The sequence below is a fragment of the Pantoea sp. B65 genome (genome assembly GCF_047308185.1).
GTDB lineage: Bacteria > Pseudomonadota > Gammaproteobacteria > Enterobacterales > Enterobacteriaceae > Erwinia.
Genome location: NZ_JAHXPU010000045.1, coordinates 382,066 through 439,736 on the forward strand (window position 1 = coordinate 382,066; position 57,671 = coordinate 439,736).

Genomic DNA, 57,671 nt, shown 5'->3' on the forward strand with positions numbered 1-57,671 from the left:
CCGCCGCATCCTGCTGATGCTGCCAGGCAGCAAACGCGCCGGCCATCGCCAGCGGCGGCAACAGCCACCAGAAGCGGCGCCAGTTGCCAGCGGCATGTTTCGCGACCACCGCCGCTGGTGCAGCGGCTGGCGCCGGGGTTGCTGCCAGCGGAGGTTGTCTCTCAGGTTCAGGCAACGCGGCGACGGCCGCCGCAGGGGCGACAGGGGCGACAGGGGCGACAGGGGCGACAGGGGCGACCAGCGGCAGCGCTGCCGCAGGCGTCGCGGCGGGTACCGCAACCAGCGGTGGCAGGGTAACTTGCAGGGTGGCGCGCAGGCAATCGAGCGCATCTGTACGGGACTTTTTATCGAGGTCGACGAATCCCCAGAAAGTGATCACCGGTTTGCCATCCACCAGGTAGATATAGTTCTGGTCGGGAAACTGAAAAGCCTTGCTCAGCAACACGCCGAACAGTTGCATGGCCGGTTTTTCCGCGTTCTGCGCGCGCTGGCTAATCTCACTGACGCTGTTCTGGTAACTTTCCAGCAGGTTAATGGCGGATGCGCGCTCGCTATCACTGGCGGCAATCCATGACTTTACTCTGCCGCTGAACGGCGCATACCAGTCGATGCGATCGCCGCTCTCATTGGGCTGAGGGATCGCCAGGCAATCGGCGATTTTTTGCTGTTTCCGCAGGCGCAATGTCTCGCGTAGCTGCAGGGCTGAGGCATAAACCGGTTGCCCATTCTCCCCCAACGCCAGTACCGCATCCAGGTTTCCGCTGCGTAAAAATGATTTTGCCACGTATAAGGGCCCTTATGTGACCATGCCTGAGGCAGAAAATAATGTTTTATCTGAGATTATAATTACTTTAGTTCTGATAATGGCAAATCAAACGCCAGAATAAAGCCTAAAAGTGGCAACTATCTGTGGCATCGATCGCCGGGAGGCTAAAATTACCTCAGGACTGGCTAACGCCAGCCCGCTTCCTCAACCTGAATCAAGGAGTTGCCGATGAACTATATTGATGGTTTTGTGGTGGCGGTGCCAGCCGTAAATAAAGAGGCTTACCGACAGCTGGCCGCCAAAGCGGCCCCGCTGTTTAAAGAGTTTGGCGCCATCCGTATTGTCGAGTGCTGGGGCGATGATGTCCCGCCGGGAACGGTCACCGATTTCCGCGGCGCGGTAAAAGCGCAGGAGGATGAAGAGGTGGTGTTTAGCTGGATTGAATATCCGTCTAAACAGGTCCGTGATGAGGCAAACCAGAAGCTAATGGCCGATCCACGGATGAAAGCGATGGGCGATCAGATGCCGTTTGACGGCAAACGGATGATCTACGGCGGTTTTGCCGTGCTGCTGGATGAGTAATACCCGTGGTAAGCGGCATAGCGAAGAGCTTCGCTGTGCCGGCGGCGCCAGCAAAAAACCTTTCTCTGTGCTGTAACCCGGTGACAACCGTAACCTGTTACAGCTGTAACTAAGGTGTTAATGGCTGGTGTCGGTTTTGCTGGCGGTGGCTACAAATAAAGAACAAGCCACTGACATCTCACGCTATTTTTCGGCTGCGCTGACCGCGGCCGCGGTAACAGAAAGCTGGCATGGATTTCGCTATACCCGACAGGGATACCTTCACCCGCACCGGTAATGGTGCGGGTCAGGCACTGTTTATTTCTGTCGTAATGGAGAAGTTGATGAAAGCTGCTCGTTGGCATCGCGCGCGCGATATTAAAGTCGAAGATATTAACGAACCTCAGGTAGCCGCCGGACAGGTTAAAATCAAAGTCGCCTGGACCGGGATCTGTGGCAGCGATTTACATGAATATCTCGCCGGGCCGATTTTCGTCCCGGTAGAAAAGCCGCATCCGATCAGTGGTGATATTGCACCAATCGTCATGGGGCACGAGTTTTCCGGTGAAGTAGTGGACGTCGGCGCTGGCGTTAGCAAAGTGAAAGTCGGCGATCGCGTCGTGGTCGAGCCGATTCTCTCCTGCGGTAAGTGCCCGGCCTGCCGTGAACAGAAGTATAACCTGTGCGCAGGGCTGGGCTTCCACGGCTTATCCGGCGGCGGCGGCGGCTTCGCCTCCTACACGGTGGTGCAAGAGCATATGGTGCACCGCATGCCGGATGCGCTCTCCTGGGAGCAGGGGGCGCTGGTTGAGCCTGCGGCCGTGGCGCTGCATGCGGTACGCATGAGCACGCTGAAAGTCGGCGGCAAAGCCGCGGTATTTGGCGCCGGCCCGATAGGTCTATTGCTGATTGAAGCACTGCGCGCGGCTGGTGCTGCCGAAATCTATGTGGTTGAACTGTCGCCACAACGCGCGGCGAAAGCGCAGGAACTGGGGGCGCGTCGGGTGATCGATCCGACCAAAGAGGATGCGGTTGAAGTGATTCGCCAGCTGACCGAAGGCGGCGTCGATGTCGCCTTTGAAGTAACCGGCGTGCCGGCGGTCCTGAAGCAATGTATTAACAGTACCCGCTATGAAGGCGAGACCATTGTCGTGTCGATCTGGGAAGGCGAAGCGGCGTTCAATCCTAATACCTTGGTGCTGAAAGAGCGTTCAGTGAAAGGTATTATCGCCTATCGCCATATTTTCCCGGCGGTGATGGAGCTGATGACGCAGGGCTATTTCCAGGCGGATAAGCTGGTGACCAAGAAAATTGAGCTGGATGATATTGTCGCCGAAGGTTTTGAAGCCCTGGTGCGTGAAAAGCAACAGGTCAAAATTCTCGTCCGTCCACCGCAATAAGCAGACCGCCGGGCGTTAGCGCCCGGCACTGGCTACTCCTCCCCAAGCAGCGGGGAACGGATACCTAAACGTCGCATATGACGGTAGAGTGTCATCCGGCTAATTCCCATTTGGCGGGCCACCGCCGTTCGATTCCATTGCGCCGCGGTCAGCGCCTGCATCAGCCGTTCTGCTTCAATCTCTGACGCGACATCCTCTGCCACCCGCTGGCGCTGAACGGTTGGTGGTTGCGGCAGTAATGCGCGCGGATGCTGAAAGCTGTCTGGCAGATCGTACACGCCGATATGGTGCTGGTCGGCCATCTGTTGCGCATAGTCGAGTACATTACGTAATTCGCGCAAGTTTCCCGGCCAGTGATGTTGCAGCAGGCGCTGACGCGCATCCGCCGCTAAAACCGCTGTGCCGGATAACATGCGCTCAATCACCACGTCAAGATCGCTGCGTTCGCGCAGCGGCGGCAGGCTGATCTGAGCGCCGTTCAGGCGATAGTATAAGTCGGCGCGAAAATGCCCGGCGGCAACGCGTTGTTCAAGCTGATAGTGAGACGCGCAAATCACCCGGATATCAACGGCTATCGGGCGCGAAGCGCCCACCGGCAACACTTCATGTTCAGCCAGTACGCGCAACAGTCGCGACTGCATCTCCAGCGGCATATCGCCAATTTCATCCAGAAACAGGGTGCCGCCACTGGCCTCCTGAATCAGACCGCGTTTCGGCTTGCTGCTGGCGCCGGAAAAACTGCCGGGCATGGCGCCAAATAGTTCACTTTCGATTAGCGTCGCCGGGATAGCCGCGCAGTTAACCGCGACAAAGGGCATAGCGCGGCGTTCACTGGCCTGATGAAACGCTTTGGCGAAATACTCTTTGCCGGTGCCGGTCTCACCCTGAACCACCAGATTAATGGCGCTGTCCAGCAGCCGGGCAGCACGCTGTAACTGGCGCTGCAGCGTCGCATCGCCGCTGTTAAGCGCCGCAAGGGCTTCCGGCAGCGGCGTACTGGAGGGGTGCAGTGGCGCGCGCGGCCGTTGCGGCGGCGCCACCACGCTGATACACAGCGCCCGACCACTGTTAAGCAGCGCGATAAGCGCAGGTTGGCGGCCATCCATGGACAGATAGCCCGGTAGCCGGTCAAACGGTTGCTGGAATATTTGCTCAAAACGCAGCCCGATCAGCGGGCTGGTCGCCTGCGGCGCGCCGGGGACAAAGCCCATTTCGGCTTCCAGCATACGTTGCGCGCGGTGGTTATGGCCGGTCAGGCAGCCGGAGGCATCGAATGCCAGCATAAAGTCGGGGCTGACATCGACAAACGAGGACGTCAGGCTTAGTTTCAGCACCCAGTGATGGTGGTGACGATGGCTGAACCATGCCTGTTCAATCTGCCACGCCGCCATCCGGGCAATTTGCAGCGTCAGATACTGGCTCTCTTTTGGCTGTGGCGAGCGCAGCGCCGAGATATCGAGAATGGCTTTCAGCGGTCCGGTGGAATCAAACAACGGCACGGCGCTACAGGTAAGCGGGATATGGGTGGCATCAAAATGATCGTGCTGATGCACGGTCAGCGCGCGTCCGGTGGCCAGTGCGGTGCCGACGGCACAGGTTCCGGCCTGGGCTTCGGTCCACTGGGCGCCGGGAAACAGTCCTGCGCGGCGTAAGCGGACGGCGGCGTTTTTATCGCCAATATAATCGAGGGTGACCCCTTCGGCATTGGCCAGCAATACCACATAGCCGGCTGGCGCAATCTGCTGATACAGCTGTGTCATGCCATGATGCGCAAACTGACAAAACTCGTCGAGGGGTTCGCGATGCGTGTGCAGTTCGCTGGCAGATAAAATCTGCGCTTCCTGCATACGAAAGGGATCCAGACCGTGAGAATTGACGCAGCGTTGCCATGAGTCGCGGATCACCGGGTCGATGTGCATCACCGCCAGCCCCTGGTTTTTGCCGTAGAGGGTCTCGACCACCGTCGCAATATGATCACGCTGATACTGATTCACCGTTTTGTCTCTCCTGTGATCCTGCTTCCACCAGGCCGTAGACCTGGTCACTGCTCCGTGCGGATCTCGGTCACCACCGGTGGTGACAACAGAGGATAATACCGCGATATTGCGGGCTATTTTATCTCTGCCGCCGGTCAAAAGCGATACGCCCTCCCGGTGACAACATCGTTTTCGCCGGCAATGCCGGCGGCGTCAGTACTGGCACTCAGCGCAGGCGGCTGCATGACCGATACATTCCCCGCGCACAGGGGGGCAGATTTACTGAATTTTTAGCTGCTTCAGCGCCTCGATCAGCGCCTCAACTTTCGGCATTTGCTGTTTTTTACGCGGCCACAGCAGATACAGCGGTAAACCAGCCACTGTCAGCGGGGCCAGCAGCGGCACCAGTTGCCCGGTTTCCAGCGCGGCGCGCGCCAGCCAGCTGGCCATCTGTGCAATGCCCAGCCCGTCACTCACCGCGGCCAGCAGCGCCTCACCATCACCCAGCGCCATCGCCGGGGCAATCTCGCGACTCAGAAGGCGCCCGTCTGCCGCCATAAAGCTCCATGGCATCGGGCTGCCATCGTGACGGGCATAGACCACGCAGCGATGTTGCGTCAATTCCGCGGCAGATAAAGGCTCGCCATGCTGCCGAATATAGTCGGCAGACGCACAAAACATCAGTAGCTCCTTACCGAGAAAATGGTAGCCCAGCGACGGGGGGTAGTCGCCCGGACCGCCGATACGCACGGCGACATCAATGCCATCTTCCAGAATATCGATAAAGCGGTCGGTAAATGTGATATTCAGCTGCACCCCGGGATTTTCATGGCAGAAACGGTTAAGTAGCGGCATAACCTGCAGGCGACCAAAAGAGTGCGGTAAGGCAAGACGCAGGCGACCAGCCGGACGATTACGTTGTAGCGCCAGTAGCGATTCCGCCGCGCTCAGTTCCTCCAGAACCCGGCTGCAGGTTTGGTAGAACGCCTGGCCGGCATCGGTTAGCGTCAGGCTGCGCGTGGTGCGATCGAATAGCCGCGAACCTAAGCGCTCTTCCAGTCGGGCAATACTTTTGCTGACTGCTGAATTACTTAAATGCAGTTTCTCCGCCGCTGCGGTGAAGCTGCCGGTCTCTACGCTGATAACAAAGGGGGTGATCCCTTTCAGGCGGTCGCTGGAAATCATAGATTAATGAATTTTTGTCGTGAAATTTATGAATTTATAACCGGGATAGGAATTTAATTCCATATTAAGCTTTCTGTTATCACTTACAGGAGCAAAATCATGACATCACGTGCATTAATTGTTGGCGTCAGCGGCGTGGCAGGCAGTGCGCTGGCGACGCGTTTACTGGCTGAGGGCTGGCAGGTTTATGGCCTGTCGCGCGGTAAAACGCCGGTGCCGCAGGGGTGCATCGCGCTGACCGCCGATCTTACCGACCAGGCCGCAGTCAGCCAGGCGCTGCAGGGCATTGAAATCGATAAGGTGTTTTTCAGCGTCTGGGCGCGCCAGCAAAATGAACAGGAAAATATCCGTGTTAACGGCGCCATGGTGCGCCATGTGCTTGACGCGCTGGGCAAGCGGTTACAGGGCGGCCATGCGGCGCTGGTGACCGGTCTGAAACACTACCTTGGCCCGTTCGATGCCTATGGCAAAGGCGACGTGCCGCTCACGCCGTTCCGTGAAGAGCAGGGGCGTCAGCCGGTAGATAATTTCTATTATGCCCAGGAAGATGAACTGTTTGCCGCGGCCGAAAAATACCATTTCAGCTGGAGCGTCCATCGCCCGCACACCATTATTGGTTATGCGTTGGGTAATGCGATGAATATGGGACAAACACTGGCGGTGTACGCCACGCTGTGCAAACAGAGTGGGCAGCCGTTTGTGTTTCCTGGTTCTGCCGCCCAATGGTATGGCGTTACCGATATGACGGATGCGCGTCTGCTGGCCGATCAGCTACTGTGGGCCGCCGGCAGTAAACAGGCGGTGAATCAGGATTTCAACGTGGTAAACGGCGACGTGTTCCGCTGGCAATGGATGTGGACACAGATCGCCGATTACTTTGCCATCGAAGCGGTGCCCTTTAGCGGAGAAATGCAGCCGCTGGCAGGACGGATGCAGGATGCCGCGGCACGCTGGCAGGCGATTGCCGCCGAATATGGTTTACAACAGGCGGACATCACTAAGCTGGCTTCCTGGTGGCATACTGATGCCGATCTGGGGCGGCCGATGGAGGTGTTTACCGATATCAGCAAAAGCCGCAAAGCAGGTTTCACGGGCTATCAGTGTACCCGTGATGGGTTTTTCGACCTGTTTGATAAGCTGCGCGCGCAAAAACTGATCCCATAAACCGGTTACGCCTGCCTGCTCTGCCATCGCCGCTGATAAAATCCCTTCCTGCGGCGATTGCGCTGAGCTTTTTGCGCAAGACATTCTGCGCCAGTAGCTGCTAACGTTATGCAGCCGATGACTGGCGAATTGAACATACGTTGAATAATCTGCTGCAAAGGGGCCCCATTATGGACGGAGTCAATCACACGCCGGTGAATAATGCGTTGGTAATAAGGTCAGTGGACAGCGTTTACCCGCCCCGGCGACAGGTCGCCGGCGAGGTGATACAGGTGGGTAATGCTGCGGTGACAATCAATATTGGTTCTTCCTTGAGGTCGGCAACGTCCGCTTCCGCTGCGGTACCCACGGCGGAAAGAGCGTTATCGGTTGAGGAATTTTGTCATCAGTCAGCGATACAGAAGAAACAGTTTTGCGCAGCACTGATCGATCAAACCAACCAGCTGGCGCTGGCCAGCACCAATAGGGAACTGCCGGTAGAGATATTCATCATCACTGCCGCATCTCAAATGCGTCTGCCGATTGATAATGATCGGGTTTTAGCGCAGATTGCCGATCTGCTGCAGCGCGAATTTAGCCAGCTAAAACAGGCGGCAGAAGAGATATTAAAAAATACGACTACCACCACCGCAACAGCAACCCGTCCTTTGTTAGTTGAGCCGCCAGCATATCGACCTGCTCCGCCGCAATTAACCGCCTGGTATCATATTAACGCTGGCGATCATCCGACAACCCCGGTATTTGCTGACGACCGGCCCCCGCAGCTGACGGCGGGTGGTGAGAACATCGTCACCATTAATCTTGATGACGAAAGGTTCTCCGAAGAGATAAAAAGTCGCGAGGAGGTACTGATTGATTCACTGGCGTCTGCGGGTGAATATGAGAAAAAATTGCGCATGCTAATCAGGGTAATAGGGGACAGAGAAGCGCAGTTTGGCACCAGTTATGCTTATTTGTCGTCGGAGCAAAAGCACTATATCACCAGGCAAGAATTTAATGATCTGGTTGAACAGTTAAAAACAGAACAGCTTATTGAGGCTAATCTGGGGAATAGTAATATCATATTAACCCCACTGGGGCACAGGATAGCGACCGCGCTGGAAGCCAGAGAAGTTATCCGGCCAGCGGGGACGGATATCGCTGATAATACCCTGACGGGTTAAGTCAATAACCGGCATCATCAATGGTCGATCTGAATATGGACAGAATATATTTTCTGATAATTGCTTATTTTCTTAGCAGGTAAGCTTTAACAGCTAATATACTTTATAACAGCCATTTCCCTCGGCTGTATCTATTATTTATCCGCTAATTAAATATTAAAAACGGGTTATTTCATCGCTAAAATCGTGGTGGTTATTGCCGCTAACCGGTTGCGCTGTGAAAAACCATGTTCTTATTACGTGATTATGGCGCCACTAAAAATTACGTGGTGTTCTGTTGATGAATTAAATTTTTTAATTATGTAATTAAATATGTACAAACCCGCTCATTAAGTGACGAAAAGTGGTTTTTGACCACGCAATTTATTGATAATGACTGGTTAATTTTCGATCGGTTTTCAGGCCGCTGCGGTTAAGCGCCTCGCTTGAAATTATAGCGCCTGTTGCTAGATTTAGTAGTGCGTAACGCACACGGGCAGACAGAATTGAATTACTCTCTGGAAGGTCAGTGTGATCTTTTAATAAACGAAGAGGAATAGTTATGACTGAACATCGTGGTGGCTCAGGAAACTTCGCTGAAAATCGTGAAAAAGCCGCGGAAGCAGGAAAAAAAGGCGGGCAGCATAGCGGTGGTAATTTTAAAAACGATCGTGAAAGAGCCTCAGAAGCCGGTAAAAAAGGTGGGCAGAGTAGTCATGGCTCTGACAAAGAGTAATTACGCTACTGCCAATGAGCTCCTGCTAACAGCTGCTGACCAGCCGTGAATGCGGCTGGTTACCGGCTGAACTGTGTGGAGCGGTATTTTCTCTGCAGAAAGCGAGTGAAAGAAAATTCGCTTTATTAATCTCACCGTTTATTCGCTTATCTGCTGAATGAAAGAGCGTGTCGGTTATTTCTACGCTGCGCGTTGATGGTGAAAGTGAATAAACTGATTAACGTTTAAGTTGTGTCGTAAATACCCCCTTATTGAATGGAGAGAATGATGACCATCAAAACTCTGGAAGATCTGTTTAACCATGACTTATCTGATATTTATAGTGCAGAAAAACAAATAAAGCGTGCGTTACCGAAACTGGCGCGCGCCGCCAGCGATGAACAGCTGGTTGCTGCTTTCCGGCAACATCTGGAAGAGACGGAAGGTCAGATTGAACGTCTCGATCAGCTGGCAGAAAGTACCGAAGGGGTACGCATTCAGCGTATGAAGTGTCACGCCCTTGAAGGTCTGGCAGAAGAGGCACAGGAAATTATCGAATCGGTGGCGGCCGGACCGGTGAGGGATGCCGGGTTAATAGGTGCGGCGCAAAAAGTTGAACATTATGAAATCGCCACTTACGGTACTCTGCATGCTATGGCCCTTAAGCTTGGCTACCAGCAGGCGGCGCAATTACTTGCCGATACGCTGGCAGAAGAAAAGGCGACCGATAAAAAACTTACCGCTATCGCCACGCAATAGGGTATCCAATAATAAATCACTAAGCTAAAGGACTAACCTTGCTTTAGCAGCAACAGGGTATGGGTAAAATTTAGCTGCCAGCCGGCGATTGTTGCCCCCGTTCGGGGGCTTTTGCGGTAAAAAAACAGCGTTAACCACCATCATATCCGCGATATGATAGCCGGGCCGGGGATATTATCCTCTGGCGCACAGGCTGAACGAGAAATAACCCATAATAACCCATGATGACCCAGATATAAGTATTTCCTATGCCGCTTCCCTGCGGCTGAAGAGCTTTTTTTGCAAGTCTGATATTTCTGTCCCTCTACGCTTAGATATCCTGAGGGAGAGTGGTGGTTAATTCTTCCTTAACCATAATAAGGAGCATGGAATGATCACCGACAACAGCAGTAAATATAATTATCAGCCGCATTTAAGCCTGCCAGATTTATCTCCCCAGGTTCAGGATGATAATTATCTCGGTAGTTTACGTCGGGCGATATCGGTACCTGATGGCCTGTCACTGCTTAGCGTGCCGCAGCATGACATGCGACGTCATTCATCCTGGGCCAGCACACTGCTGATAACCCAAAATCCGCAGCAGGAAAATATTAACTATCAGAACGTTAATTATATTACCGACGACGCATATGCCGATACCGGCATTCCCCTCCCGCAGCCGGTTTTAGATATCAATAATAATGAAAAGATGCCGGGAATGCTGATTTATTGTCAGCAGGCTGATGTGGTGATTGATATTCCGGAGTGCGACGTTGTCGATCCGGTTAACTGGCGCAACGCTTCACTGCCGGTGAGTTCCGCGCAAATACTGGCAACGCTGCAACGTCATGGCGAGAACATCGCACTGGTGATAGGACGCAACTTGCTATCGGTGGGGATCCCCACGGCGTTGCGGGAATATGTGGCGAAGAATGTTTTGCCGGTGCTATTAAAAAATACGCCGGCCAGCACCTCCGTTACGCTGGGCGCTATCGCCATTGCCATGCCGATCGCGTTGCAACTGGCCGGTATTGCCCGGGATTTTCGCGCCGGAAACCAGACGCCTGCCAGTCTCAGCGCGCGACTGGCGAATATTGTACTGATTACCGGCGCAAGCTCAGCGTTAGTCGCCAGCGGCGGCGTTGCTCTGGCGGCCAATGCGCTGATCGCCGCGGTGTTTATTTATGTCCCATTCAGAGATGCCACCCAGTATTTCCTGCAACTGTCGGATAATAACCAGCCGGAGCTTAATCTGCAGGTCTGCGGCAAATCGGCGCTGGTGTATAGCGGCAACCAGATACTGGTTTCGGAAGGGATGACCATGCTGGCGCAGGCGCTGGAGCCCTTACTGGGCAGCGCGCTGGCCAATATGCTAGGTAAGGCAATCATCAACACTATCGGTGAATCAGCAGATGAGCTGACTTATCGTGGCCTTAACGCGCAGGCGCAAAATAATCCTGCCGTCAGCCTGAACCTCAGGTTGCGGCCGCGGGAAGAGATTGATTATCAAACCGCTGGCGATCAGTTACTGAATACCATTGCCGCCCGGGCATCGTTGTTTGGCTCGGCATACTCAGCGGTGAATGCCGTGCCGTTTGCGGATATTTTTAAAAGTATGATGATTGGTGTTGCGCTGGGGGCCGGGTATATTCCTTTTTTCTACAGCCACCCCCAGGCGCCACCGTCCACGGACCTGGAAGCGGGGCAGAGCAAAAGGTAGCGCAAGGCGCGTCGGTAGCCGGTGTGTTTCCGGCTTGCAGCGGCGGTCCCCCCCGGCGCTGGTTACCGGTGGTCAGCCTGCGGCGAAATATGACGGTTATTGCCGCATGGCAATGAGCTGGCAGCAGAGTGGCTGGCATTTTGCTGCGCCATTTTTTGCTGCAGTTGCAGCATAATTTCCGGATGAGCCAGCAGATAATCGGACGCGATACGTCCTATCTCCGCCCGTTGTGCGGCGGTGAATTGACTATCGTCATGCGCCGGAAGGGGCGAGACGCCCCGGCTGGTGGCAGGGGCTAGCAGGCTCATCAGGCAAAACACCATCGGGAAAGCAAGGCTTTTCATGATTTATGGTCCAGCCAGAAAGCAATAATCGATAGGCTAAACCTTAGTGCTTTGCAGATAAAACCGGCATAAAAATCAGCCCGACAGATATAAAATTTCTGTATACAACCGGCGCGATTTATCAGGCGCTCACCGGCTGCGCCAGGCGAATAAGCTGATCGGCGCCATGCTGTTGCAGCAGGTTTTGCAGCGGAATAAACAGCGGTTGCGGTAGCTGATGAAGATCAAACCACTGCCAGCCGCGGCATTTATCGGGTTCACACAGCAGCGGCTCGCCGACCGGATCATGCGTCACCGCGAACAGAGTGAGGTAGTGCTTCTGCTCATCAATAAAAATATCGTTGGTATAGGGGCCTCGCTGAACACTGTTCAGCTGCAAACCGGTTTCTTCCAGCACTTCGCGCCGGGCACAGTCTTCAACCGACTCGCCAAACTCAAGATGGCCGCCGGGTGCTGACCAGCTGTCCGCTCCGTGACTGCCCTGGCGGCAACCGAGCAGCAGTTTTCCCTGGCGGAAAATCAACACCCCCACACCGACACGCGGATATTGCATTATTTGCTCCTGTAGATAATGAATGCCAACACTTCTGCGGCAATTGTACCCGATGAGATAAGGCGATGAGTTGAGATTTTTTATCACTACTCTGCGTCGCTTAATTGGCCAGCAAACCGAGGCGCCGCGAGCAGTTAAGCAGTTGCGTCACTTTATGGACGTTAAGCTTGCGCATAATATTCAGCCGGTGGGTTTCAACGGTTTTGATGCTAATACAGAGTAAATCGGCAATCATCCGGCTGGCGTACCCGGCGGCAATCATCTGCAGAATCTGGCGCTCACGCACGGTAAGCAACCGGTGCGGTGACTGATGCTGCTGTAAGGCGTTGCGGATCGCCGCGCGATTCAGCGCCGGATCGATATACTGTTTATTCACCGCTACGGTTTGTAATGCCGCCAGCACTATCTGCTGACAACTGCTCTTCACCACATAGCCGATCGCTCCGGCAGAGAGCGTCCGCACGGCCATATGCTCCTCATCGCTGGCGGTATAGGCCAGAATACGCATTTCCGGCCAGCGCTGGCGCAGCTGGGGGATGAGATCCAGACCGTTGATTCCCGGCAGCCCAAGATCGAGCACCATAATGTCTGGTTGATGCGTGCGACAGGCGTTATACACCGCCAGCCCGTGAGTGATGGTCGCCACCACCCTGAAACGAGGATAACGCGAGAGGATGCTGATAAGCCCGTCGGCAATCAGCTGATGGTCATCCACCAGCAGCAGGCGATAATCGGTCATTTTCTGACTCCTTGTGAAAAATGGCCACACTGCCGCTTAGCGGGCGACAGATAATAGCGCGGATATGCGCTGGCGCAGTGCGGCAAACTCTGCGCGCTGCAGCGTCGCGCCGCCCCGCAGCCGCTGTTCCAGCTCACCGACAGCAACTAAGGGTTCTGCCAGCCCCGCCTGACCGAGGCAGCCTTTTAGCCTGTGCAGCAGGGCGGCGAGTTGTGTCCGATCGTCAAAATTATTCTCAATATCGCTGAATAGCTCAGCAATGAAAGCCGTTATTTTATCATGTAGCCCGCTATCGCTGAGGGATAACAGGGCATCGCCGCTGGTGGGATACTGCTCCTGCAAAGGGATATTGCGCTGCAGTTGGTACTCTGCCGCCAGGCTGATGCACTCCACCAGCTGCGCCAGGCTGACCGGCTTGAGCAACTGGCGGATAGCGGCCTGCTGGCAACGCAGGCCGGTGGCGGCTGTCGTACTGGCGGAAAGCGCGACGATCATACAGTCGGGATCCTGATTTTTGCTATCGCTGCGCCAGCGCCGGGTGCAGCCAATACCGCTGATATCCGGCAGGCAAATATCCATCAGCACCAGATCAAAACGGGTTTGCCGGCCGCGCGCCAGCGCCTGGCGACCATTGCCAGCCCAGCAGACTTGCTGACCCAGGCGGCGTAGCATAGCGATCATAATTTCACCATTAAGCGCAGCATCATCGACCAGTAAAATACGCAGCCGCCACGGCGGCGTGGTTAGCGGAGCTTCTTCTGCGGCGCAGGGCAAGGCGGTTAGCTGCTGATAAAGTTTGCCGGGCAGGAATGTCAGTTCCCGATCGTTCAGCGTGCTGCTGTGTGCCGGATCCGGCAACTGCGGACGGATACCCCAGGCCGCCAGCTGACGGTGTAACACTACTGGCGCCCGCACGCAGATATCCAGCGGCGGCGGCGCATGGTACTCGCCCAGTGGCAGCCAGAGAGATACGCTGGTGCCGATATCCGGCGTGCTTTCCAGCTCCAGTTTGCCGTTGAGCAGCTGTGCCAGCTGCCGCGCAAGGGGCAGCCCCAGCCCGCTACCCTCAATGCTGTGATCCAGCTGGTAAAAAGCGGTGAAAACCGCAGCCTGGCTGGCAGGAGCAATCCCGCGGCCGCTGTCGCAAATCACAAAGCGTAACTGCTCGCCATCGCGCCTGACCTCAAGGCTAATTTCACCTTTAGCGCAAAATTTCACGGCATTACCCAGTAAGTTGATCAAAATCTGCCGTAAGCGGCAGGCATCGGTCACCAGCCAGAAGGGAACCTGTTCGCCCACCCAGCAACGCAGCGTCAATCCTTTCAGTTCCGCCTGACTTTGGATTGTGCGTAGTGCCTGATCCAGTAACGGTAACAGGGCGCTCAGCTGATGATTCGCTTTCAGCCTGCCGGCCTCCAGCCGGGAAAAATCCAGTAAGTTATTCATGTTATCCTGCAGTGTCTGGCCGCACTGCCTGGCGATAGCCATTAAACGCGCCTGATGATCATTTAATGGCGCCGCCTGTAATAGCTCAAGGGCGCCGAGCACGCCAGAGAGCGGCGTGCGCAGTTCATGACAGGCGGCAGCCAGCTGCCAGCTGCGATGCTGGCGCAGGCGATATCTGCCGGTTGTCCGTTTGCAAACGCGCCATAGCGCCGCCATCTTTTTTCCGCACCAGCGCGGCAGAAAACCGGGTAATAATCCTGACAGCGCGAGCGCCAGGATGATAATCAACGCGCTGAGCGGGACATGCCGGCTGATAACCGCACCCGCGTGGGTGAATAATAAGATAAATATATCAACTGATAATAAAATAATGAAAATAAATAGCATACTTATAAGTACAATGCTATTTAATTTATGACCAGAGACCAGTAGTGTTTTCATCAGAGGATCCTTCCTTATCACTGCCAGGATAAATAAGCGCTAATGAATCAGATATAACGTATGGCGTTAAAAAAGAGTAATCTCTATTTCCGCTCGTCGCGTGGCTTATTTGTAAGGAGATATAATGGCTGCCGTGGTCAGCAGATCAGGTGTTTTACTGATGGCTGGTCGCGCTGCCTGCGTGCAATATCACTGCGTTCGGATGATAATCAGTTGCTTTATATTTATTCCGGAATGCCATTATCTTGCTCGCTGTTAACCAGTGGAATAGTCGTCAGCATTGACAGATTTTAACCGCAATACAGGAGACAAATCATGCGACGTCGGGCAGCAACAGGAAATATTGTTTCGCAAGGGGGAGAGGGCGCGCCGCATAATTTATTGCCAATGCAGCCGCGACGCGAAGGGCGGATCTGCTTTCGCCTGGTTGAGCTAAAAAAACAGTATTTGCGTACGATACAGGCGCAACAACTGTGTATGGCGCGCAGTAATACGGTTGCCTTGTTGATGGAGAAGATGCTGGCATGGTCAGGTCGTCTGACGCCTGATGAACTGCGGGTACAGAAGCAAAAACTGGCCATGCTGCATCTTCAGCAGCAGCAACTGACACTGCAACAGAAGTCGCTGATGTGTCAGTTAGCGCAGTTGCAGAGTCGGCAGCATGAATTAATGTTTGAACTGCACCGACTGATAATCAATCAGCAGGATATTCTGCACGCTGAGATGGCCCCGGTATCTCATATCAACGCGTTTCAGCTGTAATCTGCCGCTATCTGATTGAATATCATTAATGGGGTGTAATACACCCCATTTTCACGATGGCTATTTTATCAACTCGCTGACGCACCAAATAAAAGGCTCGCGTCTTTTTTTCTGGTCTTCGCTGGGGGCAATGTTACTGCTATCGTAAAGATTAAAGGTTCCGGTAAAGTTCTCATCTTTACTATTAGCTGTCTTATCAATAGTTCCGCTAATAGTGATAGTCCATATTTCACCTGCGGGTAATAAATCAGCACAGCTGTTAATCGAGTCGGTGGCCCGGTTCACTGACTGGCGCGCCGGAGTGGCGCTGGCGATAGATGTTGCTAATAATATGGTTGCAAAGGATGTATACACTACGCTTTTTTTCACATTAAATTCCCTCTGACGTGAAATTGTCACCATTTTTCTGGTAAGCAGATGGTGTGGCTGACAGTTTGCGGTTTTAAGCGAAGTATTACCTTAAGCTATAAAGCGATTCCGGACGGTAAAATTCCCGCAGTGGTTTAATTCTGGTTGAAGTAATATTCCGTCGCCGGCAGGATGATATTAATCAACATGTAATGCATACACCGCCGGTAGCGCGCCGGCCGTCTGCAACAGTTCAAGCCTGATGGTGCTAACGCACAGCGGTGTGGTCAGAAGGTGTCGACACACCGAGTGCCGGTTATCGTTAACCTCTGCCAGTAAGCGATCGTCAGCCCATAAACGGTAATGGGTGACACAATGTGGCGTTACTGCCAGTGGATGGCCCATTTGCACTGTTTCCATCGCGTTATCAAAATCATTATCCAGAATCAGCGTTAATGCCGTGATCGGTTGCGCAACCGACCAGTGCCAGCAGATTGTTGGCTGCGGATCCTCCACGGCAGGCACCCATGCGTTGGTGTGTTGTTCCGGGCGCAAATGACCATTAAGCAGGTTATCGCTGGCGTAACAGCGCAAAGGCGTGGCCAGGCGTAGCGCTGGCATAATCTGATGGGGGCGGCGGCGCGGCAACCAGAAATCGAATTCATCCACGCCGTAATCACCCTCTGCCTGCTGGCGGCTCTGTTTTGCCACGCGTTCATTGCGGCTGTTAAACACCATCATAACAGCAGGCAACACGGTGTTGGTCAGCGCCAGCTCTACGCCAGGGTTCTGCTCCAGCACAATAAACAGATAGCGATCGCGATCGCTGGTATAGCGGAAGGTAACAGGGTAATCAGCTGGTTGCTGGACCTCAATCTGGCACTCATCCAGCGGCAGATCGGGGGTAAAATTGCCCGCCGTGGCGCTGGTGAGTAGCGAAAGGGTGACTGACTGTACTTCGCTGGCGCGCATCTTTAGCGTCAGTACTGGCAGGGTTTCTCCGGCTTTTAACGGCAGCAGCAGCGCCATGCGCTCTGAGATTGCGGTCCAGCCGCCATCAGCAGGTAATTCACGTAAAACAAACTCACTGCTGGTGGTGACCTGCGCCCCGAGTGCCGGATCGGTAAGCCGCTGACGCGGAATATAACAGCCGCGACGTTGCAGCTTTTGCTGCAATGCGCCAACTAACACCGGATCAGCTAACTGGCGAGTTGTCAGCTGGCGCTGGTGACAGATAGCGGCTGCGCGTCCGACAACTTCTCCCAGCAGACCGCAGGTACACATCACTCGCGCACTTCCAAACGCGACGTGTGATGCCGAAATCAGGCGTCCGCTGAGAAACAGATTATCCAGTGAACGGCTGTACAGACTACGGTAAGGAATAGTGTAAGTCCCTTTACTGTGAAACTGACGGCAACCATCGTGTTTACTGTACACCCCGTCGGCAGGATGCAGGTCGATAGACCAGCCGCCATAGCCTGCGGCATCGTAGTGGTCACGCTGTTCAATGATGTCGGCCTGAGAGAGCAGGTGGTCGCCGATAAACCGGCGGCTTTCACGTTTACCGGGAATATTTCCCACCCATTCGATGGTCATATTCGCGGCTTCCGGAAACACCGCTGAATTTTTAATATAATTCCAGACCCCCCAGACAATTTTCCACAACTCCCACTTAATCTCTTCGCTGTCGTGAACGGTATCAATGCGGCCACCCCATTCCAGCCACCACAGATCGCAACCGTTCAGGGTCGAGGTGAGCCGTTTATAGCGCGGGATGCTGGTAATATCCTGAAGTGCGAAAGAGGGGGGAACAAAGGTCACCGGGCCATCGGTCAGTTTGGTATAAAAGTAGATGGAATGTCCCAGCTTATGGCCAAAGTTATCACCGGGGGCCATTTTTTCGCCCAGTTCATCTGCCGGTTCGGCCCCTTCGCGATATTCAGCCCCGGCCCGATACCCCAATACGCCGTCGCCGGTGGCGTCACAAAACTGTGCGGCCCGGAAAGTATAAAAGGTTTCATTGATCGCATTAAATCCGTTGACGGCAGTAATTTTCCTGTCCGCGGTAGTGACATCGAAGATAGCCGTATTCAGCAATAAGCGAAGGTTAGGTTCGCTGCGCGCCATGTCCAGCAGCAGCAGATCAAACATCACCGGATTACCCTCTTTATTACGATAAAGGTTCTCTTCGAGGATCTCTCCCATTACGCCGCCTTCCCGTGCCCAGCGATTATTATTACCCATATGGGATGTCGCGCCGTTCGCCCACAGACGGACCTCACTGGATGCATTACCCCCGAGCACCGGCCGGTCCTGCACCAGTACCACCTGCAATCCCTCCCGTGCGGCGGCAATGGCTGCACACAGCCCGGCTAATCCGCCTCCGGCCACCAGAAGATCGCTGTCGATCTGTTGTTCAGGGAAGCGGCGTTCTGTGGTCGATGGATAAATCTGCATGACTGGCATCCTCTAATAACAAGCGATGGTATTAACACCTTAATCACTATGTTTCTTTAATAGATACATAATTGATAGTGCTTAATTCCGTATTGGAAATATGTGATCGGAATCATAAAAATCACATATCACTGTTTTGTTAGCAGGTAAATAGCCATTGATGTTTTTTTAATGCCGCGATCACAAAAGCCGCACTGCAGGTTTGGTTATTTTTTGATTGTGTAATATCTAATATAGAAACACTACGAGAGCGGCAATGAAAAAATTTGTCGTTACGGGATCGGCGGGGCGCAGGCTCGCGGCTGGTAAAGCAACTGCTGGATGATGGTTATCAGGTGACCGGGATTGATTTTCAGCCGGCAGCGGCGAGGCTGACAATTTACCCTACATGATGCCGATCGCCGACGTCCGTGACACCGTGCCAGGGATTATGCTGGCGGCAACCCATCCGGCGGCGGCCAACCAGACCTTTAATCTCGGGCCTGATGATGTGGTGGAGTTTGACACAATGTTGCCGCTGATGGCTGCGGCGATGCAACTGCCGCTGGTCAGAGTGGCGATGCCCGGCCCGGTGGTGCGCTTTATAACCAGCAACAACAAGATTAAAACCTTATCAGGCTACCAGCCTCAACACACCTTCCTGACGATGATTGAAGAAGCTGCGATGTTACGTCAGAAAGGGCTGCGTGACGGTGCGGGTGATTAACCCCCTGCCGGTGTTATCCACCCGGAGGATCTATGGAAAAAACGCTCAGTAATGCGAAACATACCCCGGTTTCCCGTGCAGACCAACCTGTCGCTGAGGTGCAACATCATGTTGAAGCCCCGGAACTGCGCAGAGTGCTGTTGGCGACCGGAGTGGGGCACTTTGTAGAATGGTTCGACTTCGGCTTGTATGGTACGCTGGCGGTCATCATCGGCGGGCAGTTTTTTCATGCCGGTGATACACAGTCCTCGTTGCTGATGGCGTTTGCCGTCTTTGGCGCGGGATTTATTATGCGCCCGCTTGGTGGCCTGTTTTTCGGCTCACTCGGCGACCGCATCGGCCGTAAGCATGTGCTGGCGACGGTTATTCTGCTGACATCCGCCTCAACCTTTGCGATTGGTCTGCTGCCGACCTGGAGTCAGGCCGGTATCTTTGCGCCGGTACTGCTGGTTATTGCCCGTCTGGTACAGGGTTTTGCCGCCGGGGGGGAAAGTTCCGGCGCCACCACTTTCCTCGCTGAATATGCGCCTGAGCACCGACGTGGTTTTTTTAGTTGCTGGGTGGATAACTTTGGCTTTATGGCCTTTGTCGCCGGGGGAGGCATTGTGCTGCTGCTGACCGCATTACTCGGCGACAATGCGATGTATGACTGGGGCTGGCGTTTACCGTTTTTGCTTGCCGGACCATTAGGGATCACTGGCCTGTATCTGCGTAACCGGCTGGAGGACACGCCGGTGTTTAAACAGATGGCAAAAAGCGGCGCGGTGGAAAAAAATCCGTTACGTAAGGCGCTGTCGACGGAGTGGCGTGCGCTGCTATTCTGTGTAGGCTTCGTGACCATTAAAGCGGTGGGTCACTGGGTATTACAGGCTTTTATGCCCAGTTACCTGATACAAAATTTCAGCTACTCAAAGCTGGCGTCCTATGCCATTACCACCAGCGGACTGCTGGCGATTGCGCTGCTGGTGCCGGTGATGGGCTGGTTATCAGATAAATATGGCCGTAAGCCGTTAATGCTGGCGGGCTGTGCCGGGTTTATGGTGTTTACCTATCCGGCGCTGATGTGGATGAGCCATGGTGATGTGATCTCTGCGCTACTGGCGATGCTGGTGCTGGGCACTTTTATTGCGGCTTTTGACGGCGCCTGTAGTGCCGCTATGGCGGAACTGTTCCCGTCCAATATCCGTTACGGTGGTATGGCTATCGCCTATAATTTTACCGTGGCGATTTTTGGCGGAATTACCCCCTATTTTTCGATATGGCTAATCGGCATCACCGGGGATAAATTCTCGCCCGCATATTATGTTATGGCGGCCGCCTTAATTACCTTTGTCACCATTCTGAAGGCACGTGAAACGGCTTATCTGCCGCTGCGCCGCCACTGACGGTTCGAAGGGCACGCACTTCAATGTCGTGCCCGGTTCTTTTTTAGCGTAACTGAGGCTAAAATCAGCTTTTCCCTCGCGCGGACCGACCATGTCTTCACAACCCAATCAAAGCCTTATTGATGGTATTCGCTGTTTACAGTATCTGATTTCAAATGGACATAGCGTGGGTTGTCGGGAGCTGGCACGCCTGATGGGACTCAATGTGACGCGTGTCAATCGCCTGCTGATGACCTTAGCGTCAATGGGGCTGGCGGAGCAGGACGAACATCGACGCTACCGGCCGGGGCATGGGATTCATGCGCTGGCGGCGCAGGCGATCCGCGGGTCAAGCCTGTTTTCCCAAACCTTGCCGCTACTGGAGCAGCATGCGCCCGCAGATCTGACGGTGGCAATGGGCGTGCTGTGGGAAGACAAAGTTATCTATATCTATCACTCCGAACCCGGGCTGCAGGTTAGTCAGGCGCTGGCCGGTTTTAATACCTTGCCGGTATGGGAGTCGGTGATTGGCATGGCGCTGCTGGCCGCGGAAGATGACGATGCGCTGCGTCCGCGTTTTACCCCGGCACAGTGGCAAACCCTCTATCCGCATCTGGTGGAAAAACGTAAGCACGGGCATGTTGTGTGGCGGCATAATGATGGGGAAGTGTCCATGGCGCGCACCATTGGCAGTAATCGTGCGGCTATCGCCTTCGCCGGAATGTATCAATACCATGAAACAGCGATCAATGATCGACTGCTGGCGCTGAAAACGCTGGCAGGGCAATTGAATCAGGCTTTGGTTTTTAACCCGCAGTAAGCGAGGTTGGTTGCCGGTTAACGCTTAACCGGCAACCTGCGCTTCAGGCGCGGAAAACCAGCGCCAGATTAAAGCTATCGGCGGCGCTGACCAGAATGCGCTGCGTTTGTTCACTAAAACGGATATTGCCCGCCAGCAGACTCTGCCTGACCTGATCCAGCGAAGCGCTGTGAAAACCCAGCGCCACCATCCGCGGCGTACCGTTATAGTCCTCTGGTAAGGCGCCCAATTCCGCCTGCGCCTGGGCGCTGGCGATAAAACGTACCCGGGTTTCACCCGCCTGCAACTGCAAGCCGCCGTTATCCGATGCGACAATACGCGCCGCATCAAACAACTGACCGTAGACTTCTGCCGCCGCCGCCGGATTATCCGCCGCAATCACAAACTCCCGGATATTGGTGACGCCATTGCGGTGACTCTGCCAGGCGGGCTGCCATACCGCTTGCGGGGTGAGATGCTGACAGAAAAAACTGCGGCCATTCGGCACGCTGTCGGCGCGCAACCGGGTGGTGCGAAAACGCGCCTGCTGCTCGCTGCCGTCCGGCAGGGTTACCGGGCGAAAGAACGAAGCAGGCGCATCACCCGCCAGCTGCTGTTGCTGCAGATGCTGATAAACCGCATCGGCATCCCCGGTTTTCCAGACCAGTCCGCTCAGACCGACCGGCGATTGCCACAAATCCTGGCGCAGATTGCCGCGTTCCGGCTCATAGCCGAGTAATTCCAGATAGTTCTCGCCAAAAATCGCTAAATGATTGCTCGAACCGAGCGAATGGTGACCGCGTGCGCTCAGCTGGAAGCCCAGACGACGAAATAGCTCGCTGGCTTCGTCAAGCCGATCGGCGACGTTAATCACGACATGATCAACCACCGGCGTTAACTGCGTCATGATGCGTTCTCCTGCGCAATAAAGGGTTCACCCAGCGTGAGCATCAGGCGATTGGCCCAGGCAAAAAACGCTGCCGACTGAAGCAGATCGAGCAGTTCCAGATCGCTTAAGCCCTGATCGCGCAATGCCTGAATATGTTGCGCTCCGGCGCCGGTCGGTGTGGCGGAAAGCGCGGCGGCGAATGCAATTTCGGCCTGCCAGCGCGGCGACTGCTGCTCAGTCAGCAACTGACCCGGCGCGACATCCAGCAGACGCTGGATGGCTTCCGGCTGCTTAGCCAGCTGGCCGGCTTTGCGCGCATGTACCGAGGCGCAGTAAATACAGCCGTTGATTTTGCTGGCGACGGTGGCGGCCAGTTCGCGTTCGGCACGCGGCAGGCCGCCGGAGGTAAAGAAGATGCCTTTATCCGTCAGGGTACGCTGTTCAAGTAGCGGCAGGTTACGCCCCAGCAGGCGGAAATAGTCGGAATCGCTATGGCCGAAGCGCGCCAGAATGTGTTGCTGCTGCCGATCAAATTCCGCCAGTGGCTTCGCCGCGATCCACGGTTCCCACTCCAGCTGATCCTGCGTGAAGCGCAGTGGCGCCGGGTTGCCGCCGTGGGTTAACGGCTGGCTATGCCAGACCCCGGCGCCAGGCGTGGCATTGCCGCTAACCTCTACCGGACGATCGGACAGCAGACGCAGCCCATGCAGTACGCGGCTCTGAAAGCTGACAAAAGCCACCAGTTGTGACAGTGTCACAATGGCGTTCAGCGTCCAGCCCGCCTGTTGTAAGGCTGCCAGATGCGCAGCTGTGGCGGTAACCGGCTGAAAGGTCAGGCGTTCAGCATGATCCAGCGCCAGCTGCAAACGCTCTGCGACTGGGTTGTGGTCCGCCTGCTGAGCATAGTGGGCGCTGAGAATACTGTCCTGATGCCAGCGGGCAACCGCAGTGGCGATAATAAAGCGTTCAGTTAGCGGGAAATCCGCCTCATCGTGGCTGAACAGCGCCAGGTAGCTGCCCTGGCTATGGCTGGTCGCGGCGTCGCGCTGCTGGCGGGCGGCGGCCAGCGCCGGGTGGCGATCGAGCTCCGCCAGTTGGTTCAGTAAATCAGAGGTCTGTGTCATGCGGGCGTTTCCTGGGCAACGGTAGAGGGTGCAGTGGTCCAGCCAAGAGCGGGCGACACTTCACTGGCGATCAGTTCGATGGATCGCAGAATGTCCTGATGCGGTGGATCGATAGAGTGCACCTGGAAGGAGATATCGGTGGCGCGCAATAGCGTACTGTCAGCCGCCAGCGAACTGCTGACATCATCGGCGGTGCCGAGATGCACATCAAAAGCGGCAATATAGTCATCCAGCGTATCGCCTGCCACCTGATGACCGGCAGCGCGATACTGCTGCGCCTGACTGCTCAATCCCGCCAGCGCCAGGGCGCGCGCCTGCTGGCGGCTGTCGCTGACAAAAGCGGTACGCGAGGCGAGAATGCGCGGCGCGACGCCGGCAGGTAATGCCGCCAGATAGGCATCGATCATCGGATTCTGGATGGCATCCAGCGCCAGCTGTGGCTGATGGTGTGGCCGCGGTTGGGTGCGTGACAGCATCAGCCCCTGGCCAGCCTGGCCGGCGCGCGCCGCGCCTTCCACCGAGAAGGTGGCGATCCACACCCGCGACGCCAGCTGCGGCGCTGCCGGATAGAGACGATTATCAGCATGACCAAGGGTGTCGCCGTTCCAGGCATGCAGTAACACTTGCAAATGCTCGCTGAACACCGCGCCGCGCTGATCAATATTCAGGCCGAACGGCAGAAAAGAGCTGGGTGTGCCGCCGGAACCGAGGCCAATCTCCAGCCGTCCCTGCGCCAGTAAGTCGAGCACTGCCGTATCTTCCGCCACGCGTAGCGCATTCTCCAGCGGCAGGGTAATAATCGCGGTACCAAGGCGGATGCGGCGGGTTTGTGCCGCCGCCCAGGCGAGAAATACCAGCGGCGAGGGCAGGCCGCCTTCATGTTCATGGAAATGGTGCTGAGCAATCCAGGCGGTAGCAAAACCGTGACGTTCAGCATGTTGAATCTGTTCCAGCGCCAGACGATAGCGCTGCTGTGGCCCGGTTTTATCCAGCAATCGGGTAAAGAAGCCTAAGCGTTTCTGGCTCATGCGAAATCCTTCTGTTGTTCGGCAAGTAACGGAATAGCGTTAATCAGTTCAAGGGTGTAGTCGCTGGACGGCTGGCTGAACAGGGTGGCGACATCGCCCTGATCCACCACCTGACCGGCACGTAATACGGTAACGGTGTGGGCGATACGGCGTACGGTGGCAAGGTCGTGGGAGATAAACAGATAGGTCAGCCCCAGCTGTTGTTGCAGTTGCTGCAGCAGACCGAGGATCTGCGCCTGCACGGTAACATCCAGCGCCGAGGTGGCTTCATCCAGCACCAGAATATCGGGTTGCAGTACCAGCGCACGGGCAATCGCCACACGCTGGCGCTGGCCGCCGGAGAGCTCGCGCGCTTTGCGCGTCAGTAGCGTCAGCGGCAGAGCGACGCGCAGGGTGAACTCTTCAACCCGGCGCTGGCGTTCACTTTTGCTTAGCGGCGCAAAATTCAGCAACGGTTCGGCAATAATATCAAACAGGGTTTGTGACGGATCGAGTGAGGCAAAGGGGTTCTGATATACCAGCTGAATTTTCTGCCGCAGCTGGCGCAACGCTTCACCGCGCAGTTCGGTAACGTCAATATCATCGAGCAATAGCTGGCCGCTGTCGGCACGTTGAAAACCGAGCAGAATGCGGGCGAGGGTGGTTTTACCGGAACCGGATTCCCCAACCAGCGCATGAGTAGTACCGCGTGTGACGCTAAAGGAAATATTATCCAGTGCGCGTAGAGACGGCGCAGCGCGGTTGCCGAGGGTAAAGGTTTTATTGAGATTGCGTACCGCGATGGCCGGTGATGAGAAGCGTGCCGCGGGCGATATGGCCGCAGGCAACGCCAGCGAACTGAGGTCGGCAAACAACTGGCGGGTATAGGGGTTTTGCGGCGCATTAATTACCGTGGCGGTGTCTCCCTGCTCCTGAATCTCGCCGTTGCGAAACACCAGCAGGCGATCTGCCCGCTGCGCGGCCAGCGCCAGATCGTGGGTCACAAACAGCACGGCGGTGCCAAACTCGTGGCGCAGTTCGTCAATTAAATCGAGAATACGTTTTTGCACCGTGACATCCAGCGCGCTGGTTGGCTCATCGGCAATGATCAATGCCGGTTGCAGCGCAATGGCGATGGCAATCAGCACCCGCTGCTTCATGCCGCCGGACAACTGATGCGGGTACTGCAGCGCCCGCTGTTGCGGGTGGCTTAGGCCGACGCGCGTTAACAGAGCAATCACCCGCCGATCGCGCTCGCTGCGGCTCAGACGCTGATGCAGAGTCAGGATTTCCGCCACCTGCTCGCCAATGGTTTTCACCGGGTTAAGGGAACTCCCCGGATCCTGCGGGATCAGGCTGATACTGGCGCCGCGCAGGCTATCCAGCCGCCGCTGCGACCAGTCGCTGATATCCACGCCGTTCAGCAGAATACGGCCTGATTCGCGTACGCCGTTCTCCGGCATCAGGCCGATAATTGCCTGCGCAGTGGTAGTCTTACCCGAGCCGGATTCCCCCACCAGCGCCAGCATTTCGCCCGCCTGCAGCTGAAAAGAGACATTATGTACTACCTGATGCAACTGATGATCGCGACGATAGCTTAAGCTGAGATTTTCCAGTGCCAGCAGGGGCGGCGTGGTATTGCTGCTCATCGGCGTTCTCCTGAAAATTGACGGCTAATACGGTTAGCCGCTAATACCACGGCAATGACCACCAGCCCCGGAAAGGTAGTCAGCCACCAGGCGGTGGAGATGTAATTGCGTCCCTCAGCGATTAACAGCCCCCACTCGGGGGTCGGCGGCGGGGTGCCATAGCCGAGGAAACTGAGAGTTGACAGGGCCAGAATAGCGTTGCCAAATTGCAGGGCGGAAAAGGCGATCACCGAAGTCAGAGAGTTCGGCAAAATATGGCGCCACAGCACCGCAAAAAAGGTGCCGCCGCTGCCATAAGCCGCCTCGACGTAATCGCTGTGGCGCACCCGCACCACTTCGGCGCGCGCCAGACGAGCAAAATTGGCCACCGAGGTGATACCGACGGCAATCGCCGCATTAACGGTGCCAAACCCCAGCAGAATAATCACGCTCAGCGACAGCAGCAGACCCGGAATTGACAGCAGCACATCAATAATACGCATCACCACGCTTTCCGTTTTTCCCCCGGTCGCCCCGGCCAGTACCCCGAGCAGGGTGCCGATCACCAGCCCCAGCGCCACGGCCACCAGCGCCCCGGCGAGCGAATGAGAGGCGCCATACAGGATACGGGCATAGAGATCGCGCCCCAGCTGGTCGGTGCCGAGCCAGTGACCAGCCTGTGGCGCCAGGCGCTGGGCGCCGGCAATGCCTTCGGTGGCGCTAAAACTGGTAAACCATCCCGGAACAATCGCGGCGAAAATCGCCGCCAGTATCACCAGCCAGGCGAGCACGGCGCCGGCTTGCCAGCGCCAGGCTGGCGCCCGACGCACGGTTGCCGCTTTGGGACGGGTCAGATGATCGACAAGGCTCATGGTGTTACTCCGCGATAAGTTTGCAGCCGTGGATCCAGCAAGGGGGTAATCAGATCAACCAGCAGATTGATGGCGACAAAACCGATCGCCGAAATCATAACGATCGCCTGCAACACCGCCACATCCTGATTATTAACCGCCTGCTGCGTCAGCTGACCGAGTCCGCTGAGGCCAAATACGGTCTCGGTGATCAGCGCACCGGCAATTAACTCGCCGAGCAGCAAACCGGCGACGGTTAATACCGGCAGCAGGGCATTGAGGGTGACATGACGCCACAGCACGCCGCTGTAACTGGCGCCTTTGGCGCGCGCCACCGCCACGAACGGCTGGGTTTGCACCTGATCCAGACTGCGGATCAGAATCTGCGCCAGCGGCGCCGAGATCGGCACCGCCAGGGTGATAATCGGCAGTATCAGGCCCTGCAACGGGCCTGGATTGATAATCGGGATCCAGCGTAACTGGAAAGAGAACAGCTGAATCAGGGCGATACCCAGCCAGAAGGTGGGTATCGAGATAAACAGCGAGGGCAGGCTTTGTAAGGCATTTTTCAGCCAGCGGAACCCCAGCAGATTAGAGATAAACGCCAGCAGTACCGCAATCACTACTGCCAGCACAAAACCCGGCAGCGCCAGACGTAAGGTGTCGGGGAAATTGCTGGCAATCAGCTCGCTGACCGGCACGCCGGCCTGTACCGAATAGCCAAAATCACCGTGCAGCATCGCCACCAGGGTATGCAGATACTGTTGCCAGATTGGGCTGTCGACCCCATAGGCTTCACGCATTTCGGCAATCTGCGCCGGGCTGAGACCAAGCTCGGGATTCTGAAACTTAATCAGGATCGCGTCACCCGGCAGCACCTGCAACAGTACAAAGGAGACGGTGAACGCCGCCCACAGTACCAGCAGTGCCTGACCAAATCGCTGTGTAAGATAGCGTTTCATCGTCTCTCTCCCGGTTACTTTTTATCCAGCCAGGCGCCGTAAAAACTTGGACGGCCTACCGCTTCGAAGTTGATGCCTTTCAGATACGGCGCGGCGGCAAACACCTGCGGCTCTTCAAAGATTGGGATGACATAGGCATTATCCAGCAGATAACGCTGCGCATCCCCCGCCAGTTGCAGGCGCTGCTGCGGATCGACCGCCGCCGAGATATCAACCAACAGCTGATTCAGCTGGTCATCACGGAAGTTTTTCACCTTGTCGCTGGAGCCGCCTTTTTGCAGCAGTGCGTCGCGGTTCAGCGGATAGAACTGACTTTTAATCACATCAGGATCGGCGCGTCCTACTTCCGTTACGTTCAGCGGGGTTTTTTCCGGATCAAGGCTATCCAGGGTTTTACTGCCGGCATCTCCGGCTTTCACCGTCAGACTGACGCCAACCTGTTTCCATTGCTGGGCGATAAGCTGTAGTACCTCTTTATTTTGCGGTTGCGGCAGCGATTCATAGACATTCAGCGCCAGCCGCTGCCCCTGTTTCTGACGTATACCGTCGTTGCCGGCTTTCCAGCCTGCGTCATCCAGCAGTTGCCTGGCGCGTTGCGGGTCATACTTCAGTTTGTCGGACAGGTCGACATAGCCGGCGGCGGATTTGGCTACCACTGAAGTGGCCTGCGGATAGTTAGGCGAGAATAGGGTATCGACCACCTGACGGCTATTCGTGGCATGCAGCAGCGCCTGACGGACTTTGATATCAGCGACCAGCGGGTTATCCGGCCGGAAGCTGATGCTATCGTTGATGCCGCGTGTCGGGGCGGCATAGATCGGGAAGTTCTGATCGGTGGCCTGTTTTTCGTCATACGCCTGAACCTGACGGATCACATCTGCCTGACCGGCCAGCAGCGCGCCGATGCGTACGCTGTCCTCCGGCGTCACGATAATTTTGATGCCATCAAGATTAGCGGCGCCCTGCTGACTGAGGTTCTTCGGTCCCCAGTTGTAGTCTTTGCGCGCCACCAGATCCACTTCGCGCCCCAGTTTCTCATCCTTCACCACAAACGGACCGGAGCCGATAATATGGCGGGCGTCGCCAAGGGCATCAAAGCTGCGCGCCAGGGTGCTGAGCGACACCAGGCCAGACCCAATGGTGGCGGTACCCTGTAAAAAGCCGGGCGAGGGTTTTTTAAAGTAAAATTTAACCGTCAGCGGATCGATAACTTCGCTACGCTGGTAATTGTTAATGACCTCTGACACCGGCAGGCGATTCTCTTTATTGCCCAGCCCATAGGTATCAAAGTTTTTCGCCACCGCACTGGCGTCCAGCGGCGTACCGTCAGAGAAGGTGACGCCAGGGCGTAATTTAAAGGTATATTCGGTTTTATCGGCGTTGGTGGTCCAGCTCTCGGCGATCCAGGGTTCAACCTGCAGGGTTTTCGGGTTCTGCCAGGTCAGCTTATCGGTGATCTGATTAAGTATTCCGCCATTGGGATAAAAACCGCCTGCTGGCGGGTAGAGATTGGTATGGGCCTGCTGTTCCAGGTAAACCAGCGTGCCGCCTTTAACCGCCGCATCAGCGGCATACACTGTGTTAATCCCGGAAAATGAAGAGAAAAGTGCGCCTAATGCCAGCGAACGCTGTAGCGCATTCAGGCGAAAAAGTGTGGGCATGGTGAATTCCTTTATTATCAACGAGTCTGGGCTGTCCTGCTATCTTCGGATCAGACGGGATCGGAGAGAACCAAGGAAATGTACTAACGATTGCCGGAAATAATATTTAGTTAATGATGAGACGGGAAAGAGAGAAGGCGCAGATACCGTCACCGGTATCCACGCCAGAGGATGCATATCAGAACAGGTCGACGCGCACATCCACACCGGCGGTACGACCTTCATTAACCAGCGCCATGGCGCTGGTGCCGCTGACAAAACCATAGGTGCGATAGCGGCGGTCAAACATATTATCGATATAGGCCGCGATATTAATACGCTCAGTCGCCTGCCAGCCAAGACGGATATCGGCGGTGGTATAGCTGCCCTGACGCAGGCTGTTATCGCCGTCGAAATAGTGCGGGCCGACCATATTCAGCGCCAGGCGCGGCATCAGCGCGCCCCATGCGCTATCAATGGTGCCGGTTATACTGGTGCCGCCGCTATAACGCGGCACAAAAGGCACGCGTTTATCCTGATACAGTTCGCTGTCGCTGGTGAACTCTGAGCGTACATAGTTACCGTTGATATTCCATGACCAGCCTTCGGTAAATTGCCAGCTATTGCTCAGCTCCAGCCCGGTGGCATCGGCGGCGCCGGCATTGCTGACGGTCTGATAACCCACCGGGCCGGAATAGAGTTGCAGATTTTTAGTATGAGTATGGAAGATGGCCCCCTGTAGCTGGTTGCTCCCCTGTTCATAGCGGCTACCCACTTCGTAGCTGATTGATTTCTCGGCGTCGTATGGCGTGGCGGCCACGCCATAGGTTGGCGCGAGGTTAAAGCCGGTTGGCTTGTAGCCCTGGGCAATTCGACTGTAAACCCGCAATGCCGGGGTAAACTGGTAACCGGCTGACAGCTGACCTAACAGCTGATCGTCGCGGGTACTGCCATTATCGCCAGCGGCAAAGCCCATATAATCAGCGTCATAGCGGGTATCCGCTTTGTCATGGGAATAGCGCAAGCCGCCGCCCAAATCAAAGCGATCGGTCAGATGCCAGGTAAGATCGCTGTAGGCCGCAAGGGTTTCGGCGCGGGTATTGGAATTCACTCCGGTCAGGGTGGCGCCGGCATACTTGTACGCAGATTCAAATTGCTGACGGGTATTCTGGCGATATAAACCAAACACCATGTCCACCGGATGGTTCGGCCCCTGAGTGGCGGCGCGCAGTTCCTGTACGTCCTGATTCCAGCGCTCGGAAAAATTGGCATCGTAGCCCGTGTAGGGGAACTGACGGGTGAAACTCTGTTGCTGCCAGGCGCTCATCGCACTGAATACCCAGTTATCACTATGGTAGAGGCCGGTCAGCGACTGGCTGTGGGTACAGCGGCGCAGGTAAGGATCGCCGCCACCGGCGCTGATATCCAGAGTGCGGCTGTTGACATCGCTAAACGGGACATAAGTATCCTGCGTGGCGTGAGTACACTCCTCGGTTAACGCGACATTAGCTTCCCACGGCTGATCGTCCGGCGCCAGGCGCAGGCGCAGATTGCCGAGATTATTGCGTGAACCGCCCAGTTTATCAGAGCCGGTGGCCGGGTTGGTCATTGAGCCGTTATCGACATCCCGTAGCAGGGTAGCGCTACCGTACAGCAAGCCATCCTGAATCGGGCCGCTGACATTGACTTTGCTGCGGTAGCCGTCGCGGCTGCTGATGCCACCTTCAATATAGCCGCGTGGTGTGCTGTCCGGTTTCTGCGTCACGACATTAATAATACCGCCCTGAGCACTTTTACCGTACAGCGTACCCTGCGGACCGCGCAGCATTTCCACACTCTCTACATCCCCCAGGTTTTGCACTGTATAGGTGGAGAGTTGCGGCACGCCATCGATATACAACGTGGTGGCCGGGTTATAGAAATCCTGTGCCGAGGAGACACCGCGCAGCGATACAGACTGGAACAGCAGGCTGCCGCTGTCGCCGGTAGTCAGGCCAGGCAGGACACGGGAGAGCTGGTCGGTACGTGTCACATTGGCATCGGTCAGTTCCGGCGCGCTGACTTTTACTGCGGCGACGTTGCGCGCCGAAGCGGATCGTGGCGACTGTTTGGCGCTGACCACCAGTGTGTCTTCATTATTACTGGCTGGTGTGGTGTCGGCAGCGTAACTGTTCACCGTCAGCAGCAGGCTGCTGACCAGCAGAGGGGTAAGTTTATCAATATGCATGTGTCCATCCCGGAAACGTAAAAATCCGAGTCTATGCCATCAGATAGCGAAACTTGTTGCACCTTAAGGTCGGAAATTGCACGATAAAGCTAAATAAAAATCATTATCATTGGAGGGGGTATGACGGAACCGAACCTGAATGAAAGGAAACTGCTACTGCCGGAAAACCTGCAACTGTCCGCGCGTATCAGTATGAGATGTATTCAGACCACGCTGGAACAGGATCGGGTATTTAAAGGGGAGTATGGCCCACACCTGACGCTGGTGATGATGCAGGAGGGGGCCGGGTACTTTATGCTTAACCAGCAAAATCTACAGCACTACCGGCCACACTCATTCTGGTTGTCATTCGCGCAAGCCGCTTGTACCGGCTATGATTTTTTCCCGCGCCACCACTTTTACCATCTGTTGATGATTGAGTTTTCCGCGGAACAGATCGCGCAGGTTGCGGCCTGCGGGTTGGTCGCGCCAGACGAAGAGGCGTGGGTGCTGTCAGCGGAGCTGACGGAGGAGATGAGTCGACAGATGCAACGTCTGCAACAGGGACTCAACGATCGCTCGCCTGTGGGTTTATTACATCTGGAAAGTATGGCGCTGGAAGCATTGTGGCTGGCATTACGCCAGTTACAGCAACAGCAGCAGGTGGTAAATATCGGACCGGTGACACGTCTGTATCACCGCGAGCGCAAACGGCTAATCGTCGCGCGCGATTATATTCGCCAGCACGCCGCCGAACCGCTGACCATTGAGGATCTTGCACAGCAAGCCGGATTAAGCCAGATGGCGCTAAAGCGCGGCTTTCGCGCGATGTTTGGCATTACGCCATGGAATTATGTGATCGAATGTCGTCTGCGCGTCGCACAGCGGCTGCTGGAAAGCAGTCCGCTGCCATTAAATGATATTGCCCTGCGCAGCGGCTTTGCCCATGCGAGCCATATGACGCGCTTTTTCCAGCGCCAGTTTGGCCAGACTCCGGGACGCTACCGCATCACCCGGGAGCGCACTGCTGATGAAGGTTAAGCCAGCCGGCCATTGCCAGCAGCAGCGCATCACGGTGCTGCTGCAGATAGAAATGACCACCGGGATAGCAGTGCAGCCTGCTGTTGCCATCGCCATACGCCAGCCATTGGTTCATAGTCGCCACGCTCACCTCCGCATCGCTGTCGCCGCAGAAAGCCTGCAGCGGCAAGCGCCGTATCCGCTCCGCCTGCTGCCAGCGGTAACCTTCGGTTAGGGTAAAATCAGCGCGCAGCGCCGGCAGAAACAGCGCCAGCAACTCCTGATGCTGCAGCACATCTGTCGGGGTACCCTCCAGTCCCAGTAACTGCTGCGCCAGTTCGCTGTCGTTCATCAGATGGCGCAGCGGCGGTGGCGTTGGATGATGCGGCGGTCGGCGTCCCGACACGAAGATCCCCTGTAAGGTAGCCGCAGGCAGCCGCTGCGCCAGTTCAAAGGCCAACAGCGCGCCAAGGCTGTGACCCAATAAGCCATAGGGCTGCTGGCAGAGCGGCGTCAGTACTGCACTCAGTTCCGCCAGCAACGCGCTCAGATCGCTGCGTGGATGCTCAGTAAAACGGCTGGCGCGACCAGGCAATTCAAGCGGGCAGAGCTGCATACCCAGCGCTTTGGCCGGCGCCAGCCATTGGCGCCAGCTGGCGGCATTGCCACCCGCATGATGGAAGCAGAACAACGGCATTCCGGCCCCGGTTTGCGGCAGACCAAAGGGCAACCAACGTCCAGGGGAAAGCGGCGCAGGCGCTGGTGGTTGCTGAAGCGCCTGCACCAGCCACTGCTGCAGGCTGGCGCGCTGCTGGCGCAGGAAAAAATGGCCGCCGCTGACGCGTTTAATGGTGGTGCTGGCGGTCAGATGCTGTTGCCAGCGCAGCATCGCCGCCACCGGCACCAGCGCATCATCTTCCGCCAGTACCAGCAGCGCAGGCACCGCCAGCCTGACGTTGCTGGCAGCCTGATAGTGCTCGGCCAGCGCGCAGTCGGCGCGCAGCGCCTTGCCTGCTGTCTGCATCATCTCCTTATCAAGCAAAACGCTGTCCGGAGTGCCGCCGAGGCGACGTATTTCGGCGCAGAATTCATCATCGCTGGAGGTGGAAATTCGCCGGGCAGGCGCAATATCGGGCGCCGGACAGGCCATCAGAAACAACAGGCGCGGCGGACGGTTGAGCCGGGAAAAATGTCGCGCCAGCTCGAAGGCCACCTTGCAGCCGAGGCTACAGCCGAGTAGTGCCCAGGGGCGATAACTGAACGGCTCAATCTGCTGCGCCAGCTCTGCCACCAGACTCTCCATGCGGCGCTGCGGCGGCTCATCAATGCGGTTTTCCCGTCCCGCCAGCTGCATCGCGCAGAAACGCCACTCCTCCGGCCAGTCGCCATCACTGCCCCAGTCACGATAAATCGATGCGCCGCCACCGGCATACGGCAGGGCAAACAGATTAAGCGCCGCATCCGGTTGCGGCTTTCCCAGCGGGAATACCGCGTTATTGCCTCCGTTTACCGCCTGATCAAGCCGCTGGCTACGCTGGCTGAGGGCCGACAACAGTGCTGGCGGCAAGGGCTGTAGCGGTAACTCTGTTGCCGGTTTCTGCCAGTGAAAACAGTAATAATCCGCTTCGCCACGTTCCAGCGCCTGATAAATCGGCGTACCGGGCAGGGCGAAATAGTTGCGCAACCCGGCAAGATCCTGTTCCGTATGCTGCGGCTGGCGTGCATTTTGCAACCGTTCAATCACTTTTTCGCCGGTGCTGCGGCGCGCGGCCAGTACCTGCTGACGGATTGACCAGCCATTGATGGCGATAAACCCCAGATGGCTGAGCGCTGTCGCCACATCATCCCGCGTCTGCCGGGCAAAAATATCGCAATAGAAAAAGTCGCCACCGGGTTTGAGTACCCGCCACACCTGATGGTAAAAGGCCGCCAGATCCGGGTAAGCGCCGGAAGATTCAATATTAATCACCATATCGACACTGCTGTCTGGCTGCGGTAGCTGGCAGGCGTCCGCTAACTGAAAACGCAGGCGCGGTTGACGATGGCGCTGGCGGCAGAAATTAATATTACTGCTGCTGAGATCTACGCCGGTGACGCTCAGAGGACGCCACTTTTCGGCTATCAGCGCCGCCGCGCCGCCGCGCCCACAGCCAACATCGAGAATATGACGGCCATTAACCGGCCGATCGCCGATCAGTTGCAGTAGCAACTGGCGCTGCGCGTCGCCCGCTGACAGCGCCGGACCATCGGCAGGCTGGAAGCCCCAGTTAAGGAACAACGCCTGTTCGGCCAGACCGGCGGCGTTGAGCAGCTCGCCAAGCTGGCGGTAAGCATCATCATGGTTTGACATAGCGGTTATCCGTAACAATATCAGCCGCGAAAGCGCGCGGATCGGGAAAAGGTTTTAACGGTGCGGCAAAGCGGGTTAACTGTGGCGCACCGGCATTCCGCATCAGTGTAATCCAGGCTTCGCCATGCTGTTGCCACCACGCAGGCTGTTGCCACCATGGCGCTGGCTCCGCCACCAGTTCGCGTAATGCCGTCAGGATCGCCAGCGGAAAATCATGCTGCGTCGCTTCGATCAGATTGGGCGCCTGCGAGCGGCCCAATACCATGCCGACAGGCTGCTGGTTGTAATGGGATTGCTGATGGCATTCGGGCGACAATAGCCACGAGGCGGTGACGCCATCCTGCTGGTAATCCGGCGCGTAAATCGAATGGCTCCATACCACCGGACCGAAACTGCTGGTCAGACAGACATGGCCTTCCGTGCCGCCAATGGCGATCCGGTGCATCACCAGACTGTGATGATCCGGATCGCGTGGGTCGAGAGTGGTTTGCAGGTTGATGCACACCGGGACCCCGGCAAATGTTCCCTGCATCTGGCGGAACGGCCACGGGGGCGTTCCGTCCGGTAGCGCCGGCAGTTGCGGCGCGCTGCAGATCATCGGTGACAGGTCGCCCAGCGCGCGGCCAATAATATCCAGCGATGAGTAGAGCAGTTGCAGGCTGGTGGTCAGTTCGATAAACGTCGGTTGCTGGCGGCTGGCGCTCTGGCGTACGTAATCAATAAAGCAGCTCGCGGCGGGCAGCGCCGGATAGAGGGTATTGATGTGATAGCGGGTGCCATATTGCCGTGCCAGCCCCTGTAAACGGCGAATATCACTGAGATGCACCGGGTGCTCCTGTAATACCGCGATACCGCGTTGCAGCAGCTGTTCAGCGAGGCTGGAACCGTCGCCGCCAACAATACGGCTGCGAATCACCACGCAGGCGATATCAATCTCATCGGGTAACTGATCCACCTGCTGATATAAGGTGACCTGTAATTTTTCCGCCAGCAGGCGTGAACGCTCGCTGCCGCGGGCGAGAATCCCTACCAGTTCAAACTCGCTGCTCTGGCGGGTCAGCGCCGCCAGATAATGTTCGCCAAAACGGGTGCCGCAGACCACTACCCGATATTTATTCCTCATAGCGCCTCCTTTCTGGCCTGCTGCGCCAGTGCCACGATCTGCGCATCCGGCGGTAAAAGCTCGTTTAACGGCGCCTGCCAGGCTTCCGCCACGGCGGACAGGGTTTCCAGTAACTGATGCAGCGTCATCAGGACAATTTCACCGATCTCTTCCGGCAGGGTGCCGCGTTGCAGATCGATATTGAATAGCAGCGCGCTCTCCTCCTCCAGCGCCTGCAGATGCAGCGGCGTGAGCGGCTGAGCGGCATATTCATAAGCCGGCATGCCGAGTAACGGATCCGAGGTTTCCGCAATGGCATAGGCCTGACGTACTCCCAACAGACTGGTAAAGGCCACCGGTAAGCTCTGCAGCCAGTCGGCTTCTACGGCATTGCCCGGCAGATGCCGCGCCAGATGCTGCTGACGCCGCTGTGCAACCTGCTGCGCCAGGGCGGCAAAACAGCTGGCGGCGCGCAGATCCAGCGCAACCGCGGCCACGGTCGTGGCGTCAGCGATCAGCTGTGAGGCATGAGGGTGAAGCGGCAGGCGATCGGTAAAGTCGAGACGCAGGGTAAAACTATCCTGTGCTGACCAGTCGCGCAGCACCAGTCCCCAGGCGGCTAACAGCAGGTCAGTGCCGCTGATGCCCTGTTGTTCCCCGGCATTTTTTAGCGGCAGCCACTGCCCGGCAGGTAATGCCGTGCGCCAGATGGCAAACTCTGATGGCCCGGGGGTTTTCTGCCACGGCAATCCCGGAGGCGCAGGCAGGGCTGGCGGTTGATAGCGCGCGCTTTGCGTTTGCGCCAGCGCCAGCAGACTATGGTGATAATCCTGCGCGGTAAAGGTCAGCGTCGGTAGCGGCAGATCAGGATGATGAATGGCGCTGTCCAGCTCGCGCAGCAGCACGCGGAAGCTCTCGATATCCACCAGCAGGGTATTCAGGGCAATATGCAGGCGGTAGCCCTGGCCGCTGGCGCTGACCGCCAGCACGATCTGCGGCGGTTGTTGCAGGTCGAACTGATGCCGGGACAGCGCTGCACGCAATGCCAGTTGCCGGTTCAGCAGCGCCTCTGGCGTCAGATCACCCCAGTGATAACGCTGCATGGAAAGCCCGGGTATCGCGTCGGCGAGGATGATTTCCCCCTGCGGCGAGATGGCTGCCCGCAGCATCGGATGACGCGCCAGCAGACGCTGCCAGCCCCGTTCGAAAGCGTCCAGCGGGAAATCATCAGGCTTATCGTATTCGACATACAGCAACCGCGGCGCCTGCGGATGCTGTCGCCAGCGCAGGCGCTGCAATGGCGTCAGCGGCAATAGCGTCGCTGACGGCGCCTGGCGGGCAATATCTCCGCGTTGATCCAGCCAGCCTGGCTGTGCGTCTTCCAGTTCATCCAGCGCCCGGCGCAGTAACGACACGTTATCGGGCTGCGCCGCCATCTCCTGGCGCAGGGCGGCGAGCAACTCTTTGACACTGGCGGCGCGGAACACATTTTCGGCATTCAGTTTCACCCCGAGATCGCGGCCAAGGGTTTCATTCAGATCGAGGAACAGCAGGGAGTCGAGGCCCAGCTGTACCAGATTGCTGTCGGCGCCGATCAGTTCTGGCGCACAGTTCAGCTGGCGCGCCAGAGTCTCGCGCAGATAGCGCTCCAGCTGCAGTTCTTCCTGCGGTTCAGCCGCATCGCTGACCACCGCTGGTGAATTGCCCGCTGTCAGAAACTGAGCGAAGCGACCGGCATCGGCGGCGGCCAGCTGTCCGGTCGCCAGTTTGTGCCAGTCAACCTGCATCGCCGCTACCACCGGCTGTGCGCCAGCACGCGCCGTCTGCAATAGTGTCAGCGCGCTGTCGGTCGCCAGTGCCGCCATCCCCCCGGCAGCGAGGCGTTCAGCCAACTGCGGTGAGGCCGACTCGGTTATCTGCCAGTATCCCCAGGCAACGGCAAGGGTGTCATGGCCGCGTGCGCAGCGCTGCTGCGCCAGACTCTCCAGCGCGCCACAGGCGGCAGCATGCGCGCCCTGGCCCTGCGGACCAAATACCGTAGCGGCGGAAGAGAAGTAAACGGTTTGCGCTGGTTGCAGGCGCGACTGCCAGCGATCCAGTAGCTGCGCCGGTGCCAGGCGGGCCGCCAGCGTCTCCTGCAATGTCTGCCAGCTCAGGCGGGCGACCGGGGTATCATGTACCACACCGGCCAGATGCCAGAGGGTGGCGATCGGCAGATGCTGACGCACAATGCGTTCCAGCGCGGCCGTTAAGGCCGCCTGATCGCGCATATCCACTGTCGCATCAATAACCACTTCCACCCCACGCTGGCGCAGGGCCGCCAGTTGCTGCTGCTGATCGCTGCGCGGCCCCCGGCGGCCGAGAAACACCAATTTACTCGCACCCTGAGCGGCCAGTTCATCGGCAAGGGCCAGCCCCAGCGGCGACAGGCCGCCGGTGAATATATGGCAACCGTCAGCGGGCAGCGGGGCGGTTGTTAGCGCAGTGCGTTGCAGCTGAACGCTGTGCCAGCCGCCATCCTGCCAGCGAAATTGATCGGCATCGCTGGCGGCAATCTGCTGACATAGTACGTCGTCCAGCGGTTGCGGCAGACCACCGCTATCAATTAACTTAATGCGGCTGTCAGGATATTCGTGACGGGCGACGGTCAGCAAACCGGGCAGCCAGCTGGCCGCATGCTCAGAGCCATGGTGATGCAGCAATCCCTCTGCGCACAGCAACAGGGTACCGCCAGCTGCCAGCCGCTGTTGTAACTGGGTAAACAGCGCAGGCTGCGCCGCCTGATCCGCCGGGATGGTCAGTTGCTGCCAGCGGGTGGCGCGGCCCGATGGCGTCAGCTTTAGCGGCTGCCACTGCCAGTGATACAGCGCACCCTGCTGCCGCCAGGGTTGTGGCAGATGGCGTGGACGCACAGTCGCTTCCACGCTCGCTACCCGCGCCGCAGAGAGACGGGCGCTGAACAACGGCGTATCGGCAATAAATGCCTGCACCGTTTGCTGTTGCTGACAAAGCGTCACCACCAGCGGATCCCCCGCGCCCTGCGGATCGCAATGCCACACTACCTGTGTCAGGCGGGCCGGCGTTTCCGTTGCCAGAGCGGTTAGCGCTGCGTTCAGCAGACTCTTTTCTGAGCAGTCGGCAGCGATGGTAAAGTGAATCGCCGCCGCCGGGGAGAGTGCCGGGGCGGCGGCGATGCGCGCCATAATAATCTGTTCGCCCAGCGCTGCGGCAGGTTGATTGGCCGCCGGACAGGCGGCGAACTGGACAAAACCGGCATCCTGCAGGGCCGACTGCCAGTCCTGCTGCGAGGCGAAGAGTTCGCCATGACGCAAGTCGGTGTCGCTAATCGGTGGTACCAGCGCACCAAAGACAAAGTCGAACAGTTTTTTGGGCGCGGTGATTTCGCGCATCAGCAATACACCGCCAGGCTTCAGCACGCTGGCGAGGTTACGCAGCATCCGGCGTAAGTCCGCCGCATTGTGCAGAACGTTGGCAGCGACAATCGCGTCATATTGCCGTCGCGGCAGCCCCTGTCGGGTTGCTGGCTGCTCCATATCAAATGGCAGATAATCGATAAACGGCCAGGCGGCAAATTTATCCCGCGCCCGTTGCAGAAACAGGCTGCCGAGATCGGTAAAGCTGTAATGTTCGCACTTGCCTGCAGGCAGTGCGCGTAACAGATCCTGGGTGGTGCCGCCGGTGCCGCCGCCGATCTCGAGGATCGCCAGCGGCTGATGGCTGTGCTGTGCCAGCGCCGCCAGCGCCTGAGCGGCGATCTGATTGAAATAACGTGACCAGGGCTGCTCCTGATACATATGTTCGACATCGGCAGTGGATGCCGCCGGGAACACCACGCTAACCGGATCGATATCGCCGCGCAGCATCGCGCCCAGTTCGGGGCCGGTACGGGCTATTAACTGCGCCAGATGCTGATAACCGGCGGCGCGCATCCGCGTCAGCCAGCCGTCAACATCAATCGCCGCCGGGCGCAATTCACCATAGCAAAGCTCGCCATCCTGTTGACGCTGCTGCAGCGCGCCGCTGGCGGCCAGATCGCGCAGCAGGCGCTGCATCAGATCATAGTAGCGCGGCGGAATGCCTGCGGCCTGCATTAACTGTGTCACGTTCAGGAATTGCTGCGGTTTTTGCAGTAACTGCATCTGCTGCAGCATCTGGCTGACATAGTGTTGATGCAGAGCATCGACGCAGCGATCTTCCTCTTCCAGCAATGCCAGATCGAGTTGCGCACCACGTTCGCTGGCGGTATGTCGGGCGCTTTCGCACAGTGCCTGCCAGCCGTCGGCGGGCTGCGGGCTGGCGACCGACGTCTCATACCAGCAGCGTTCACCGTCAAATGGGGTCACCGGCAGCAGCGCACGGCGGCTGACAGGCGCAATAATATCGTGCCACTGCGGAGTGACCTGAGTCAGCTGGCGCAGCAGAGCTGGCGGAATTTCAGCGTTATGGCTGGCGACGACGGCGCTGACCCCTGCTGCGCCGGTCAGCGGTTGCTGCTGGAAACCGGGGCCCTGTTCGCTAATATCCAGCAGCAGAGCAATCCAGCCATCAATATCGGCGGCGCACAGCAGCAGACGCTGGTTAAACAGCGTACGGTGATAAAAACTGGTGGCGCCATAGGCGTGGGCATCAAAACCGGCTTCACGGTCGCTGAGGCGCAACAGATGCTGCTGCGCCAGCGCACGCAGGCTGTTTTCGCTGCGCGCGGAAAGCAACAGTAACAGCGGCTGGCCGTTATCCGGCTGGCTTTCCGCCGCCGGAGCCGCTTCGAGGATGGCATGGGCGTTACTGCCACCAATGCCAAAGGCGCTGACGGCGGCACGCAGCGGCGTGCCGCCAGCCGGCCAGGGTTGCAACTGCTGCGGAACATAGAACGGCGAAGCGGAGAAGTTAATCGCCGGATTAGGGCGTGAAAAATTAATACTCGGCGGGATCTGCCGCTGCCAGATGGCCAGTCCGGCTTTCAGCAGGCTGCCAATACCGGCTGCGGTATCAAGATGGCCGAGATTACTTTTTAGCGAACCGATGGCTGCCTGCTGCGGCTGCGGCGTCCAGGGTGCCCAGGCTTCGGTCAGAGCGTTGACTTCCAGCGGGTCACCCAGAGAGGTAGCGGTGCCATGCGCTTCAACCAGACCAATGGTATCGGCGCCGACACCCGCCATTGCCAGCGCATCGCGGATCACATCGCGCTGGCCGCTGAGTGACGGTGCGGTGAAACCGGCTTTGTCATTGCCATCGTTGTTGGTGGCGGTGCCGCGGATCACCGCCAAAATCGCATCGCCATCTTCCAGCGCGCGGTCGAGACGTTTTAGCAGCACCACTGCGGCGCCATTGCCCACCAGGGTGCCATTGGCATCGGCATCAAACGGGCGGCAGTGACCGTCGGCAGAGAAGATCATTCCTTCACGCCAGAAATAGCCTGCCTGCTGCGGGAAGCTCAGGCTGGCGCCGCCGGCCAGCATCATCTCGGCATCGCCGCTGGCGATCGCCTCACAGGCCAGATGGATGGCGATCAGCGAACTGGAGCAGGCGGTTTGTACCGTATAAGCCGGACCGCGCAGCCCCAGTTTGTAGGCGACGCGCGTCGCCAGGTAATCTTTGTCATTACCCATCAGCTTGTGAAACACCTGGGGTGAAACAATCTGCTGCGCATCCTCGCGCTGCGCCAGCTGATAAGTGCTCATCCGGGCGGAGCCGATCACCCCGGTACGCGCGTTCAGTGTCGCCGGCGGGTAACCTGCCATTTCCAGCGCTTCCCAGGCACACATCAGAAACAGGCGCTGCTGCGGGTCGATGCTCTCTGCCTCCTGACGCGAATAGCCAAAGAAGCGCCACTCAAAGCGGTCGGCATCCTCCACCACCGCGGCAGCGGGAACATAGTCAGGGCGTTGCAACAACGCCGGGTCGACGCCGGCGCGCTGTAGCGCCCGGGCGTCAAAACGTGAAATCAGCTCTTCGCCGTCGGCAATCCGCCGCCAGAACTCAAACACAGATGCCGCATGCGGGAAACGACATCCCGCACCGATAATGGCGATGGGCAATGTATCGCCATACTGGCGGGTAAACTGCTCGGAATTAAATGGGTTCATTAGCTTACTTTTCCATGTCTGCATTAACGTTGACGTTGCTGACGACGACGCTGACGCGCCTGCCGCCGTTCGCTGATATCACTGGCCGGTTCAGTTACCGTCTCTTCCTGACGTGCCAGCCAGTTGGCCAGGGCGCGTGCATTCGGGCGGTTAAACAACTCCACCACCGGCAGTTCCACTTTCAGCTTCTGCTGCAGCGCCTGACGCAGGCGAATTAGGTGCAGGGAAGTGGCGCCCGCCTCAAAGAAGTTGATCTGCGGCGCTACTTCGCCGAGTCCGGCGATGCGCTGTAACTGTTCACAGATAACCGCGGCGATGGCATCACTACCGTGCTGTGGTCGATCGGTTACGGTTTCCATCACCGGCGCTGGGGTAGCGGTTGATTGCCACTGACAGGGCGGCAGCAGTGCGGCAAGATCCTGCTGCCAGAGCTCGCTGCGCTCAGCCAGCGCCGCCAGCAGATGACAGTAGTGGTCGAACATTTGCTGTGGCAGCCCTGCCGGGAACAGCGCATCAACACAGTCCCAGCTGAATACCAGTTCACCGCGGCGTTCCACCACCTGATGGTCGATCCATACCTGCGGCGTCTGGCTGACGCTCCAGCCAAATTCCCCCAACCAGTCGGCGGCAACGCTGCTGTCGCTGCCGCCAGCATCAACCCCCAGCCCACTGGTAAACACCACCGGCATCGCGACCGCGTCGATGCGTCCGCGACGGCGCGCTGCTTCACGCAGTACCCGTACAGCAGAAACCTCGCTATGGCCGAGATCTTCCCACAGCTGTCGTTGCAGCGCGCAGGCCCGGCTGGTGAAGTCCGCCGTGCCGCGCATATCACAGGCCAGCAGGCTGAGTGAGGTAAAGTCGCCGACAACCAACGGCAACTGAGGGTGGATATCCGGACGCTGAAATAGCGTCAGATTCAGAGTGAAGTGGGCTTCGCGACTCCAGTTAGCCAGCACGGTACTCCAGACGGTGAGCAATAGCGCATTCGGCGTAATGGCGGCGTCGGCAGCGTTATCACGCAGTGTCTGCCACTGACGGCTACTGAGACGTGATTCGCGGCGAATAAACTGCGGCATTGCCTGCGGGGCGTGTTCAGTCAGCGGTAACTGCGGACCCGCTGGCAGGCTATCGAGTCGATCCAGCCAGTAGTTCAGCGCCGCCTGCCAGCTGGCGCGCAGCGGCCATTTCTCCTGCGCCAGCACATAGTCGCGAAAGCGAATAGCCATAGCGGGCAGCTCTGTTTCAGGCTGACGCGCCAGTTGCGCCCATTCCGCCAGCAACATCACCATTGAACGCCCGTCACAAATCAGGTTATCGAGGCTGATGCACAGCCGGACCATAGTGTTATCGAGCTGAGCGGCACGTATGGTAAACAGCGGCCAGTGGCGGCTGTCATGGACTTCATGACTGAGCGCCGCGCGGGTTTGCTGCTGCCAGCGATCGCGCTGGCTGCTACTGGCGTTACGCAGGTCCTGACACTGAATCTGATACGCCGGCACCTGCTCAAGCACCCGTTGATAACCGGCGTCGTCGATCACCGCCCGCAGCATATCGTGGCGCGTCACCAACCGTTGCCAGGCGCTTTGCAGCGCGTGGTGACTCAGATCCGCGACATCGATCTCCACATACAGGTGGGTGGAGACGCCGCTCAGGTTAAGACCACTCTGGCGGCCGATCCAGTAGGCCTGCTGCACGTCGGTGAGCGGGAAGGGCTGATAGCGCTGAGCGTCATCCGCCAGCCATTGTTGCTGTGCTTCCTGCCATAGCGGCGCGGCGGCCACTTTGGCGGCGAAATCGCCAAAGCGCGGCGTGATAAACAAATCGCGCAGGGCAACCTGCCGTTGCAACTGATGGCGGATTTTTTCCACCAGCCGGACAGCGGTCAGACTATCGCCGCCCGATTCAAAGAAGTGGGCGCCGGCGGCGGGGTGGTCGCCACCGAGTAAGGCCGCCCACAGAGTGGCGAGGCTGGCATCGCTGCCCTGCCATGCGCTGGCCGGCGCTGGCGGTTGTAGCCTGGCGTCGACGCCCGGACGCGGCAGCAGGGCGCGCGCGACTTTGCCGGTTGCACTGAGCGGCAGCGCATCCAGCGCCATTATGATTTGCGGCACCATATAGCCAGGCAGCAGGGTGGCAAGATAGTCACTGACTTTCGACGGCGCGAACTGCCACAGCCTGTCAGGCATTTGCGCCATTAACAGATGCAGACCGCCGTCGTCCAGTAGCGGCAGCGTCAACATCGCCTGCAACGGATAGCCCTGTTGCTGTAACTGCTGTTGCCACTGGCCGACATTCAGCAGCGGCAGTTGCTGCTCACGTCGCTGATCTTCCAGCTGACTGTAACCGGCCTCCAGCAGCGCTACCGTGGCCAGCTGGAAGGTGCTGTTACGCGTCATTTCCGGCGCCAGCAGCCAGCCGCCAGGGCGTAACAGGGTGGCGATACGCTGCAATAAACGCGGGATATGGCGGCTACGGTGCAGGGCATTAAATGCCACGACCAGATCATAGCAATGGCCGCTGATCTCTTGCTGCGCCAGCGACTGTTCGCTATCCAGCACGCTAAACTGGAGTTGATAACCGGCTAAGCGCGTCTGTGCCTGCTGTACCAATAACGGTGAAGCGTCAGTAAAGTGATAATCCAGCGCCACATCGTCGAGTTGCGCCAGCAGGGTGTGGCTGGCCACACCGCTGCGTCCGCCAATTTCAATTATACGCGGCGCCCGCCCCAGTTGTGCGGCCAGTTGACGGATCACTGCCGCCAGGGCGCTGGTCAGCGGCGCACTGAGTGGATTGGCCTGCGTCAGCTGCTCGGGTGACAGGGCATCATCATCGCTGTAGAACAGCTCCAGCGCACTGGCTTCACCGCGTAACACCTGCAGGCGATCGCTGGCGCCCTGTTGCAGGCGTATCAGCGCCGCCCGCGGCAGGGCAAACTCTGCGGCCTGCGCCAGTAAATTCTCCCATGCCGGAATAGTCTGCTGCGCCTGCTGCTGCCATTGCTGCGCCAGGGTAACAAATTCCGTCGCCGGATTAAGTACTGCGCCTGCGGCGGCCAGCGTATCGGCAATCGCCCGTGCACCGAGGTCGTCGATCAGCCGCCAGAACTGCTGTAGCTGCTGGTTATCCGGCTGAGGGCTCTGCTGCGCCAGTTGGCGGCGGGCAACCTCAGTCAGCGGCTGAGCGTTGGCCAGCGGCGCATCAGCGCTGATCTGCTGACTCAGCGCCTGCGGGTTGGCGTCCAGCACCAGCCACGCCGCCAGTCGCTTTTCACCCGCTTCGTTGCCCAGCGTATCGACTACCGCATCGCGGATAGCCGGATGCTGTTGCAGTGCCGCTTCAATTTCACCCAGTTCGATGCGGTTACCCGCAATTTTCACCTGATGATCGCGGCGGCCAAGGAACTCCAGCGTACCATCCGGCCAGTAACGCGCCAGGTCACCGGTGCGGTACAACCGCTCGCCGTTATGCTCAATAAAGCTGGCAGCGGTGCGTTGCGGGTCGTTCTCATAGCCCAGCGCCACGCCGCACCCGGCAATCCACAGGTCGCCAGTCACATAGTCCGGGCAGGGACGCCGCTGACTGTCCAGCACCTGATATGCCTGATTGGTTAACGGCCAGCCATAGGGAATACTTTTCCAGTGATTCTCAAGGCGATCAACCACAAACCAGTTGGACCAGATGGAGGCTTCGGTGGCGCCGCCCATCGCCACCAGCGTGGCTTGCGGCGCCAGATTTTTCAGGTGCTGCGGCAGATGCAGCGGGATCCAGTCGCCGCTGAGGAACACGTGGCGCAGCGCGTAAAGCGCCTGTGGGTGGTAATCCGCTTCCGTCAACAGCAGGTCCAGTAACGCAGGCACTGAGTTCCAAATTGTGACGTTGTCGCTTTTTATCAGCGCCAGCCAGCGTGCCGGATCGCGTGTCGCTTCCGCTTCCGGCAGCAGCAGGGTGCCGCCAGCCGCCAGGGTGCCAAAGATGTCCCAGACTGAAAGATCAAACCACAGCGCCGATAGTCCCAGCACCACGGCATCGCTATCAACCGCAAAACGCCGGTTAATATCCAGCACGGTATTTACCGCGCCGCGGTGATCGATCAGCACCCCTTTCGGGACGCCGGTCGAACCGGAGGTATAGATAACATATGCGGCATCGCTGATCTGACGTGGCACTGGCGGTAAGGCGCTGGCGGTTTCCGGCTGTGCGGCATCGACCACCACGCAGTGGGCGAAAGTTGCCAGCGCGTGGCGATAGTCCGGCTGGGTCAGCAACACGCGGATATTGCTGCCATGCAAAATGGTTTGCAGACGCGCGGGAGGGGTATCGGCAGAGAGCGGCACATAGGCTGCGCCCAGCGCCTGAATCGCCAGACAGCTGGCAACCTGTGCCGCACCTTTATGCATTACTACCGCCACGCGATCTCCGGGTGCCACACCGGCGTCCAGCAACTGGTGCGCCACGCCGCGGCTCCAGTCCGCCAGTTGCTGATAGCTCCAGTGGCCTTCAGCGGCAATCAGCGCGCGGGCCTGCGGTTGCGTCGCGGCGCGTGCGAAGAACAGACTGTCAAGGGTCTCCTCACTCAGTGGCGCCGCGGTGGCATTAACTGAACGGCGAACCACCAGCTGCGCCGCGGGCAGCAGCGCAGGCAACGGTTGCTGCCACCACTGCTCATCGGCGGCCAGTTGCTCCAGCAATTGCGCATAGGCGTTAAACATCGCATCGAGAACGCCTGGCTGGAACAGCTCATCGACCGCATCCCAGTTATACACCAGTGCGCCGTCCTGCTCGCAGGCCTGGTGATCGAGCCACACTTGCGGCGTCTGGCTGATACCGTAGATAATTTCACCCAGCGGGCTTTCTGTTGCGCCTTTGGTCGGGTCATTAACCCCCAGCTGGCTGGTAAATACCACCGGCATAGCGACCTGCGCCTGCTGCTCACGCCCGCGATTCCATTCACGCAGCACCTCCACGGCGCTGAAACTACGATATTGCAGACTTTCCAGCACTTGCTGATTGACCTGCGCGGCACGCCCGGCGAAGCTGAGCGGCTGCTGATGATCCAGCGCCAGCAAGGTTACCGCGGTAAAGTCGCCCACCATCTGCGGCACATCGTCGTGCCACGGCAGGCGATCAAAGATCGTCAGGTTAAGGCTGAAGCTTGGCTCACTGCTCCAGCTGGCCAGCACTTCAGAGAAGGCGGCAATTAAAAGCGATGCAGGCGTGACGTTGTAACTTGCACCGCGTGCGCGCAGCTTCTGCCAGGCAGCGGCGCACAACGTGCGCTGGCGGCGGCTGAACTGTGGATGGACGCGGCTTAGATTTTCTGCGATCAGCGGCAGCTGCGGCGCTGCTGGCAGGGTTGGCAGGCGTTGTAACCAGTAGTCGCGATCTTGTTGCCACTGCTGCAGACGAGCGCCTTCACGGTTCTGTTTCGCCAGCACATAATCACGGAAACTGATGCTGAACGGTTGCAGTCCCGCCTGGGTCAGACTGCCGTCGGCGCGGTACAGCGCCACCAGTTCGTCCCACAAAATCTGGCTACTGGTGGCGTCATTGATCAGCATATCAATACTGATATGCAGGCGACTGCCGCCATTCGGTAAGCGGGTCACGCGTAGATCAAATAATGGCCAGCGATCGGTTGGCAGCACCTGATGGGACAGGACGGTACGCCACTGCTCACAGTGCTGTTGCACCTGCGCCTGGCTGGCGTGTTGCATATCGGCAACCGCAATCTGATACTCCGGCACATCCGCCAGTATGCGCTGGCGGCCATCTTCGGCAATAATCAGACGCAGCGCATCATGACGCGCAATCAGCAGGTTCCAGCAGCGCTGCAGGCGGGGAATATCCAGCGCCTGCGGCGCGTCCGCTTCCAAAAAAGCATGGCAGGCGACGCCGCCCAGCGGATAGTGTTCCTGACGGCCAATCCAGTAGGCATATTGCAGTTCAGTCAGCGGGAAGGGGGCATAGCGCTGCGCCGCATGGTGCGTGATGCGCATTTCACTGGCCGTTGCCGGGGCGGCGCTGTTCAGCTGCCCGGTGAGGAAGGCGATCAGGCGCGCCGGTGTGCTGTGTTCAAACAGCGCTTTCAGCGGACAGGTAATACCCAGCTCGCTGTCGCAGCGGCGGGAAAAGTCCATAATCAGAATTGAATCCATTCCCAGAGCCAGCAGTTCGCTGTCAGGCTGAATACTGTGCGGTGCAATGCGCAGGGTGCGCGCCAGCTCATTACGCACAAAATCATGGATTATCTGCTGTTGTTCCGCACGCCCCAGCTGATGCAGGTTAGCGGTCGGCAACTCGCTGGCCGCCACCGCAGTTTGCTGCTGCTGCGTTACGCAGCGGTTAAATAGCTGCACAGGGCTGTAGAGAGCGAATAGCGGAACAAATTTCTGCCAGTCGACCTCTGCCGCCAGCCATACCGCCGGAAAATCGGGCGCGCCGACGCCAGCGGCAAACAGCTTATCCAGTGTCGCCAGATAGCGGGCCGGCGGCTGGCGCTGAATTCCCGCCATCCGTAAATATTGCAGCAGAGAAGCATCCACTTCCGACATGCCGCTGCCACCGCTCCACGGCCCCCACGAGATACTCAGTCCTGCTAAGCCCTGATGGCGACGCTGACGCATCAGCGCATCCTGCCAGGCGTTGGCCGCGCCATAGTGAATCTGCAGGCGCGAGCCCCAGACGCCGGAAATCGAGGTAAAGCAAACAAACCAGCGCAGCGGCAGCTCCCGGGTAAACTGATGCAGCAGGCGGGTGCCGGTGATTTTCGCCGCCGCTACCGCCTGATAATCTTCACGGGTAATGGTCTCCAGCGGATTAAAGCGCCCGACGCCGGCACAGTGGAATACCCCGGTCAGTGTAGAGCCAGTGGCGGCAATCCGGCTAAATAGCGCGGCGACCGACGCCGGTTCGGCGATATCCGCCTCCACACAGGTCAGCGTGATGCCCCGGCTGCGCCAGTGCTGTAACCAGGCCTGCAGATTGCGGCGCGGCGCCTGGCGACCGGTGAGGACCAGATGGCGTGCGCCATGATGGATCAGCCACTCGCTGATATGGCGGCCGAGCGCCCCCCAGGCACCAACCACCAGCACAGCGGATTCGGCATCAATGCGGAATTCATCCTCTGCCGTCAGCATGCTGCTATCTGCCGGTGTCAGACAGGGATGCAGCCACTGCTGTTGGCGCAGGCACAGGGCATCTTCTGCGCCGAAGCAGCTGGCGGCCCGCAGCACCGCATTCGCCAGTTGCCAGATGCCGGTTTCAGCGGCGATATCCAGCATCAGCCATTTACAGGCCGGGTACTCAATCGCCAGCGCCCGTGCGGCGCCCCAAAGCGCCGCCTGATCGACATCACAGGCTTGCTGAACGGGGGCTTGCCCCTGGCGGGTGATCAGCATCAGGCGCAATACGCCTTTCAACTGCTGAACTTGCTGCAGCAGTTCGATTAGCGACCAGACCGCCTCTTCCGGCGGCGGCAGATATAGCGCCACATCCTCCTGCTGCCATGCGGCGATCAGTTGCTGCGGATCGGTACAATAGCGGGCATCAATCTTCTGCGCGGCAAAGCTATCGGCGAGATGATGACAGCTCTCTTCATCGCCCAGCAGCCAGTAGCGGCGCTGCTGGCTGCTGGCGGGCGGTGTGGTGATGGCCTCCCATTGCTGGTTATACAGCGCCACCGCCTGCGCACTGCTGTGCACCGGTAGTGGCTGTAACGGCAGCGGTTCGCGTGGCGCATCGCCATCATAGTCAAGCCAGTAGGTTTGCCGGTGGAACGGATAACGCGGCAGCTGACGTGGCGACAGCAGGGGCTGGTTAAAGGCCGCGCACGCCGGATTATCCCAGGCAAAATTCACGCCGCGCAGATAAAGGTCGCGCAGGGCTTCGCGCCAGCTGAGCAGCTGTGGGCTGGTGCGGCGCTGGCTGGCGACCAGCGTCAGCGGATGCGCCGGGGGATTGCTGAGCAGATGACGCTGCGCCAGCGCGCTGAGAATGGCATGCGGGCCAATCTCCAGTAGCAGGTCGCACTGCTGCGCCGCCACCGACAGCGCCTGGTGGAAACGTACCGTCTGGCGGGCATGCTGACGCCAGTAGTCGCCATTCGGCGCCCGGGTCAGGGCTTCGCCGCTAAGGGTTGAAATCAGCGGTATTGCTGGCGGCAGAGTGGCGACGGAGTCGCAGCATTGTTGCCACTGATCCAGCATCGGATCAAGCAGCGGTGAGTGAAAAGCATGAGACACGGTAAGTGGGCGGGCGCTGATATTCTCCTGCTCCAGCCGTTGGCGTAATTGCGTTAGTAGCGGTAGCGCTCCGGCCACTACGCTATCTTCTTCGCCATTCAGTGCCGCAATCGCCACCTGCGCGCTTTCTTCTGGCGTCAGATCCGCAAGACGCTGTTGCAGCGCTTCGGCGCTTAAACGTACCGCCAGCATACCGCCGCCGGCCGGCAGCGCCTGCATTAAGGCGCCACGCTGTACCATCAGACGGGCGGCATCGGCGAGACTCAGGGATCCGGCAATCACCAGCGCGGCAAACTCACCAATGGAGTGACCAAGCAGCACCACCGGCTGAACGCCGTAACTCTGCCACAGGCGGGCCAGCCCGTAGCCAACAGCAAACAGCGCCGGTTGGGTGATGGCGGTTTGATTCAGGCGATCGCTCTCGTCGGCAAACATCAGCGCCAGCAGCGACTCCCCCAGCCACGGAACGATTGCGGCCTCGGCAGCATCAAGAGCAGCGCGAAACGCCGGTTCCTGCTGATACAGCTGGCGTGTCATCCCGGCATACTGCGCTCCCTGGCCGGTGAACATAAAGCCGACCCGCGGCGGCGCATTAACCGCATCGCCGGGCGTTGCCTGACTCAGCGCGTCGCGCAGCTCGCCACTTTCGCTGGCAACCAGCGCCAGGCGTAAACTGTGATGTTCGCGCTGGCGCGCCAGACTGGCGGCCAGTGACGCCAGCGGCAGGTCGCTGTCCAGCCGTTGCAACCATAGCTGGCGCAACTGCTGCAGGGATTCGATGGATTGCGCCGAGATCAGAAACAGCTGCGGCTGCCGATTGTCGTCTGCCGGCGCGCTGATGCTGGCCGGCGCCTGTTCCAGCACCACATGCGCCAGCGTACCGGCAAAACCATAGGAGGTGACACCGGCCCGTCGTGGTTGATTGCGCACCGGCCAGGCTTGCGCTTGCGCCGGTAAGCGTGCCGGGATAATCGCTAAATCGATCAGTGGATTCAGCTGATTAAGACCAATATGCGGCGGGATCACTGCATGTTCCAGCGCCAGGATGGCTTTGACCATCCCGGAGGCGCCGGCAGCGGCTTCCAGATGGCCAATATTGGTTTTTACCGAACCGAGCCACAGCGGCGCAGCGGTCTGGCGACCGTTAAATACCTCGGCCACCGACTGATACTCAATCGGATCGCCAAGGCGCGTACCGGTGCCGTGCAGCTCAATATAGTCAATATCATCCGGCTGCAGCCCGGCGCGCTGCAGTACCCGCTGCAGTAAACGGCGTTGCGCCTCGCCGTTTGGCGCGGACAGGCTGCTGCTGGCGCCGTCCTGACGTACCAGGCTGCCGCGGATCACTGCGCGTATATGATCGCCGTCCGCCTGTGCCTGCGACAGAGATTTCAGCAGAAAAGCGACGCAGCCTTCACCGCGCACATAGCCGTCAGCACTGGCATCGAAGGTTTTACACTGGCCGTCCGCGGCCAGCATGCCCGCCTTATGCAGCACCTGATCAACTTCGGGTAGCAACTGCAGTTTCACGCCGGCCGCCATCGCCATTTCACACTCGCCGAGGCGCAGCGCCTGACAGGCCATATGCAGCGCGCTGTGGGCTGATGAGCAGGCGGTATCGACCGCTATCGACGGGCCTTCCCAGCCGTAAAAGTAAGAGAGACGGCCACAGGCGGCGGCGAAGGAGTTACCGGTGCCGTAGTAGGCATCAAGATGTGTATTGTCGCCGGTAATAAAGGGGATATGGGCGTAGTCGCCGGTACCAATTCCGACAAAAACGCCAACATCGGCGCCTTTCAGCCGCGAAGGACGCAGACCGGCATCCTCCAGCGCATGCCAGCTCACTTCCAGCAGCAACCGTTGCTGCGGATCGGTGTTGATCGCCTCGCGCGGCGACATAGCAAAGAATGCGCTATCAAAGTCTGCCGGGCGATTAAGGAAGGCGCCAAAACCAGGGATCTCTTCATTGCTGCGAAAACGCTCGGCGGGCATAGGACGGATCGCCGAGCCGCCATCCAGCAGCAGTTGCCAGAACTGCTCATCCGTTTGTGCCTCTTCACCGTTGGCTGCCGGCAGACGGAATGCCATGCCAATAATCGCGACCGGCTCATCCACCGCGCAACCTGCGGCAGAGGTCGCTGTCGGCAGCGCGGGTTGCTGTAGCGCGCTAATTCGCGCTGCCAGCGTACTGGCGGCCGGGCTGTCAAACAGCGCGCTGTCAGGAATATCAAGCTGGAATTGCTGGCGGATCCTCGCCAGCAGGGTGGCGGCGCCCACCGAATCAAGGCCATAGCTAAACAGCGACTGACGCGGATCGATATTGCGCGCGGTCACATTGCCCAGCAGTTCCGCCGCCTGCTGACAGATCCAGCTGACCAGCTCGCCGCTATGCGGCGCAACCGGCTGCTGCGCTGCGCTCTCGTCCCATAAAACATGCAGTCGCCGCTGTTGCCAGGCTTCGCTCAGGGCGCGCCGACGAACTTTGCCGCTGGTGGTGCGCAGCAGGGTACCTTTGCGGATCGGTACTACCCGCCATACCGCCAGTTGATGCTGTTCGGCAATTGCCTGTCTGACATCTGCCACCAGTTGTTGCAGTGTCCGGTCATCGGCGCGCTGCGTCTCCAGCACCACCACCAGCCGCTCTTCATCGTGATGCTGACAGGAAAACGCGGCGGCGCCATCAGCCAGCGCCAGCGGATGGGCGGCAATTGCCGTGGTTTCAATATCGTTCGGATAGTGGCACTGGCCGCGCACAATCAGAATATCTTTCAGACGGCCGGTGATAAACAGCTGTCCCTGATGGAGAAAGCCGAGATCGCCGGTACGCATATAGCGCCGTCCGGAGCGATCCTGCGCCAGGCGGGCGGCAAAGGTCTGTCGACTCTGCTGTTCACGTTGCCAGTAGCCGGCAGCCACTGCCTTACCGCTAATCCAGATCTCACCGCTATAACCGGCAGGCTGCGGCAGATGGCTGTCGGGGTCGACAATTTGCACATCCTGGCCGCCAAATTCATTGCCGCAGCCGACATAGCGACGGGTGCGGTTGCTGGCATGTTCAGCAATCTGCACCTGATTGCGCAGTAGCGCCTGCTTGTCAATATCCAGATAGACCGGCTCGCTGGCGCTGTTACCCGCAGCGATTAGCGTCGCTTCCGCCAGTCCGTAAGAGGGTTTCAGCGCCTCACGCCGTAATCCGCAGGCCTTAAAGCAGTGCCAGAATGCCTCCAGCTGTTGCGCAGAGACCGGCTCGGCGGAGGGCACCAGGCTGACAATCGATGACAGATCCCAGCCTGCCACCCGCTCAGGCTGTTGGCGGGCTGCGTCGGTGCAGCGTTGCAGGGCAAAATTCGGACAGGGCAGCACGGTGCCGCGCAGCTGGCTTGCCAGCTCCAGCCAGCGCAGCGGATCTTTTACAAACGCCGCCGGTGGCAGATAGACCGCCGTATTACCGAACAGTAATGGCGAGAGGATGCCCATAATCAGCCCGAGATCGTGATACAGCGGTAGCCAGCTGACCACCACGCACTGCGGTGACGGTAGCGTCAGGCAACTGAGAAAATCGAGATTCGCCAGTAAATTACGGTGGCGATTGATCACCCCTTTCGGTTGTCCGGTCGAGCCGGAAGTGTATTGCAGAAAGGCGATGGTATCGCCATTAATTTCAGGCAACTGCCAGCGTGGCTGCCAGTATTCATCATCATCGGACTGGGTGTCGATCAGCGCCAGTTGATGCTGTCTGGCAAAAGCAGTCAGATCGTCGCCGGAGAGATCAATGATTTCCGCTCCGGTAAGAATCATCGCTGGCTGGCAATCTTCGGCAATCGCATCAAGCTTGCTCAGCACGCGTTTGACGCGGGCCGGGCCGGATAAGTTGACCGGCACGCCAATCACACCGGCATAGAAACAGGCCAGCAGCGTGATGACATAGTCGACGCCGGACGGATAGAGGATCAGCGCGGTAGTCCCCGGCGCATAGTGCTGCTGCAATTTGGCCGCTAATGCCCGCGAGCGCCCGGCGACCATCCCAAAGGTCACAACCTGTTCCGCGCCGTGGTGGTCGTGGAAACGTAAAGCCGGAAAATCACCCTGCTGTTGAGCATAAAATTCGATGCCCTCAACCAGGGTGGAAAAACGATTTAACAAAGGGTGATGCGATGCCATTTGCTTAAACCTCAAACAGTGAGATGACTGTGAAATTAAGCATCGCCCACGATGTCCAGTAAAAAATTAAAGCAACCTTGCCATCCCTTCGCACAATTCCGCGATAGCGAAAAACACTATCCTTTGTGCTGTTTTTTTCATCAAACTTTCGCTTGCCACCGTAATAAAAATAATTATCATTTGCAATATCGTTTGGTAAATAGTTGATTTGCGCATAATAAACAATCGGTGATTTTTGGCCGGTGCCATCGGGTAAGGGACGTTGTTGTCACGCAACAGGAGCCACGGTGAATTCAGAAAACACTCAGATTTCCGCACTGCTGACTAAGGTCATGGCGCAGGCGGTCAGCGGGCAGTATCACCTGCTGGAGATAACCAGGGCACAACAGGAAGGCTGTGATGTGCGGCGCCAGTTGCGTCAGCAGGCTGCACGTTACACGGTTGCCGTCGCTTCACGGCTGGAGCAGATCACGCTGCGAAAAAGTCAGCCCGATATCGACTGGCAGCACCTGGATATCAACAATGCGCTATCGCGGCGTCGCCTCAGCCAGCCCGGTTTTGACGTGGTATTGCTCAGCGAGCCTCCGCAGGATCCTGCGCCCTGGTACGAACTGCTGAAACCTGGCGGATGGCTGCTTGCCGAAAGCCAGCAGCGCTGGCAAAGCTGGCAGGCACAGCCGCAGCAGAGTGCTTCGCCGCCTTTCCCGCTGACGGATATTCAACATGCTTACTGGATTGGTCGCAGCCAGTCGCTGGCACTCGGCGGCGTCTCCTGCCACGTCTATTTTGAATGGTGTATTGACGATTTTGACCTTGCGCGCTTTGAGGCGGCCTGGAATCGGGTGATTGCTCGTCACGGCATGATGCGCGCCTGTGTCGACGACAATGGTTTGCAGCGCATCCTGAACGCGGTGCCGTACTATCGGATCGCCTGTGACGATCTGCGCGCCCTCAGTCGGCAACAACGAGATGCGCAGCTGAGCGCTACCCGTGAGCGTATGTCGCAGCAGGTACTGGATGCCAGCCAGTGGCCGCTGTTTGAGCTGCGCAGCAGTCAGCAGAGCGAAGGGGTTTGCCGGGTGCATCTCGATCTCGATCTGTTAACCTTTGACGTCCAGAGTTTCCATATCGTTCTGGCCGAGCTGGAGCGCTTTTATCATCAGCCACAGCTGTCACTGCCGGAGATCGGTTACAGCTTCCGCGATTATCAGCTGGCGGAAATTCAGGCGCGGCAGAAAGCACAGTACGCCAGCGATCGTGACTGGTGGCTGGCGCGACTTGACCAGCTGTATCCGGCGCCACAGCTGCCGTTGCGCTGCCAGCCGTCAGCGGTGGCGCAGCCGCACTTTCGCCGTTTGCAGCGGCGCATCGAGCCCGCGCGCTGGTTGCAGTTGTCGCAGCAGGCTTCACTGGCGGGCGTTACCCCTTCGGCAATGCTGCTGGCCGCCTTTAGCGAACTGCTGACCCTGTGGTGTGAGGAGTCGCGCTTTAGTCTCAATCTGACCCACTTCAATCGTCGGCCTTACCATGCGGATGTATCTCAGCTGGTTGGGGATTTTACCTCGGTGCTACTGCTAAGCGTTGACTGCAGCAGGCCGCTGCCTTTTCGTCAGCGCGCCGCAGAGCTGCAGCAAATGCTGTGGGAACGGCTGGCTCACAGCCATTTTGGCGGAGTTGACGTCCTGCGTGAACGGGCAAAACGCCAGGGGATGGCAGACAGCAGCGCTATGCCAGTGGTGTTTACCAGTTTGCTGGGGATGGATCTTGATACCCTGGTCGAGGGGGCCGATCTGCTGGGCGAGCCGGAATATTTGTACACCGCCACGCCGCAGGTATGGCTCGATCACCAGGTGATGGTGCGTAAAGGCAGCCTGGAATATAACTGGATCGTTATCGATGAGCTATTCCCTGACGGGATGATTGACCGCCTGTTTGCCGCCTATGGCGAACTGCTGGACCGGCTGACGGAAGACAACAGCTTGTGGCTGCAACCGCTGCTGCTGCCGCTGCCCGCTGAACAGCGCGCTATCCGGCAGGCGGTTAATCATACTGAGCTGATGCTGCCGTTGGCTCCACTGCATGCCGGGTTCTTTAACCAGGCGCGCCGGCAACCTGAGGCGGTCGCGCTGATTGCCGATGGCGAGCAGTGGCAGTACCGGCAACTGGCGCAGCAGGCATTGCGGGTGGCTGCGCGTCTTAATCAGCGGGATTGTCGCAATCAGCCGGTGGTGGTTGCCCTGCCGAAAGGGGCCGGGCAAATTATCGCCGCGCTCGGGGTGTTGGCTGCGGGCGCGATTCTGGTGCCGGTGGCCTGTGACTGGCCGCTGGCGCGTCTGCATTCGGTGATAGAGCAGGCCGGGGCGCAGGCGTTAATCGCCGATGATACCTGTGTCGCGCAATGTCCGCAGCTTGAGGCATTTACTCTGCAACAGCTACCGCAGGAAGGGGCAGAGGTGCAGTTACCGCCGCTGACGCAGATCGCCTATATCATCTACACCTCCGGTTCCAGCGGAACGCCGAAGGGGGTTGCGATGCAACATGCCGCCACCGCCAATACCCTGTCTGATGTTAGCGCCCGTCTGCAACTCCAGCCCAGCGACCGGCTATTTGGCCTGTCATCGCTCAGTTTCGATCTGGCGATTTTTGATCTGTTTGCCACCCTGGCGGCCGGAGCTACGCTGGTGCTGCCGCAACAGCAGGGTATGCGCGACGCCGCGCACTGGATGCAACTATTGCAGCAGCATCAGGTCAGTTGCTGGAATTCGGTGCCGTCGCTGATGGCGATGCTGGTCGAGTACGCGCGATCCCGCGGCGAAAGGTTGCCGGCACTACGCGCCATTATGCTGTCCGGTGACTGGATTGGACGCGATCTGGTCGCCGATATTCCGCAACTGGCGCCGGCTGCCCGGCTCATTGCGCTGGGCGGCGCGACCGAAGCGGCGATCTGGTCAAACTGGTTTGAAGTGCAAACCCTGCCGCCGCAGTGGCACGCGGTGCCGTATGGCTGGCCGTTAGCCAATCAGCGCTATTACGTACTTGATGCGCAGGGGCGCGA

Annotated in this window: 34 protein-coding genes (1 of these 34 running past the window's edge); 13 read left to right on the forward strand and 21 right to left on the reverse strand. The window is 58.2% G+C overall.

What is annotated here, in order from left to right; translation table 11 throughout:
* A partial coding sequence (locus JWF83_RS25840; RefSeq protein ID WP_413653373.1) for an SrfA family protein occupies positions 1-784 on the reverse strand: 784 nt, incomplete at its 3' end.
* A 210-nt stretch (positions 785-994) separates the two neighbouring features.
* Here JWF83_RS25840 and JWF83_RS25845 point away from each other — a divergent pair.
* Together JWF83_RS25845 and JWF83_RS25850 are read left to right on the forward strand one after the other, a co-directional pair.
* Positions 995-1,348, forward strand: coding sequence for a DUF1428 domain-containing protein (locus JWF83_RS25845; RefSeq protein ID WP_413653374.1), 354 nt, complete (start codon positions 995-997; stop codon positions 1,346-1,348).
* A 323-nt stretch (positions 1,349-1,671) separates the two neighbouring features.
* Positions 1,672-2,727 (forward strand): 2,3-butanediol dehydrogenase, encoded by a 1,056-nt coding sequence (locus JWF83_RS25850; protein ID WP_413653375.1) that lies wholly within the window; start codon positions 1,672-1,674, stop codon positions 2,725-2,727.
* Between the two features lie 32 nt (positions 2,728-2,759).
* Here JWF83_RS25850 and JWF83_RS25855 read toward each other — a convergent pair whose 3' ends face one another.
* Positions 2,760-4,721 carry a sigma-54-dependent Fis family transcriptional regulator gene (locus JWF83_RS25855; RefSeq protein WP_413653376.1) on the reverse strand — a complete coding sequence of 654 codons (1,962 nt, stop codon included), beginning with the start codon at positions 4,719-4,721 and terminating at the stop codon, positions 2,760-2,762.
* 261 nt (positions 4,722-4,982) lie between these two features.
* Entirely contained in the window at positions 4,983-5,888 is a 906-nt protein-coding gene (locus tag JWF83_RS25860; protein WP_413653377.1) for a LysR family transcriptional regulator, read from the reverse strand.
* 99 nt (positions 5,889-5,987) lie between these two features.
* Here JWF83_RS25860 and JWF83_RS25865 point away from each other — a divergent pair, with 99 nt between their 5' ends.
* The 5 genes from JWF83_RS25865 to JWF83_RS25885 all read left to right on the forward strand — a co-directional run bounded on the left by JWF83_RS25865 (position 5,988) and on the right by JWF83_RS25885 (position 11,367).
* The gene (locus JWF83_RS25865; protein ID WP_413653378.1) at positions 5,988-7,052 is read left to right on the forward strand and encodes an SDR family oxidoreductase; all 1,065 of its coding nucleotides are present in this window, start codon (positions 5,988-5,990) and stop codon (positions 7,050-7,052) included.
* 170 nt (positions 7,053-7,222) lie between these two features.
* Positions 7,223-8,215 carry a hypothetical protein gene (locus JWF83_RS25870; RefSeq protein WP_413653379.1) on the forward strand — a complete coding sequence of 331 codons (993 nt, stop codon included), beginning with the start codon at positions 7,223-7,225 and terminating at the stop codon, positions 8,213-8,215.
* Positions 8,216-8,756: 541 nt separating this feature from the next.
* Positions 8,757-8,930, forward strand: coding sequence for a general stress protein (locus tag JWF83_RS25875; RefSeq protein ID WP_413653380.1), 174 nt, complete (start codon positions 8,757-8,759; stop codon positions 8,928-8,930).
* Between the two features lie 267 nt (positions 8,931-9,197).
* The gene (locus tag JWF83_RS25880; protein ID WP_413653546.1) at positions 9,198-9,668 is read left to right on the forward strand and encodes a ferritin-like domain-containing protein; all 471 of its coding nucleotides are present in this window, start codon (positions 9,198-9,200) and stop codon (positions 9,666-9,668) included.
* Between the two features lie 370 nt (positions 9,669-10,038).
* Entirely contained in the window at positions 10,039-11,367 is a 1,329-nt protein-coding gene (locus JWF83_RS25885) for a hypothetical protein (protein WP_413653381.1), read from the forward strand.
* Between the two features lie 62 nt (positions 11,368-11,429).
* On the opposite strand, the gene JWF83_RS25890 is transcribed toward JWF83_RS25885, so the two are convergent.
* The 4 genes from JWF83_RS25890 to JWF83_RS25905 form a co-directional block, all read right to left on the reverse strand.
* Positions 11,430-11,711: a hypothetical protein gene (locus JWF83_RS25890; RefSeq protein WP_413653382.1), complete on the reverse strand. Its 282-nt coding sequence runs from the start codon at positions 11,709-11,711 to the stop codon at positions 11,430-11,432.
* 121 nt (positions 11,712-11,832) lie between these two features.
* Complete coding sequence (locus JWF83_RS25895; protein ID WP_413653383.1) at positions 11,833-12,264, reverse strand: nucleotide triphosphate diphosphatase NUDT15; 432 nt, start codon at positions 12,262-12,264, stop codon at positions 11,833-11,835.
* 100 nt (positions 12,265-12,364) lie between these two features.
* On the reverse strand, positions 12,365-13,003 hold the full coding sequence (locus JWF83_RS25900) for a two component system response regulator (RefSeq protein WP_413653384.1): 639 nt from the start codon (positions 13,001-13,003) through the stop codon (positions 12,365-12,367).
* Between the two features lie 36 nt (positions 13,004-13,039).
* Entirely contained in the window at positions 13,040-14,665 is a 1,626-nt protein-coding gene (locus JWF83_RS25905) for an ATP-binding protein (RefSeq protein ID WP_413653385.1), read from the reverse strand.
* Positions 14,666-15,205: 540 nt separating this feature from the next.
* On the opposite strand from JWF83_RS25905, the gene JWF83_RS25910 reads away from it, so the two are divergent.
* A complete protein-coding gene (locus JWF83_RS25910; RefSeq protein WP_413653386.1) occupies positions 15,206-15,652 on the forward strand; it encodes a hypothetical protein in 447 nt (148 codons plus the stop codon).
* Between the two features lie 60 nt (positions 15,653-15,712).
* On the opposite strand, the gene JWF83_RS25915 is transcribed toward JWF83_RS25910, so the two are convergent.
* Both JWF83_RS25915 and JWF83_RS25920 read right to left on the reverse strand, forming a co-directional pair.
* Complete coding sequence (locus JWF83_RS25915; RefSeq protein ID WP_413653387.1) at positions 15,713-16,021, reverse strand: hypothetical protein; 309 nt, start codon at positions 16,019-16,021, stop codon at positions 15,713-15,715.
* Between the two features lie 177 nt (positions 16,022-16,198).
* Positions 16,199-18,457 carry an FAD-dependent oxidoreductase gene (locus tag JWF83_RS25920; RefSeq protein WP_413653388.1) on the reverse strand — a complete coding sequence of 753 codons (2,259 nt, stop codon included), beginning with the start codon at positions 18,455-18,457 and terminating at the stop codon, positions 16,199-16,201.
* A 388-nt stretch (positions 18,458-18,845) separates the two neighbouring features.
* Between JWF83_RS25920 and JWF83_RS25925 the strand changes: the two genes are divergently transcribed.
* From JWF83_RS25925 to JWF83_RS25935, 3 genes are all read left to right on the forward strand, one after another.
* Positions 18,846-19,163 carry an NAD-dependent epimerase/dehydratase family protein gene (locus JWF83_RS25925; protein ID WP_413653389.1) on the forward strand — a complete coding sequence of 106 codons (318 nt, stop codon included), beginning with the start codon at positions 18,846-18,848 and terminating at the stop codon, positions 19,161-19,163.
* A 32-nt stretch (positions 19,164-19,195) separates the two neighbouring features.
* Positions 19,196-20,548 (forward strand): MFS transporter, encoded by a 1,353-nt coding sequence (locus JWF83_RS25930; protein ID WP_413653390.1) that lies wholly within the window; start codon positions 19,196-19,198, stop codon positions 20,546-20,548.
* A gap of 91 nt (positions 20,549-20,639) precedes the next feature.
* Complete coding sequence (locus JWF83_RS25935; RefSeq protein WP_413653391.1) at positions 20,640-21,347, forward strand: helix-turn-helix domain-containing protein; 708 nt, start codon at positions 20,640-20,642, stop codon at positions 21,345-21,347.
* Positions 21,348-21,390: 43 nt separating this feature from the next.
* Here JWF83_RS25935 and JWF83_RS25940 read toward each other — a convergent pair whose 3' ends face one another.
* The 8 genes from JWF83_RS25940 to JWF83_RS25975 all read right to left on the reverse strand — a co-directional run bounded on the left by JWF83_RS25940 (position 21,391) and on the right by JWF83_RS25975 (position 31,654).
* Positions 21,391-22,233 (reverse strand): VOC family protein, encoded by an 843-nt coding sequence (locus JWF83_RS25940; RefSeq protein WP_413653392.1) that lies wholly within the window; start codon positions 22,231-22,233, stop codon positions 21,391-21,393.
* The gene (locus JWF83_RS25945; RefSeq protein WP_413653393.1) at positions 22,230-23,339 is read right to left on the reverse strand and encodes an alkylhydroperoxidase domain protein; all 1,110 of its coding nucleotides are present in this window, start codon (positions 23,337-23,339) and stop codon (positions 22,230-22,232) included. The genes JWF83_RS25940 and JWF83_RS25945 overlap by 4 nt, the downstream gene beginning before the upstream one ends.
* The gene (locus JWF83_RS25950; protein WP_413653394.1) at positions 23,336-24,367 is read right to left on the reverse strand and encodes a putative FMN-dependent luciferase-like monooxygenase; all 1,032 of its coding nucleotides are present in this window, start codon (positions 24,365-24,367) and stop codon (positions 23,336-23,338) included. The genes JWF83_RS25945 and JWF83_RS25950 overlap by 4 nt, the downstream gene beginning before the upstream one ends.
* The gene (locus JWF83_RS25955) at positions 24,364-25,995 is read right to left on the reverse strand and encodes a dipeptide ABC transporter ATP-binding protein (RefSeq protein ID WP_413653395.1); all 1,632 of its coding nucleotides are present in this window, start codon (positions 25,993-25,995) and stop codon (positions 24,364-24,366) included. The genes JWF83_RS25950 and JWF83_RS25955 overlap by 4 nt, the downstream gene beginning before the upstream one ends.
* Entirely contained in the window at positions 25,992-26,846 is an 855-nt protein-coding gene (locus JWF83_RS25960) for an ABC transporter permease (RefSeq protein ID WP_413653396.1), read from the reverse strand. The genes JWF83_RS25955 and JWF83_RS25960 overlap by 4 nt, the downstream gene beginning before the upstream one ends.
* On the reverse strand, positions 26,843-27,787 hold the full coding sequence (locus JWF83_RS25965; RefSeq protein ID WP_413653397.1) for an ABC transporter permease: 945 nt from the start codon (positions 27,785-27,787) through the stop codon (positions 26,843-26,845). Before JWF83_RS25965 ends, JWF83_RS25960 begins: the two co-directional genes overlap by 4 nt.
* 14 nt (positions 27,788-27,801) lie before the next feature.
* Positions 27,802-29,448, reverse strand: a complete 1,647-nt coding sequence (locus JWF83_RS25970; protein WP_413653398.1) for a TIGR04028 family ABC transporter substrate-binding protein — start codon at positions 29,446-29,448, stop codon at positions 27,802-27,804.
* Positions 29,449-29,626: 178 nt separating this feature from the next.
* Positions 29,627-31,654 (reverse strand): TonB-dependent siderophore receptor, encoded by a 2,028-nt coding sequence (locus JWF83_RS25975; RefSeq protein WP_413653399.1) that lies wholly within the window; start codon positions 31,652-31,654, stop codon positions 29,627-29,629.
* A gap of 120 nt (positions 31,655-31,774) precedes the next feature.
* Here JWF83_RS25975 and JWF83_RS25980 point away from each other — a divergent pair, with 120 nt between their 5' ends.
* A complete protein-coding gene (locus tag JWF83_RS25980; protein ID WP_413653400.1) occupies positions 31,775-32,674 on the forward strand; it encodes a helix-turn-helix domain-containing protein in 900 nt (299 codons plus the stop codon).
* Here JWF83_RS25980 and JWF83_RS25985 read toward each other — a convergent pair.
* Genes JWF83_RS25985 through JWF83_RS26000 form a run of 4 tightly spaced genes read right to left on the reverse strand, consistent with a single transcriptional unit; the run spans position 32,643 to position 54,616 of the window.
* Positions 32,643-35,003, reverse strand: a complete 2,361-nt coding sequence (locus JWF83_RS25985; RefSeq protein ID WP_413653401.1) for an alpha/beta fold hydrolase — start codon at positions 35,001-35,003, stop codon at positions 32,643-32,645. The genes JWF83_RS25980 and JWF83_RS25985 overlap by 32 nt on opposite strands.
* Positions 34,990-36,126: a Gfo/Idh/MocA family oxidoreductase gene (locus JWF83_RS25990; protein WP_413653402.1), complete on the reverse strand. Its 1,137-nt coding sequence runs from the start codon at positions 36,124-36,126 to the stop codon at positions 34,990-34,992. The genes JWF83_RS25985 and JWF83_RS25990 overlap by 14 nt, the downstream gene beginning before the upstream one ends.
* Entirely contained in the window at positions 36,123-42,212 is a 6,090-nt protein-coding gene (locus JWF83_RS25995; protein WP_413653403.1) for an SDR family NAD(P)-dependent oxidoreductase, read from the reverse strand. Before JWF83_RS25995 ends, JWF83_RS25990 begins: the two co-directional genes overlap by 4 nt.
* 23 nt (positions 42,213-42,235) lie before the next feature.
* A complete protein-coding gene (locus tag JWF83_RS26000; RefSeq protein ID WP_413653404.1) occupies positions 42,236-54,616 on the reverse strand; it encodes an amino acid adenylation domain-containing protein in 12,381 nt (4,126 codons plus the stop codon).
* A gap of 287 nt (positions 54,617-54,903) precedes the next feature.
* Here JWF83_RS26000 and JWF83_RS26005 point away from each other — a divergent pair, with 287 nt between their 5' ends.
* Positions 54,904-57,671, forward strand: the 5' portion of a protein-coding gene (locus tag JWF83_RS26005) for an amino acid adenylation domain-containing protein (RefSeq protein WP_413653405.1). It continues 2,659 nt past the right edge of the window; 2,768 of the gene's 5,427 nt are visible here — the first part of the coding sequence; the start codon lies at positions 54,904-54,906; the stop codon falls past the right edge of the window.

Coding starts and splice junctions, on each gene's coding strand:
- JWF83_RS25930 (WP_413653390.1), top strand. CDS start 19,196: ATGGAAAAAACGCTCAGTAATGCGAAACATACCCCGGTTTCCCGTGCA.
- JWF83_RS25985 (WP_413653401.1), bottom strand. CDS start 35,003: ATGTCAAACCATGATGATGCTTACCGCCAGCTTGGCGAGCTGCTCAAC.
- JWF83_RS25875 (WP_413653380.1), top strand. CDS start 8,757: ATGACTGAACATCGTGGTGGCTCAGGAAACTTCGCTGAAAATCGTGAA.
- JWF83_RS25935 (WP_413653391.1), top strand. CDS start 20,640: ATGTCTTCACAACCCAATCAAAGCCTTATTGATGGTATTCGCTGTTTA.
- JWF83_RS25890 (WP_413653382.1), bottom strand. CDS start 11,711: ATGAAAAGCCTTGCTTTCCCGATGGTGTTTTGCCTGATGAGCCTGCTA.
- JWF83_RS25870 (WP_413653379.1), top strand. CDS start 7,223: ATGGACGGAGTCAATCACACGCCGGTGAATAATGCGTTGGTAATAAGG.
- JWF83_RS25910 (WP_413653386.1), top strand. CDS start 15,206: ATGCGACGTCGGGCAGCAACAGGAAATATTGTTTCGCAAGGGGGAGAG.
- JWF83_RS25925 (WP_413653389.1), top strand. CDS start 18,846: ATGATGCCGATCGCCGACGTCCGTGACACCGTGCCAGGGATTATGCTG.
- JWF83_RS25990 (WP_413653402.1), bottom strand. CDS start 36,126: ATGAGGAATAAATATCGGGTAGTGGTCTGCGGCACCCGTTTTGGCGAA.
- JWF83_RS25945 (WP_413653393.1), bottom strand. CDS start 23,339: ATGACACAGACCTCTGATTTACTGAACCAACTGGCGGAGCTCGATCGC.
- JWF83_RS25885 (WP_413653381.1), top strand. CDS start 10,039: ATGATCACCGACAACAGCAGTAAATATAATTATCAGCCGCATTTAAGC.
- JWF83_RS25900 (WP_413653384.1), bottom strand. CDS start 13,003: ATGACCGATTATCGCCTGCTGCTGGTGGATGACCATCAGCTGATTGCC.
- JWF83_RS25955 (WP_413653395.1), bottom strand. CDS start 25,995: ATGAGCAGCAATACCACGCCGCCCCTGCTGGCACTGGAAAATCTCAGC.
- JWF83_RS25905 (WP_413653385.1), bottom strand. CDS start 14,665: ATGGCGGCGCTATGGCGCGTTTGCAAACGGACAACCGGCAGATATCGC.
- JWF83_RS25975 (WP_413653399.1), bottom strand. CDS start 31,654: ATGCATATTGATAAACTTACCCCTCTGCTGGTCAGCAGCCTGCTGCTG.
- JWF83_RS25920 (WP_413653388.1), bottom strand. CDS start 18,457: ATGCAGATTTATCCATCGACCACAGAACGCCGCTTCCCTGAACAACAG.
- JWF83_RS25865 (WP_413653378.1), top strand. CDS start 5,988: ATGACATCACGTGCATTAATTGTTGGCGTCAGCGGCGTGGCAGGCAGT.
- JWF83_RS25960 (WP_413653396.1), bottom strand. CDS start 26,846: ATGAGCCTTGTCGATCATCTGACCCGTCCCAAAGCGGCAACCGTGCGT.
- JWF83_RS25860 (WP_413653377.1), bottom strand. CDS start 5,888: ATGATTTCCAGCGACCGCCTGAAAGGGATCACCCCCTTTGTTATCAGC.
- JWF83_RS25950 (WP_413653394.1), bottom strand. CDS start 24,367: ATGAGCCAGAAACGCTTAGGCTTCTTTACCCGATTGCTGGATAAAACC.
- JWF83_RS25845 (WP_413653374.1), top strand. CDS start 995: ATGAACTATATTGATGGTTTTGTGGTGGCGGTGCCAGCCGTAAATAAA.
- JWF83_RS25980 (WP_413653400.1), top strand. CDS start 31,775: ATGACGGAACCGAACCTGAATGAAAGGAAACTGCTACTGCCGGAAAAC.
- JWF83_RS25965 (WP_413653397.1), bottom strand. CDS start 27,787: ATGAAACGCTATCTTACACAGCGATTTGGTCAGGCACTGCTGGTACTG.
- JWF83_RS25895 (WP_413653383.1), bottom strand. CDS start 12,264: ATGCAATATCCGCGTGTCGGTGTGGGGGTGTTGATTTTCCGCCAGGGA.
- JWF83_RS25880 (WP_413653546.1), top strand. CDS start 9,198: ATGACCATCAAAACTCTGGAAGATCTGTTTAACCATGACTTATCTGAT.
- JWF83_RS25970 (WP_413653398.1), bottom strand. CDS start 29,448: ATGCCCACACTTTTTCGCCTGAATGCGCTACAGCGTTCGCTGGCATTA.
- JWF83_RS26000 (WP_413653404.1), bottom strand. CDS start 54,616: ATGGCATCGCATCACCCTTTGTTAAATCGTTTTTCCACCCTGGTTGAG.
- JWF83_RS25940 (WP_413653392.1), bottom strand. CDS start 22,233: ATGACGCAGTTAACGCCGGTGGTTGATCATGTCGTGATTAACGTCGCC.
- JWF83_RS25995 (WP_413653403.1), bottom strand. CDS start 42,212: ATGAACCCATTTAATTCCGAGCAGTTTACCCGCCAGTATGGCGATACA.
- JWF83_RS25850 (WP_413653375.1), top strand. CDS start 1,672: ATGAAAGCTGCTCGTTGGCATCGCGCGCGCGATATTAAAGTCGAAGAT.